This window comes from Nocardioides sp. NPDC127503, from assembly GCF_040302165.1.
In the GTDB taxonomy this organism is placed as follows: Bacteria; Actinomycetota; Actinomycetes; order Propionibacteriales; family Nocardioidaceae; genus Nocardioides.
This window is the reverse complement of record NZ_JBEORH010000003.1, coordinates 356,031-411,362: the sequence shown is the minus strand read 5'-3', so window position 1 is coordinate 411,362 and position 55,332 is coordinate 356,031. Positions and strand designations below refer to the sequence as shown.

55 protein-coding genes and 1 tRNA gene (1 of these 56 cut by a window edge) are annotated in these 55,332 nt (G+C 68.9%); 16 read left to right on the top strand and 40 right to left on the bottom strand.

Going from position 1 to position 55,332, the window contains the following annotated elements:
* Positions 1–799: the beginning of a 3-hydroxyacyl-CoA dehydrogenase family protein gene (locus tag ABTW65_RS09045; RefSeq protein WP_350659702.1), read on the bottom strand. Its footprint begins 980 nt before the window's first position; only the first 799 of its 1,779 coding nucleotides appear in the window; the start codon lies at positions 797–799; the stop codon falls past the left edge of the window.
* A 61-nt stretch (positions 800–860) separates the two neighbouring features.
* Between ABTW65_RS09045 and ABTW65_RS09040 the strand changes: the two genes are divergently transcribed.
* Positions 861–1,367, top strand: a complete 507-nt coding sequence (locus ABTW65_RS09040) for an SRPBCC family protein (RefSeq protein WP_350659701.1) — start codon at positions 861–863, stop codon at positions 1,365–1,367.
* Positions 1,368–1,485: 118 nt separating this feature from the next.
* Here the strand turns inward: ABTW65_RS09040 and ABTW65_RS09035 are convergent, their stop codons facing one another.
* Positions 1,486–2,652, bottom strand: coding sequence for a 3-hydroxyacyl-CoA dehydrogenase family protein (locus tag ABTW65_RS09035; protein WP_350659700.1), 1,167 nt, complete (start codon positions 2,650–2,652; stop codon positions 1,486–1,488).
* An 88-nt stretch (positions 2,653–2,740) separates the two neighbouring features.
* On the opposite strand from ABTW65_RS09035, the gene nucS reads away from it, so the two are divergent.
* Both nucS and ABTW65_RS09025 read left to right on the top strand, forming a co-directional pair.
* Entirely contained in the window at positions 2,741–3,415 is a 675-nt protein-coding gene (nucS, locus tag ABTW65_RS09030; protein WP_350659699.1) for an endonuclease NucS, read from the top strand.
* 89 nt (positions 3,416–3,504) lie between these two features.
* On the top strand, positions 3,505–3,753 hold the full coding sequence (locus ABTW65_RS09025; RefSeq protein ID WP_350659698.1) for a hypothetical protein: 249 nt from the start codon (positions 3,505–3,507) through the stop codon (positions 3,751–3,753).
* A 24-nt stretch (positions 3,754–3,777) separates the two neighbouring features.
* On the opposite strand, the gene ABTW65_RS09020 is transcribed toward ABTW65_RS09025, so the two are convergent.
* From ABTW65_RS09020 to ABTW65_RS08995, 6 genes are all read right to left on the bottom strand, one after another.
* Positions 3,778–5,601 carry a bifunctional metallophosphatase/5'-nucleotidase gene (locus ABTW65_RS09020; protein ID WP_350659697.1) on the bottom strand — a complete coding sequence of 608 codons (1,824 nt, stop codon included), beginning with the start codon at positions 5,599–5,601 and terminating at the stop codon, positions 3,778–3,780.
* 80 nt (positions 5,602–5,681) lie between these two features.
* A complete protein-coding gene (locus ABTW65_RS09015; RefSeq protein WP_008362162.1) occupies positions 5,682–5,858 on the bottom strand; it encodes a hypothetical protein in 177 nt (58 codons plus the stop codon).
* A 21-nt stretch (positions 5,859–5,879) separates the two neighbouring features.
* A complete protein-coding gene (locus ABTW65_RS09010; protein WP_350659696.1) occupies positions 5,880–6,773 on the bottom strand; it encodes an NAD(P)/FAD-dependent oxidoreductase in 894 nt (297 codons plus the stop codon).
* A 23-nt stretch (positions 6,774–6,796) separates the two neighbouring features.
* Positions 6,797–7,222: a DUF6069 family protein gene (locus tag ABTW65_RS09005; RefSeq protein WP_350659695.1), complete on the bottom strand. Its 426-nt coding sequence runs from the start codon at positions 7,220–7,222 to the stop codon at positions 6,797–6,799.
* 135 nt (positions 7,223–7,357) lie between these two features.
* On the bottom strand, positions 7,358–9,385 hold the full coding sequence (locus ABTW65_RS09000) for an ethylmalonyl-CoA mutase (protein ID WP_350659694.1): 2,028 nt from the start codon (positions 9,383–9,385) through the stop codon (positions 7,358–7,360).
* Between the two features lie 91 nt (positions 9,386–9,476).
* On the bottom strand, positions 9,477–9,785 hold the full coding sequence (locus ABTW65_RS08995; protein ID WP_091047808.1) for an STAS domain-containing protein: 309 nt from the start codon (positions 9,783–9,785) through the stop codon (positions 9,477–9,479).
* A gap of 162 nt (positions 9,786–9,947) precedes the next feature.
* On the opposite strand from ABTW65_RS08995, the gene ABTW65_RS08990 reads away from it, so the two are divergent.
* On the top strand, positions 9,948–10,520 hold the full coding sequence (locus tag ABTW65_RS08990; RefSeq protein ID WP_350659693.1) for a cob(I)yrinic acid a,c-diamide adenosyltransferase: 573 nt from the start codon (positions 9,948–9,950) through the stop codon (positions 10,518–10,520).
* A 7-nt stretch (positions 10,521–10,527) separates the two neighbouring features.
* On the opposite strand, the gene ABTW65_RS08985 is transcribed toward ABTW65_RS08990, so the two are convergent.
* The gene (locus tag ABTW65_RS08985) at positions 10,528–11,508 is read right to left on the bottom strand and encodes a helix-turn-helix domain-containing protein (RefSeq protein ID WP_350659692.1); all 981 of its coding nucleotides are present in this window, start codon (positions 11,506–11,508) and stop codon (positions 10,528–10,530) included.
* Positions 11,509–11,884: 376 nt separating this feature from the next.
* Here ABTW65_RS08985 and ABTW65_RS08980 point away from each other — a divergent pair, with 376 nt between their 5' ends.
* Positions 11,885–15,055, top strand: coding sequence for a DEAD/DEAH box helicase (locus ABTW65_RS08980; protein WP_350659691.1), 3,171 nt, complete (start codon positions 11,885–11,887; stop codon positions 15,053–15,055).
* Between the two features lie 90 nt (positions 15,056–15,145).
* Here the strand turns inward: ABTW65_RS08980 and ABTW65_RS08975 are convergent, their stop codons facing one another.
* The 15 genes from ABTW65_RS08975 to prmC form a co-directional block, all read right to left on the bottom strand.
* Positions 15,146–16,306 carry an MFS transporter gene (locus ABTW65_RS08975; RefSeq protein ID WP_350659690.1) on the bottom strand — a complete coding sequence of 387 codons (1,161 nt, stop codon included), beginning with the start codon at positions 16,304–16,306 and terminating at the stop codon, positions 15,146–15,148.
* A gap of 44 nt (positions 16,307–16,350) precedes the next feature.
* Positions 16,351–16,977, bottom strand: a complete 627-nt coding sequence (locus ABTW65_RS08970) for a DUF1707 domain-containing protein (RefSeq protein ID WP_350659689.1) — start codon at positions 16,975–16,977, stop codon at positions 16,351–16,353.
* A gap of 113 nt (positions 16,978–17,090) precedes the next feature.
* Positions 17,091–17,537 carry a DUF2550 domain-containing protein gene (locus tag ABTW65_RS08965; protein WP_350659688.1) on the bottom strand — a complete coding sequence of 149 codons (447 nt, stop codon included), beginning with the start codon at positions 17,535–17,537 and terminating at the stop codon, positions 17,091–17,093.
* Positions 17,538–17,558: 21 nt separating this feature from the next.
* On the bottom strand, positions 17,559–17,951 hold the full coding sequence (locus ABTW65_RS08960; protein ID WP_045547377.1) for a F0F1 ATP synthase subunit epsilon: 393 nt from the start codon (positions 17,949–17,951) through the stop codon (positions 17,559–17,561).
* Positions 17,951–19,387: a F0F1 ATP synthase subunit beta gene (atpD, locus tag ABTW65_RS08955; RefSeq protein WP_350659687.1), complete on the bottom strand. Its 1,437-nt coding sequence runs from the start codon at positions 19,385–19,387 to the stop codon at positions 17,951–17,953. The genes ABTW65_RS08960 and atpD overlap by 1 nt, the downstream gene beginning before the upstream one ends.
* Positions 19,388–19,413: 26 nt before the next feature.
* Positions 19,414–20,340 (bottom strand): F0F1 ATP synthase subunit gamma, encoded by a 927-nt coding sequence (locus tag ABTW65_RS08950; protein WP_350659686.1) that lies wholly within the window; start codon positions 20,338–20,340, stop codon positions 19,414–19,416.
* Positions 20,341–20,343: 3 nt separating this feature from the next.
* A complete protein-coding gene (gene atpA, locus ABTW65_RS08945; protein WP_350659685.1) occupies positions 20,344–21,984 on the bottom strand; it encodes a F0F1 ATP synthase subunit alpha in 1,641 nt (546 codons plus the stop codon).
* Between the two features lie 84 nt (positions 21,985–22,068).
* On the bottom strand, positions 22,069–22,881 hold the full coding sequence (locus ABTW65_RS08940) for a F0F1 ATP synthase subunit delta (protein WP_350659684.1): 813 nt from the start codon (positions 22,879–22,881) through the stop codon (positions 22,069–22,071).
* A complete protein-coding gene (locus ABTW65_RS08935) occupies positions 22,881–23,417 on the bottom strand; it encodes a F0F1 ATP synthase subunit B (RefSeq protein WP_141803116.1) in 537 nt (178 codons plus the stop codon). Before ABTW65_RS08935 ends, ABTW65_RS08940 begins: the two co-directional genes overlap by 1 nt.
* A gap of 26 nt (positions 23,418–23,443) precedes the next feature.
* Positions 23,444–23,647 carry an ATP synthase F0 subunit C gene (locus ABTW65_RS08930; protein ID WP_008362139.1) on the bottom strand — a complete coding sequence of 68 codons (204 nt, stop codon included), beginning with the start codon at positions 23,645–23,647 and terminating at the stop codon, positions 23,444–23,446.
* Positions 23,648–23,728: 81 nt separating this feature from the next.
* Complete coding sequence (atpB, locus tag ABTW65_RS08925; RefSeq protein ID WP_350659683.1) at positions 23,729–24,535, bottom strand: F0F1 ATP synthase subunit A; 807 nt, start codon at positions 24,533–24,535, stop codon at positions 23,729–23,731.
* A gap of 113 nt (positions 24,536–24,648) precedes the next feature.
* Positions 24,649–25,065 carry a hypothetical protein gene (locus ABTW65_RS08920; protein WP_350659681.1) on the bottom strand — a complete coding sequence of 139 codons (417 nt, stop codon included), beginning with the start codon at positions 25,063–25,065 and terminating at the stop codon, positions 24,649–24,651.
* A 114-nt stretch (positions 25,066–25,179) separates the two neighbouring features.
* Positions 25,180–26,355, bottom strand: coding sequence for a glycosyltransferase family 4 protein (locus ABTW65_RS08915; RefSeq protein ID WP_350659680.1), 1,176 nt, complete (start codon positions 26,353–26,355; stop codon positions 25,180–25,182).
* Entirely contained in the window at positions 26,355–27,101 is a 747-nt protein-coding gene (locus ABTW65_RS08910) for an L-threonylcarbamoyladenylate synthase (protein ID WP_350659679.1), read from the bottom strand. Before ABTW65_RS08910 ends, ABTW65_RS08915 begins: the two co-directional genes overlap by 1 nt.
* Complete coding sequence (gene prmC / locus ABTW65_RS08905) at positions 27,098–27,955, bottom strand: peptide chain release factor N(5)-glutamine methyltransferase (RefSeq protein ID WP_350659678.1); 858 nt, start codon at positions 27,953–27,955, stop codon at positions 27,098–27,100. The genes ABTW65_RS08910 and prmC overlap by 4 nt, the downstream gene beginning before the upstream one ends.
* 175 nt (positions 27,956–28,130) lie before the next feature.
* Here prmC and ABTW65_RS08900 point away from each other — a divergent pair, with 175 nt between their 5' ends.
* Entirely contained in the window at positions 28,131–29,123 is a 993-nt protein-coding gene (locus ABTW65_RS08900; protein WP_350659677.1) for a sunset domain-containing protein, read from the top strand.
* Between the two features lie 69 nt (positions 29,124–29,192).
* Here the strand turns inward: ABTW65_RS08900 and prfA are convergent, their stop codons facing one another.
* The 8 genes from prfA to ABTW65_RS08860 all read right to left on the bottom strand — a co-directional run bounded on the left by prfA (position 29,193) and on the right by ABTW65_RS08860 (position 37,873).
* Entirely contained in the window at positions 29,193–30,272 is a 1,080-nt protein-coding gene (prfA, locus tag ABTW65_RS08895) for a peptide chain release factor 1 (protein WP_350659676.1), read from the bottom strand.
* A 160-nt stretch (positions 30,273–30,432) separates the two neighbouring features.
* A complete protein-coding gene (gene rpmE / locus ABTW65_RS08890; RefSeq protein ID WP_350659675.1) occupies positions 30,433–30,645 on the bottom strand; it encodes a 50S ribosomal protein L31 in 213 nt (70 codons plus the stop codon).
* 212 nt (positions 30,646–30,857) lie between these two features.
* The gene (gene rho, locus ABTW65_RS08885) at positions 30,858–32,630 is read right to left on the bottom strand and encodes a transcription termination factor Rho (protein WP_350659674.1); all 1,773 of its coding nucleotides are present in this window, start codon (positions 32,628–32,630) and stop codon (positions 30,858–30,860) included.
* 213 nt (positions 32,631–32,843) lie between these two features.
* Positions 32,844–33,749: a homoserine kinase gene (thrB, locus tag ABTW65_RS08880; protein ID WP_350659673.1), complete on the bottom strand. Its 906-nt coding sequence runs from the start codon at positions 33,747–33,749 to the stop codon at positions 32,844–32,846.
* Positions 33,750–33,754: 5 nt separating this feature from the next.
* A complete protein-coding gene (gene thrC / locus ABTW65_RS08875; RefSeq protein WP_350659672.1) occupies positions 33,755–34,822 on the bottom strand; it encodes a threonine synthase in 1,068 nt (355 codons plus the stop codon).
* The gene (locus ABTW65_RS08870) at positions 34,822–36,135 is read right to left on the bottom strand and encodes a homoserine dehydrogenase (protein ID WP_350659671.1); all 1,314 of its coding nucleotides are present in this window, start codon (positions 36,133–36,135) and stop codon (positions 34,822–34,824) included. Before ABTW65_RS08870 ends, thrC begins: the two co-directional genes overlap by 1 nt.
* 76 nt (positions 36,136–36,211) lie before the next feature.
* Positions 36,212–37,156 (bottom strand): zinc-binding dehydrogenase, encoded by a 945-nt coding sequence (locus ABTW65_RS08865; protein WP_350659670.1) that lies wholly within the window; start codon positions 37,154–37,156, stop codon positions 36,212–36,214.
* A gap of 54 nt (positions 37,157–37,210) precedes the next feature.
* The gene (locus ABTW65_RS08860; RefSeq protein WP_350659669.1) at positions 37,211–37,873 is read right to left on the bottom strand and encodes a hypothetical protein; all 663 of its coding nucleotides are present in this window, start codon (positions 37,871–37,873) and stop codon (positions 37,211–37,213) included.
* Between the two features lie 81 nt (positions 37,874–37,954).
* Between ABTW65_RS08860 and ABTW65_RS08855 the strand changes: the two genes are divergently transcribed.
* Positions 37,955–38,527, top strand: a complete 573-nt coding sequence (locus ABTW65_RS08855) for an ASCH domain-containing protein (protein ID WP_350659668.1) — start codon at positions 37,955–37,957, stop codon at positions 38,525–38,527.
* A 6-nt stretch (positions 38,528–38,533) separates the two neighbouring features.
* Here ABTW65_RS08855 and lysA read toward each other — a convergent pair whose 3' ends face one another.
* Together lysA and argS are read right to left on the bottom strand one after the other, a co-directional pair.
* Positions 38,534–39,919, bottom strand: a complete 1,386-nt coding sequence (lysA, locus tag ABTW65_RS08850; RefSeq protein WP_350659667.1) for a diaminopimelate decarboxylase — start codon at positions 39,917–39,919, stop codon at positions 38,534–38,536.
* A complete protein-coding gene (gene argS / locus ABTW65_RS08845; RefSeq protein ID WP_350659666.1) occupies positions 39,919–41,583 on the bottom strand; it encodes an arginine--tRNA ligase in 1,665 nt (554 codons plus the stop codon). The genes lysA and argS overlap by 1 nt, the downstream gene beginning before the upstream one ends.
* Before the next feature lie 86 nt (positions 41,584–41,669).
* On the opposite strand from argS, the gene ABTW65_RS08840 reads away from it, so the two are divergent.
* Positions 41,670–41,742: transfer RNA gene (locus ABTW65_RS08840), tRNA-Arg, on the top strand.
* A 101-nt stretch (positions 41,743–41,843) separates the two neighbouring features.
* Positions 41,844–42,071 carry a hypothetical protein gene (locus tag ABTW65_RS08835; RefSeq protein ID WP_350659665.1) on the top strand — a complete coding sequence of 76 codons (228 nt, stop codon included), beginning with the start codon at positions 41,844–41,846 and terminating at the stop codon, positions 42,069–42,071.
* A gap of 187 nt (positions 42,072–42,258) precedes the next feature.
* On the opposite strand, the gene ABTW65_RS08830 is transcribed toward ABTW65_RS08835, so the two are convergent.
* Both ABTW65_RS08830 and ABTW65_RS08825 read right to left on the bottom strand, forming a co-directional pair.
* Positions 42,259–43,119: a class I SAM-dependent methyltransferase gene (locus ABTW65_RS08830; protein ID WP_350659664.1), complete on the bottom strand. Its 861-nt coding sequence runs from the start codon at positions 43,117–43,119 to the stop codon at positions 42,259–42,261.
* A gap of 18 nt (positions 43,120–43,137) precedes the next feature.
* Positions 43,138–43,344: a DUF4287 domain-containing protein gene (locus ABTW65_RS08825; protein WP_350659663.1), complete on the bottom strand. Its 207-nt coding sequence runs from the start codon at positions 43,342–43,344 to the stop codon at positions 43,138–43,140.
* A 106-nt stretch (positions 43,345–43,450) separates the two neighbouring features.
* On the opposite strand from ABTW65_RS08825, the gene ABTW65_RS08820 reads away from it, so the two are divergent.
* From ABTW65_RS08820 to ABTW65_RS08810, 3 genes are all read left to right on the top strand, one after another.
* Positions 43,451–44,056, top strand: a complete 606-nt coding sequence (locus tag ABTW65_RS08820; RefSeq protein ID WP_350659661.1) for an acetoacetate decarboxylase family protein — start codon at positions 43,451–43,453, stop codon at positions 44,054–44,056.
* Between the two features lie 61 nt (positions 44,057–44,117).
* A complete protein-coding gene (locus tag ABTW65_RS08815; RefSeq protein WP_350659660.1) occupies positions 44,118–44,465 on the top strand; it encodes a VOC family protein in 348 nt (115 codons plus the stop codon).
* A 54-nt stretch (positions 44,466–44,519) separates the two neighbouring features.
* The gene (locus tag ABTW65_RS08810) at positions 44,520–44,864 is read left to right on the top strand and encodes a MazG-like family protein (RefSeq protein WP_350659659.1); all 345 of its coding nucleotides are present in this window, start codon (positions 44,520–44,522) and stop codon (positions 44,862–44,864) included.
* A gap of 9 nt (positions 44,865–44,873) precedes the next feature.
* On the opposite strand, the gene ABTW65_RS08805 is transcribed toward ABTW65_RS08810, so the two are convergent.
* On the bottom strand, positions 44,874–45,635 hold the full coding sequence (locus ABTW65_RS08805) for a lysophospholipid acyltransferase family protein (RefSeq protein WP_350659658.1): 762 nt from the start codon (positions 45,633–45,635) through the stop codon (positions 44,874–44,876).
* Between the two features lie 52 nt (positions 45,636–45,687).
* On the opposite strand from ABTW65_RS08805, the gene ABTW65_RS08800 reads away from it, so the two are divergent.
* Complete coding sequence (locus tag ABTW65_RS08800) at positions 45,688–46,536, top strand: alpha/beta fold hydrolase (RefSeq protein ID WP_350659657.1); 849 nt, start codon at positions 45,688–45,690, stop codon at positions 46,534–46,536.
* A 2-nt stretch (positions 46,537–46,538) separates the two neighbouring features.
* On the opposite strand, the gene ABTW65_RS08795 is transcribed toward ABTW65_RS08800, so the two are convergent.
* Positions 46,539–47,486 carry an LCP family protein gene (locus ABTW65_RS08795; RefSeq protein WP_350659656.1) on the bottom strand — a complete coding sequence of 316 codons (948 nt, stop codon included), beginning with the start codon at positions 47,484–47,486 and terminating at the stop codon, positions 46,539–46,541.
* Positions 47,483–48,148 (bottom strand): hypothetical protein, encoded by a 666-nt coding sequence (locus ABTW65_RS08790; RefSeq protein ID WP_350659655.1) that lies wholly within the window; start codon positions 48,146–48,148, stop codon positions 47,483–47,485. Before ABTW65_RS08790 ends, ABTW65_RS08795 begins: the two co-directional genes overlap by 4 nt.
* A gap of 220 nt (positions 48,149–48,368) precedes the next feature.
* On the opposite strand from ABTW65_RS08790, the gene ABTW65_RS08785 reads away from it, so the two are divergent.
* Positions 48,369–52,115 (top strand): multifunctional oxoglutarate decarboxylase/oxoglutarate dehydrogenase thiamine pyrophosphate-binding subunit/dihydrolipoyllysine-residue succinyltransferase subunit, encoded by a 3,747-nt coding sequence (locus ABTW65_RS08785; protein ID WP_350659654.1) that lies wholly within the window; start codon positions 48,369–48,371, stop codon positions 52,113–52,115.
* Positions 52,116–52,178: 63 nt separating this feature from the next.
* On the opposite strand, the gene ABTW65_RS08780 is transcribed toward ABTW65_RS08785, so the two are convergent.
* A complete protein-coding gene (locus ABTW65_RS08780) occupies positions 52,179–54,350 on the bottom strand; it encodes an MMPL family transporter (RefSeq protein ID WP_350659653.1) in 2,172 nt (723 codons plus the stop codon).
* Between the two features lie 86 nt (positions 54,351–54,436).
* On the opposite strand from ABTW65_RS08780, the gene ABTW65_RS08775 reads away from it, so the two are divergent.
* Positions 54,437–55,123, top strand: coding sequence for a TetR/AcrR family transcriptional regulator (locus tag ABTW65_RS08775; protein ID WP_350659652.1), 687 nt, complete (start codon positions 54,437–54,439; stop codon positions 55,121–55,123).
* A 12-nt stretch (positions 55,124–55,135) separates the two neighbouring features.
* Positions 55,136–55,312: a DUF6104 family protein gene (locus tag ABTW65_RS08770; protein WP_183543693.1), complete on the top strand. Its 177-nt coding sequence runs from the start codon at positions 55,136–55,138 to the stop codon at positions 55,310–55,312.
* Positions 55,313–55,332: the final 20 nt, after the last annotated feature.

Sequence of the window (55,332 nt, the reverse complement as noted above, 5' to 3'; positions counted from 1 at the left end):
GCTTGAGGATCGGCGCGGGGGCGTGCAGCCGGTCGCGACCCTGGCGGTACATCGTGTCGAGGATCTCGTAGGACGTGTCCAGCCCGATCAGGTCCAGCAGGGCCAGCGGCCCCATCGGGTAGCCGCAGCCCAGCCGCATCGCGGTGTCGATGTCCTCGCGGGTGGCGTAGTGGCCCTCGAACATCGCGACCGCGTGGTTCAGGTAGCCGAAGAGCAGCGCGTTGGCGATGAACCCGGCCCGGTCACCGCAGACCACCGGCGACTTGCCGACCTTGCCGACGACCTCGCGCACGTCCTCGAGCACCTCGGGCTCGGTCACCACGGTGCGTACGATCTCGACGAACTTCTGCACCGGGGCAGGGTTGAAGAAGTGCACGCCGACGACTCGCCCGGGGTGGTTGGAGGCGGTCGAGATCTCGGTCACCGACAGCGACGAGGTGTTGGTCGCCAAGATCGTCTCGGGAGCAACGATCTCGTCGAGGGTGGCGAGGATCGACTTCTTCAGCTCCAGCGACTCCACGACCGCCTCGACGACCATGTCGACGTCCTTGAGCGCCGTCGGGTCGGTGGCGAAGGAGATCCGGCCGAGCAGGGCCTCCTGCTCCTCCTCGCTGAGCTTGCCGCGCTTGACCGCGCGACCCGTCGAGTGCGCCAGGTGGGCCTTGCCACGCTCGAGGCCCTCCTCGTCCCGCTCCACCCCGACAACGGTGAACCCGTTGCGGGCGAACACCTCCGCGATACCGGCACCCATGGTGCCCAGGCCGACGACTCCGACTGTCTCGATCGTGCGCTCACTCATGCCCCGCATCCTGCCACGGTGTGATGCCCGGCACGCCAGGACGCCGCTAGATTCGGGCACTGTGACCGACCAGACTCAGGCCCCCGAGCGCATCGAGGCCGAACGCATCGACGCCGAGCGGATCATCCCCGCCTCCCCCACCGACATCTTCGCCGTTCTCATCGACCCCGACGGCCACGTGGCCATCGACGCCGCCGGCATGCTCCAGTCCGCAGAAGGATCGCCGGTGAGCGCGGTCGGCGACCGGTTCGTCGTCCACATGGACCGCGAGGCGCTCGGCGACTATCCGCTCGGCAAGTACGACGTCACCGTGATCGTCACCGGCTTCGAACCCGACCGGGCGATCGAGTGGACCATCGAAGGCACCATCAAGCCGCCCATCGGCCACCGCTTCGGCTACGAGCTCGAGCAGCTCGAATCCGGTGACACCCGCGTCACCTCGTACTGCGACTGGTCCACCGCCCTTCCCGAGTGGAAGGCGATCTTCCCGGTGATCGACCAGAAGTCGATCCGGGCCACCCTGGGGATCCTGGAACGAGCCGTACGCCGCGGCTACCCCCGCCCCTGACCGAAGCCCCCGCAGGCCGAGGCGTCACTCGCGCGAATCGAGCCGGCACCGAAGTGCCGGCTCGATTCGCGTAGGTGACGCCTCGGCCGACGTACGTGACTTCTCGGCCGGGCGGGGATCAGTAGGTGTGGAAGCCCTCACCGGTCTTGCGGCCGAGCTTGCCTTCCTCGACCTTCTGGACCAGCAGGGCGGCGGGGTCGAAGCCGGGCTCGCCGAACTCGTTGCGGAGCTCGGACTGGATGGCCAGGGAGACGTCGTTGCCGACCACGTCGAGGAGCTCGAAGGGGCCCATCGGGAAGCCGGCGGTCTCCTTGATCGCAGCATCGATCTCGGCGATGGCGACGCCGGACTCGTGCAGCTTGACCGCGTCGTTGAGGTAGGGGAACAGCAGCGCGTTGACGATGAAGCCGGAGCGGTCGCCGCAAGAGACCGGGACCTTCTTGACCGCGGCGGACAGCGCGCGCACCGTCTCGTCGACCTCGGGCGAGGTGAGGTCGGTGGTGACCACCTCGACGAGCTTCATGACCGGCGCGGGGTTGAAGAAGTGCATCCCGATGACGTCCCCGGGGCGCGCGGTGACCTTGGCGAGCTCGGTGATCGGCATCGAGCTGGTCGTCGTGGCCAGGATGGCGCCGGTCTTGGCGATCCGGTCGAGGTCCTTGAAGAGCTGGGTCTTGACCTCGAGGTCCTCGGCGATGCCCTCGACGATCAGGTCGGCCTCGCCGAGGTCCTCGCGAGAGGTGCTGCCGGTGAGGCGGCCGAGCACGGCGGTCTTGGTCGCCTCGTCCGAGCGGCCCTTCGCGATGGCCTTGTCGAGCGACTTGGTGATGCCGGCGACGACCCCGTCGAGCTTCTCCTGCGAGCGGCCGACGAAGACGACGTCGTACCCGGCCTGGGCGAAGACCTGGACGATGCCCGAGGCCATCGTGCCGGTGCCGACCACGCCGATCTTCTCGATCGTGTGGCGCAGCTCCGGAGCCTTGGCGTGGTCCCCAGCCACCGAGGCGAACGTCCCGGACTCGCCTGCGACCTTGGTGAGCAGGTCGGCGGGCTTGTGCAGGTTGTCGCCGGTCTCCTCGAAGCGGGCGAGCAGCGCGTCGCGTACGGCGGCAGCGCCGATCTCGTCGGCCGTCGCCAGCGGCCCCTGGGGGTAGCCGCAGCCGAAGCACATGGCGTTGTCGATGTCGGTGGCGGTGGCGTAGCCCGACTCGAGCATGCGAATGGCGTGGTTGAGGTAGGGCAGCACGAGCACGTCGTGGATGGAACCCTGGGTCGAAACCGTCATGCGACGGAAGACTGCCAAATTTATTACCCATGAGTAACCCCTGGTGGCGTGACGCTGCTCACATGGGGCCATGCGATACGTTCTCCCGGTGAGACTCGTCGTTGCCACCTGCCAGGTCGACTACGCGGGGCGGCTCACCGCCCACCTCCCGATGGCCACCAGGGTGTTGATGCTCAAGGCCGACGGATCGGTGCTGGTCCATTCCGACGGAGGCTCCTACAAGCCCCTCAACTGGATGTCGCCGCCCTGCACCCTCTCGGAGGGCAAGTCCGACGACGGCCGCGTCGAGTGGACCGTCACCTCCAAGACGGATGACACCCTGCGCATCCTGATCGACGAGATCCACCACGAGACGTCGCACGACCTCGGCATCGACCCCGGCCTGCAGAAGGACGGCGTCGAGAAGCACCTCCAGGAGCTCCTCGCCGACCACCCGGCGACGCTGGGCGACGGGTTGACCCTCGTACGCCGCGAGTACCCGACAGCGATCGGGCCGGTCGACCTGATGTGCCGCGACGCCGACGGGAAGTCGGTCGCGGTCGAGATCAAGCGGCGCGGCGAGATCGACGGCGTCGAGCAGCTGACCCGCTACCTCGAGCTCCTCAACCGCGACCCGCTGCTGGCCCCGGTGAGGGGCATCTTCGCCGCTCAGGCGATCAAGCCGCAGGCGCGCGTACTGGCCGAAGACCGCGGCATCACCTGCGCGATCGTCGACTACGACGCACTGCGCGGCCTCGATGATCCGACCGAGAGACTCTTCTGACCAACAGTTGGTGCACGGTCAGGCAAGTTCACACAGGGGAAACGCCTTTCCTTACCTTTGAGTAGGAACAGCGTGACAAGATTCACGCCATGTCCATGAACTACTCGGGGCATGGCGTTGGGGGCCGCCTGTCCGTGAGCGACGTCGAGGCGATCATGATCGATCTCCTGACGATGCAGCAGATGCACACGGCGGAGTTCCACGCGATCAAGAGCCGGATGGAGCGCACCGACGCCGCGATCGACAGCGTCAACGCGCGCCTGGACAGCGTCGAGCGGCGGCTGGACGACCTGCTGATCTCGATGAGCCAACTGCTCAACTGGGCCAACCCCCGCTGACCCGTCGCCCAACCGCCGTGGCGGCTACTCCACGGTGATCGGCTCGCCGCCGGAGACGAGGCGCCAGTCGACCGAGGCGAATGCGGCCGGGTCGATGACCTGGTGGGCGGTGACCCAGTCGATGAGCAGCTGCCGGATCTCGACCTGCTGGTTGTAGACCACGGTGGCGTCGGTGACGTGCGGGAAGCCGCCACCACCGGACTGGCGGTAGTTGTTGACCGCGAGCACGAACTCCTGCGCGTCGGTCACCGCGACGCCGCCGTAGGCGAGGTTGGTGATCCGCGAGCCCACCGCGACGGAGATGTCGATGTCGTAGGTCAGTGGTGCGTCCAGCCCGGCGATCGTGTCGAAGTTGTAGTCGGGCGTGCCGTTGGGCGCGGTGTCGGTCGGCGCGTTGGTCACGGCGTCGATCGGGAACGGGCCGGTGCCGCTGACCTGCTTGAAGTAGCGGGCGGTGAACTCGAGGTAGTCCTTGAGCTGGGCGCCGGTGATGCGCACCGCCATCAGGGTGTTGTCGTAGATGTAGAGGCCGGCCACGTCGCGTACGGTCACCTCGCCCGCCGGGAAAGCGGCGGCGCGACTGAACGGCGCCGCGATCGAGATGACCGGCAGCTCGGCGTCGGAGCCGGTGAGCGCCGCCTTGACCGCATCGGCCTGGACGTAGTTGACGAAGTCGATGATGGGTACGTCCTCGACGACCGCTCGCGCGGCCAGCATCTCCACCGCAGAGGTGCCGACGACGGAGTTGACGTAGGAGACCACGACGTCGTGCTGCTCCTGCACGGCGGCCGAGACCTCCGGGTCGGGGTCGACAGTGTTGGAGTTGAGCGTCTGCGAGGTCGCCGACTGCAGGACCCAGCGGGGCCGGCCGTGACGCTTCTCGCGGCGTACGACCAGGTCCATCACGGAGACGCGCATGCCCCAGTAGAGCGGCTCGGTCAGCAGCACCTGCTTGCCGGTCTCGGTGTTGGTGACGTAGCGCTGGGTGATCTCGCGGTGGGCGTGGCCGACGAGGATCGCGTCGACGTCGGGCACCTGCTCGGCCACCAGGGTCGAGGCGTTCTCCGGGGGCAGCTCGTCGCCGTAGGAGCTGGAGGTGTCGGCGCCGGAGTGGGCGCTGATGATGACCAGGTCGCAGCCGGCCTTCTTGAGCTCGGGCACGAAGATCTTGGCCTGCTCGACCAGCCCCGGGAACTCCATCTTCCCCTCGACGTTGGCCTTGTCCCAGATCGCGATGCCGGGATTGGTCAGACCGAGCACGCCGACGCGGAGGCGGCGGCCGCGGCCCAGGTCGTAGTCCTTGATGATGTAGGGCGGGAAGACCGGCAGCTTGGTCGACGGGTCGACCGCGTTGGCGCCGAGCATCGGGAAGTTCACCTGCTCCTCGAACTTCCGGATCGTGTCGATGCCGTAGTTGAACTCGTGGTTGCCGAGCGCCGCAGCGTCGTAGCCGACCAGGTTCATCGCCCGCGCCATCGGGTGGATCGCGCCCTCGGTGATCGGGTCGATCCGGGCGTAGTAGTAGGCCAGCGGGGTGCCCTGGATGGTGTCACCGGCGTCGATGGTGAGGATCGGCTCGCCGCGACGCTCCTCACGTACGGCGTCGATCAGCGTCTTGACCTTGGCGACGCCGATCTCGTTGCCGGCGCTGTTCGAGAACTCGGCGTTCTTGTAGTAGTCCCAGTTGAAGACGTTGCCGTGCAGGTCGGTCGTGCCGAGCACGGTCAGCCGGACGGTGTCGGGCTTGCCCGCGTGCGCCGGCGCAGCGGTGTAACCGGCAGCGCTCAGCGCCGCAGCGCCCGTGACAGCAGCACCGGACAGGACAGAGCGGCGGGTGGCGTGAGGCATCGGTAACGTCCTTGCGCGAGTGGGTAATGGAATGCAAGGCAATTCCTACCACCTCGGACGCAACTTGGCGGCGCCTTCCGTCAAGCAGCCAGATGCTTCTTCTTGACCGGCTTGCCGTCGAGGGTCACCAGACGGCGCTTCTTGACCGTCATCCCCTCGGGCAGGGTGCCCTCCTTGAGCATGCGGATCGGGCACCGCTTGCAGCGCGACTTCGACACGCAGCACTCCGTCTTGGGAGGCTTCCTCTTCTTGCCCACGCTCGAAGGGTAACAGCAGAGTTAGGCGTGCCTTACTTCCACGAGCGACGCCACCTCGGTGGCACAACCCCAGCTCAGCGTCACCCCGGCGCCGCCGTGGCCGTAGCAGTGCACCACTTTCCCCTCGCGTTCCAGCCGGACCGATGGCCTGGCCGGGCGGAGGCCGACCAGGTGGGCCCTGACCTCGGCGTTCGCGATCCCCGGCACCGCTGCGGCGGCGTCTGCGAGGATCCGCTCAGCCGTACGCGGGTCCGGGCTCTGGTCCCAGGCGTGCGGCACCGACGTACCTCCGACCACGGTGTCGCCACCGCGCGGGAAGACGTAGGAGGGGGCGTCGCCCTCGGCCTCCAGCCACTCCTCGGTGGCGCCCGGCCCGAGGACGACGACCTGGCCCTGCACCGGGTAGAGGCTGGTGTCGCCGACCAGCTCTCGTGAGCCGAGGCCGGTCGCGTTGACCACGACATCGGCGTCCAGACTCGCCAGGTCGTCGACAGTGCCGGTCGTGATGCTCCCGCCCGCCTCGGTGACCTGCCGCTCGAGCCAGGGCAGGTAGACCGGCATCTCGGCGATCGGGGCGGTGAACTCGGCGCGGCCCTCGGTGACGGTCAGGTCGGTGAGCGGTGCGGCCCACCACAGGTCGGCCTCAGGGTTGTGCTGGGTGCCGTGCACCATGCGTACGCCGGCTTCCGGCTCCTCCTCGGCCAGCCGGGCGAGCTCTCGGAAGGTCTCGGCCGCCCAGGCGGTCACCCGGTCGCGTGGCTCGGCGAGGTAGGGGAACCAGAACCCACCGGCCACCGCCGAGGTGGTCCCGCTCGTCCGCTCGCGGCCGATCACGCTGACCTCGTGACCGGCGTCCAGCAGCCGTACCGCGCACGAGAGCCCGATGACTCCGGCTCCGACCACCGTTACTCGCATGCGCGGCAGGCTACTAGGAAGGATCACTGGGCGAGGCGGCGAGCCAGCACCGGGATGACGATGGCGGCGGCGACGACGTGCATGAGCATCAGGACGACCGCGCTGGCGGCGTCGAAGCCGAAGGTGACGTCGGGGACGAGCGAGGCGACGGTCAGCACGACGGTGGTGACCACGAACGTACGTCGCGGGTGGCGGGCCACGCGGGCCATCACCGCGGCCATCGCGACCCCGATGAGGGAGAAGAGGGCGGTCAGCTGGGCGTAGCCGGCGAGCGGGATCGTGCCACTGGCGGTCTCGAAGCTCACCCCGGCCGCCGAGGCGACGACAGCGAGGACGGTGACGACCGCGCTGGCGACGACCGTGGCGCCGAGGCCATGGACCCAGACCGGCTTGCGGGCGGCGGCGCGGGTCGAGCGGGTGTTCTGCTGGGCGGTGGTGATCGTGGACATCTCGTACTCCCGTGAAGTGGCGGGAGGCGCTGTCCGCCTCCCTCTGCCCCTTTCACGAATGGCCACGCACCGAGATCGACACGGCTCCCGAACTTTTTCGGGAGCCGTGTCGATCCTCGGATCAGGAGAGGCCCGTCAGGAGAGGTCGTTCGCCTTGCGGATGACCTCGACGATGTCGGCCATGATCTCGGTGAGGCTGAAGTCCTTGGGCGTGTAGACCGCCGCGACGCCCGACGCGATCAGCGTCTTGGCGTCGGACTCGGGCACGATGCCACCGACGATGACGGGTACGTCACCGAGGCCCGCCTCGCGCAGCCCGTCGACCACCGACGGCACGAGCGACATGTGCGAACCGGAGAGGATGGAGAGCCCGACGACGTGTACGTCCTCGGCGACCGCCGCGGCGACGATCTGCTCCGGGGTGAGCCGGATGCCCTGGTAGATGACCTCGAAGCCGGCGTCACGTGCCCGGACCGCGACCTGCTCGGCACCGTTGGAGTGACCGTCCAGGCCCGGCTTGCCGACAAGCATGCGCAGCTTGACGCCGAGCTCCTCGCCGGTGGCCTTGACTCGGTCGCGTACGGCCGACAGCTCGGCGCCGGCCTCCGCGGCGCCGACGGCGCCGGAGACGCCGGTGGGCGCCCGGAACTCGCCGAAGACCTCACGCAGGGTGCCGGCCCACTCCCCCGTGGTCGCGCCCGCGCGGGCGGCGGCCAGGGTGGCCTCCATCAGGTTTGCGTCGGTCTTCGCGGCGGCGGCCAGAGCGGCCAGTGCCTCGGAGACGGCCGTCTCGTCACGCTCGGCCTTCCACGCCTCGAGAGAGGCCTTGGCGGCCTCCTCGGCGCGGGGATCGGCGACCATGATCGCGGCGTCGAGATCCGCGGTCAGCGGGCTCGGCTCGGTCGTCGTGAACTTGTTGACGCCGACGATGATCTCGTCACCGGACTCGATCGCGGCGCGACGGCGCGCATGCGAGGAGACCAGCTCGGACTTCATGTAACCGGTGTCGACCGCGGCGATCGCGCCACCCATGGCCTGGACCCGGTCGATCTCGTCCTTGGCGCCCGCGACGAGCTCGGCCACCTTCGCCTCGACGACCGGCGAGCCGTCGAAGAGGTCGCCGTACTCCAGCAGATCGGACTCGTAGGCGAGGACCTGCTGCAGGCGCAGCGACCACTGCTGGTCCCACGGACGCGGGAGGCCGAGCGCCTCGTTCCAGGCAGGCAGCTGCACCGCGCGCGCCCGCGCGTTCTTGGACAGCGTCACGGCGAGCATCTCCAGCACGATGCGTTGGACGTTGTTCTCCGGCTGCGCCTCGGTCAGGCCGAGGGAGTTGACCTGTACGCCGTAGCGGAACCGGCGCATCTTCGGGTCCTCGACGCCGTAGCGCTCGCGGGTGATCTCGTCCCACAGCTCGACGAAGGCGCGCATCTTGCACATCTCCTCGACGAACCGCACGCCCGCGTTGACGAAGAACGAGATCCGGCCGACGACCTTGCCGAAGTCCTCCTCGGAGACCTGACCGGAGGCCTTGACCTGGTCGAGGACCGAGATGGCGGTGCACATCGCGTACGCGATCTCCTGCACCGGCGTCGCCCCAGCCTCCTGCAGGTGGTAGCTGCAGATGTTGATCGGGTTCCACTTCGGGATCTGGTGGACCGTGTAGGCGATCATGTCGCTGATCAGCCGCAGGGAGTGCTCCGGCGGGAAGACGTACGTCCCCCGGGAGAGATACTCCTTGATGATGTCGTTCTGGGTGGTGCCGGCCAGCTTGGCGGCCACCTCGACAGGGTCCATGCCGGGGTTCTGCTCCTCGGCGGCCACCTGATACATCGCGAGCAGCCACATGGCGGTCGCGTTGATCGTCATCGAGGTGTTCATCTCGGTGAGCGGGATCTGGTCGAAGAGCTTGCGCATCTCGCCCATGTGCATGATCGGCACGCCGACCTTGCCGACCTCGCCGCGGGCGAGGATGCTGTCGGGGTCGTAGCCGGTCTGCGTGGGCAGGTCGAAGGCGACCGAGAGACCGGTCTGGCCCTTGGCGAGGTTGTTGCGATAGAGCTGGTTGGACGCCTCGGCGGTCGAGTGGCCGGCGTACGTGCGCATCAGCCAGGAGCGATCCTTCGCCGGGCGGCTCTGCTCGGAAGGCGTGGTGTCCGTCATAAGAGGCATGCTAGCCCCTCGGTTACCGATCAGTAACCGGGTCCGGTGTGGAAGATGTCACTCACCGGGCCGGTCTTTTACCCACTGCCCGCTAGGCGATGAGCGGCGAGTTCTCCACCTCGAGAACACGATAGAGCCTGGAGAGGTGGAGCATCCGGCGCACCGCGGGCGTGCAGCCCTGCAGAGTGAGGCGGCGACCCTCGGCATGGGCCTGCCGGGTGGCGACGGCGAGCAGCTTCAGCGCCGTCACATCGGCACTGTTCACGCCGGAGACGTCGAGGACGACATCACCCTCCACCGAGTCGAGATGGTCATAGATCACGCTGCGTGCCATCCAGGTGCTGCGTACGTCGAAATCTCCGCTCAGCACCAGCGTCGGCCCGTCGATCAAGATCTCCATGCCCTGCCTCCATCCCCCAGGAAGTGGATTCCCTCTCGCCCACTATGACGCGCGGCCGCTCCCATTGGTTGCACCTCACCAGCCTCATTCGTCACTCTTGTCCCTATTTTCTGTCGCTTGACCACGTTCGCCGAAAGCGGGCCGTCCGAATAGGCTCAGCGCATGGTCAACCTGACGCGCATCTACACCCGCACCGGCGACGCCGGTGAGACCCGGCTCGGCGACATGAGCCTGACCGCCAAGACCGATCTGCGGCTGGAGGCGTACGCGACGACCGACGAGGCTGGGGCGGCGATCGGTGTCGCACTGGCTCACGGCGGCATCGACGAGGACGTCGTGAAGGTGCTGACGACCGTCCAGAACGACCTCTTCGACGTCGGCGCGGACCTCTCGACCCCGGTCGTGGCCGAGCCCGAGTATCCCCCGCTCCGCGTCGAGCAGGCCTACATCGACCGGCTCGAGGCCTGGTGCGACGACTACAACGAGCCCCTGGAGAAGCTCCGCTCGTTCATCCTCTCCGGCGGCACCGTGGCCGCGGCCCACCTGCACGTGGCCCGCACCGTCGTGCGCCGCGCGGAGCGCGCGGCCTGGGCTGCGTACGAGGTCCACGGCGAGACCATGAACAAACTCGCCCTGACCTACCTCAACCGCCTCAGCGACCTGCTCTTCATCCTCGCCCGCCACGCCAACCGCGAGCAGGGCGACGTCCTGTGGGTGCCCGGCGGCGAGCGCTGAACAGGCCTCACAGCCAGCCGCGACGCCCCGCCTCGTAGCCGAGCTGGAGGCGGGTGTCGACCCGCGCGCGGTCCATCATCTGGCGCACCCGCCGCTGGACCGTACGCAGCGACAGCCCGAGCTGCGCCCCGATGGAGGCATCGGTCAGGCCCGCCAGCAGCAGCGAGAGCACCTTGGTGTCCAGGGGCTCGAGGCGATCGGCGGCGGTCTCGACCGTGCCCTCGGGTGTCGCGACCAGCTTGGGGGCCGAGGTCCAGATCAGGTCGAAGAGGGCGATGATCGCGTCGAGGAGACCGCTGGGGTGGAGCAGCAGCGCGTCCTGGACAGTGTTGTGCTCACTGTTCATGAGCGGGATCAGAGCGATCTCCCGGTCGACGATGAAGGCGCGCAGCGGCACCGACGGCACCACCCGCAGCTCGATCCCGATCTCGAGGCCGGAGTCGATGGTCTCGTAGATGCCGGGGGTGTCGAAGACGGAGCGCTCGAGGACGATGTCATGCCTGACCCCGCGTTCGATCGCGGCCCGCTCGGCCTCGTCGGCGTCCTCCCGGGTGACGACCGCGGCCTGCGGCTTCTGCAGCGCCTGGATGCACTTCTTCGCCGAGTACTGCAGCTGGGCGAACCGCTGGGCGATGGCCTCGGTGCCGTGCACGACGTCGACGACGTCGGCCACGTCCCGGCGAGCGACCGAGCCGCGGTAGAGCCCGGCGAGCTCGGTCATCTCGACCTGCGCGCGGCGCAGCTCGTCCTGGCGCTGGACGAGCAGCGCCCCGAGCGCCACCGCCGGCGGGGAGGCGACGTAGCGGTCCTGGCCGGCCGAGGCCCGAGCGACCAGGCCCTTCCCCTCCAGCGCGGAAAGCACCGCCGAGACCGCGTAGGTGTCCAGGTCTGCCGCCTCGGCCAGCTCTTCGAGGTTGGCCGACGGCGCGGCGACCAGCTGGCGGTAGATCGTCTCCTCGAGATTGTCGAGACCAAGCGCATCGAGCATCCGAGATGCCTTTCGTGGCGGGGGAACGAACGACCGACATCATGGCAGATATACGTCACGTCACATTCCCGCCATAGCGGTTCGACTTGCAATCACCGCCAACTTGGCCGAAAGTATTCATCGCCACCTCGGTCCGGATCCCCCCGCTCGGATCGAGGTGGCTTTACTTTTGCGCGACAAAGTTGTCGCGATCGGTTCGGATCCGCTTGTCCAGACGGGATGTCGGGCGTGCGTCTATGCAGGCCGATGAATGCACCGCCACCCCGTGATGGCGCACCGCTGGTCTAGACCACTGCCACCGCAACGAACGAGACGCTGCTCACCACCAGCGTCCACGAAGTCGCAGAACCCGCCTCATGCTGGAAGAATAGATCGGGTGCCCTTGCTCGAAGCTCTCACGAACGACCTGCTCCGCGAGACCTTCGACCCCCAGACCATCGAGCGTGGCGAGGCCTACGCAGCCCAGGGCCGGGTCGGGGAGCCCCGGGTCACCGAGGTCGGCAGCAGCGCGCTACGAGCCGCAGCCGAGGTCAGAGGCACCAGCCCGGCTCCCTACCGCGTGACCCTCAACCTGGATTCCAGGAACGGCGTCGTCAGAGCGACGAGCTCGTGCAGCTGCCCCGTGCACAACAACTGCAAGCACGGTGCCGCCCTCGGCCTGGTCCTCGCTGGCTCGCGCGCCGGGGCGACACCGATGGGCCCGTCGTGGGAGACGGAGCTGCGCACTCTTCTGGGCCAGCTCGCCGAGGACAACAAGCCCGAGGACGACCTGCCCGCGCTGGCGCTCGAGGTCGACGTGCACAGCCCACGGTCGGCCGTCGCGGGCTCCCCCACGATCGAGCTGCGCCCGATGCGCATGGGCAACCGCGAGCGCTGGGCGAAGACCGGCGCCGACTGGGCCAGCATCCCCAACGCGGTGCCCGGCAAGGACTTCCCCCGCAGCCAGCTGCTCCCCCTGCAGGAGCTGGCCCGCCAGCTGCGGTCCGACCGGCTCCTCTACGCCCGTGGCTCCTCGCTGGGCCTCGCCGACTTCGGCGAGCACGCGGTCAGCCTGCTCCGCGAAGCGATCCGTGGCGGTGTGACAGTCCTGCCCGGCGAGAACGTACGCGGCGTGGTGATCTTCGACGAGCCGCTCTCGCTCGCCGGCGAGCTGCGTCGCGAGGACGGCGAGGCGGTCCTCCGGTTCGGACTGGCCCACGGTGACCGGGTCTACGCCGGGCCGACCGTGCTCCCGATCGGTCGTCCCACCCGCTCGGTCGGCGTCCTCGATGCCGGGGTGCTCCATCTCGCGGATCTGCCCGGACCGCTTTCGACGCATGCGCAGCGGCTGGTGACCGCCCGGGAGCCACTCACCGTCCCCGAGGCCGAGATCGGCACGCTGAGCGCCCTGCTGGGCCCGCTGGCCCGTCTGGTGCCGCTGCGCTCGGCCGACGGCTCCCTCGACATCCCCGAGCCTCCCGCCCCGCGCCTGACCCTGACGGTCACCTGGCGCAGCTCGACGCATGCCACGCTCGGCTGGACCTGGGCCTACGGCGTACGTCACTACCCGGTGGACTCCCGCGAGGACCTCGGCCTGGTACGCAACCCGGCCGAGGAGGCCGCGCTGCGGGCAAAGGTCTCCACCGAGCTGCTCCGCAAGCAGGAGGTACGCGACGGCGACGCCCTCGCGCTCGCCATCCACGACCTGCCCGCGCTGCGCGAGGTCGACGGCGTCGAGGTCACCGAGGTGGAGCGGCCCGACTTCCGCGAGACCGACGAGGACCCCGAGATCTCCTTCGAGATCACCTCGCCTGACGGTGCTGCCGTGGCCGGGCAGGACTGGCTCGACCTGCAGGTCGTGATCCGCATCGGCGCCGAGGCAGTCCCGCTTCCCGACGTACTCGGTGCGCTGACCCGCGGCGACGACCACCTGATCCTCCCCAGCGGCACCTACATCACCACCGACCGGCCCGAGCTCGACCGGCTGCGCAACGTCGTCGAGGCCGCCGGGCAGCTCCACGAGCGCACCGGCGACGGGATCGCGGTCGGCAAGCACGACCTCGGTGTCTGGGCCGAGCTCGCCGAGCTCGGCGTGGTCGACCAGCAGGCCGCCGAATGGGTCCAGCGCGCCCAGGCGCTGCGCGACTTGCGCGAGATCCCCCGGCCCGAGCCGACCGGGCTGGCGACCGAGCTGCGCCACTACCAGCTCGACGGCTTCCACTGGCTGGCGTTCCTGCACGAGCAGGGTCTCGGCGGGATCCTCGCCGACGACATGGGTCTGGGCAAGACGCTCCAGGTGCTGGCCACGATCTCCCATGCCGTGCACACGCAGCCGGAGACGCGCACCCCCTACCTCGTGGTGGCGCCCACCAGCGTCGTACCCGCCTGGGTCCAGGAGGCCCGCCGCCACACCCCCGGTCTCCGGGTGAGCACGGTGAGCAAGCGCGTCGACTCAGTGGCCGAGGCGCGCGAGGGCGCCGACGTCGTGGTCACGACCTACGCCATCCTCCGGCTCGAGCAGGACGCCTTCGCCGGGCGCCCTTGGGCCGGCCTCGTCCTCGATGAGGCCCAGCAGGTCAAGAACCACCAGTCCAAGACGTACGCAGCGGCCCGCCGGATCGACGCCCGCTGGCGTCTCGCGGTGACGGGCACGCCGTTCGAGAACCGGCTGATGGAGCTGTGGGCGCTGCTCTCGATCACGGCGCCGGGGCTCTATCCCAGCCCGCGGCTGTTCCGCGACACCGTGGTCTCGCCTGTGGAGAAGTCGGGTGACGACGCGGCGCTGCGCCGGTTCCGGACCCGGCTGCGCCCGTTCCTGCTGCGGCGCACGAAGGAGCTCGTCGCGGACGACCTGCCGCCCAAGCAGGAGCAGGTGCTCGGCGTGGACCTCAACCCCGCGCACCGCAAGATCTACGACGCCCACCTGGCCAAGGAGCGGCAGCGGATCCTGCACCTGCTCGACGACTTCAACGACAACCGGGTCGCGATCCTCAGTGCGCTGACCAGGCTGCGGCAGCTCTCCCTCGACCCCGGCCTCGTCGACCCCGATGACAACGATGTCGGCTCCGCCAAGCTCGACACGCTCGTCGAACACATCGAGGAGCTCGCCGCCGAGGGCCACAAGGCGCTGGTCTTCAGCCAGTTCACCTCGTTCCTCGGCCGGGCACGCACCCGACTCAAGGAGGCGGGCATCGACGCCGCCTACCTCGACGGCGCCACCCGCGACCGCGGTGCGGTCATCGAGAGCTTCCGCGACGGCGACGCCCCGGTGTTCCTGATCTCCCTCAAGGCCGGCGGCGTCGGCCTGACCCTGACCGAGGCCGACTACGTCTTCGTACTCGACCCCTGGTGGAACCCCGCCGCCGAGGCCCAGGCCGTCGACCGCGCCCACCGCATCGGCCAGACCCAGCACGTCATGGTCTACCGCCTGGTCTCGACCGAGACGATCGAGGAGAAGGTCATGGAGCTCAAGGAGCGCAAGGCCGAGCTCTTCGCGAAGGTCGTCGACGGAGAAGGTGCCATGGGCTCCACCATCGGCGCCGACGACATCCGCGCCCTCTTCGATTGACCCAGACCGAGGGCGTCGCTCCGGTGTAACACGTCGTTCGTAGGACTACTCGCCCTATCTGGACGACCGGATAGTCCTACGAACAGCGTGTTACACGGCCCGCCGCCGCGCCACCGTCGCGGCCAGCGCCGCCGCGGGGATCATGAGGAAGGCGACGACCAGGAGGGCTCTCAGGGTGCCGATCTGATCGCCTACGGCGCCCAGGATGGGCGGGAAGCCGAGGAAGGCTCCATAGGCCAGCGTGGAGACGACCGAGACGCGAGCCGCGGCCCGGGTCTCGTCGTCGGCGGCGATGCTGATCCCCAGCGGGAAGCCGAGGGCCGCGCCGAAGCCCCACAGGACGATCCCGGCCAGCGCGAGCCCGAACGAGCCGGCGAACACGGTCAGCACGATCCCCACGCCCGCCAGCGCCGCCGAGGTGATCAGCACCGGCTGCCGGCCGACCCGGTCGATCACCTTCGCGCCCGCGAAGCGGGCCAGGCTCATGCAGAAGACGAACGCCGCATAGCACGCCACCCCGACCCGGTGGCTCACGTCGTAGCCGTCGATCATCGCCAGTGACACCCAGTCGTTGGCGCTTCCCTCGGCGGCGGCGAAGGCGAGCACCATCAGGCCCAGCAGCAGCGTGTGCGGCGAGCGCCAGGCGGCGATGAGCTCACGCCGTGGCGAGTGCCCCTCTCGAGGCGGCTCGGCCGGGAGGAACCCCGCGGTCCCCCACCAGCAGACCGCCAGCACGATGGCCGCGACCCCGGCGACGTGCCACACCGTCGGCAACGTACCCACCAGGGCGATGCCCAGCAGTCCACCGAGCACGGTGCCAACACTCCACATCGCGTGCAGCTGCGGCATCAGCGTCTTGCCGCCGAGCCGCTCGACCGCGGCCCCCTCGACGTTCATGGCGACGTCCCAGAGCCCATAACCGACGCCGTACGCCACCAGGAACAGCGCCACCAGCCACGCCTGTTCCAACCAGCTGCCGGAGACCGCCACCATGGTCAGGGCGGCGACACAGAGAACCGCGCAGCCGCGTACGACCCGGGCGGCGCCCCAGCGCATCACCAGTCCCCCGGCGAGCGGCAGCGCGGCGACGGAGCCGATGCCCATCGCCAGCAGCATCAGGCCGACGGCTGAGTTGTTCAGGCCGAGGCTCTCGCGGAGCGCGGGGATGCGGGAGATGAAGGTCGCAGACAGCAGACCGTTGGTGGCGAACGCCACCACCGATCCAGCCTGGGCACGGCGGAGAGGCGTCACAAGTAAAGGCTAGTGGGACCTCGGGCCGCGTCCAGGTGCGGGGATCAGTCCCGCTTCTTCTCGTACGGCCCGCCGCGGCCGAAGATCGGCAGGACCCACGGCTGGCGCAGCGGGGCACCGGCGAGCGCCACGACCGCGAAGGCGGCAGCGAGCACCCAGGCGATCCCGTAGAGCGCGCCGCCGAGGCCGAAGGTCACGATCGTGACGGCGAGCAGGGTGAGCTGCAGGTTGAGGGCGCCGGCGGCGTGGTGCTTCACGAACTCGGAACGCTTGCCGACGGTGTAGTAGAGGATCGCGGGACCGACGACGATCGGCACCAAGGTCGTGGCCTGGGCGAGGGCGCCCAGGAGCCGCTCCTCGGTGGTCGGCGGCGGCAGCAGGTCGCGGACGGGCTTCGCCTGCACCGGCGCCGGGGCGGGCTGCGCGATCAGGTCGCGGGTGATCGGCTCCAGGGCGGCGTACGTCTTCGACTTCATGGTCAGGTCGAACCGGACGTCGAACTCGGCCTGGTCGAGCCGGCCGTCGGCATAGGCGGACTTCAGCACGTCGATCACACGGTCGCGATCGGCGTCGGTGCAGCGGAGCTCGTCGCCGGTGACCGGAGCCGACGGGACGGGTGGAGTGGGCGGGGTGGGCTGAGTGGAATCAGGAGTGGGAGCAGTTGAGGACATACCTCTACCATCCGCCGCAGATGCCCTCCGGACAATCAGGGAAGCCCCCGAATGCAAACCGACCGACCCCGGTGTTGTGCCGGAGACGGTCGGAGGGAGTAGGAAGGAGTCGCTCAGAAGACGGTCCAGGTGGACCGCATCGGGCGGGACTCCAGCCAGGCCTGGAAGCCGATGAGGGTCTGCTGGTCCATCGCCAGGTCGATGTGCTCGCCCTTGACGTCGCAGGTGACGATCAGGCTCTCGGGGTAGAGGACCAGCTCCTCGATCCCCTCGGGAGAGCGGCTGGAGACATAGACGATCTCGGTCCGGCGCCAGACCCGTTTGGGCTTGGGCGAGAGCGAGAAGATGCGGAACCACTCCAGCTGAGCGTCACCGGAGTAGCGGCCGATGCCGATGACCCAACCGCGCCCGGGACTGGTGTCCCGGACGCGGTGGCTCAGTTCGAAGACGCCGCCGTTGCGAGCGAGCAGACGGCGGCGTACGGCGATCCCGACGCCATAGGCGAGGACAAGCAGAAGCGATGCGGCCACAACGGCCAAGAGCAGCTCCCACCATGCCATCCGGGTATCGCCCCTCTTTCCCTAAGAGGCCTTCTCGACAGCGCGGATGCGTGCCTCGGCACGACGGATGCGCTTTTCGGCGTCATTGTTGGTGCCGAGCAGGCGGCGGGCCTCCTCGAGCTCGACCTCAGCCTGGCTGAGGTCGATCTCGTGAGCCAGCAGCACGTGCTCGGACAGGATCGAGACGCGGTCGTTGGCCACCGAGAGGAAGCCACCGTCGACGGTCGCGATGACCTCGGTGCCCTCCTCCGGAGTGATCTCCACGACCGCCTCGGTGAGAGCCGACAGCACCGGCGCGTGACCGCGCAGGACGCCGACATCACCGTCGACCGTTCGGGCGATGACCATGGTGGCCCCGCCGCTCCAGACCACGCGGTCTGCAGCGACGAGCTCCACCTGAAGTGCGTCAGTCATCAGAGGCTCTTCTGGATCTCGGCCCACTTCGCCTCGACGTCGTCGAGGCCACCGCACATGAAGAACGCCTGCTCGGCGACGTGGTCGTACTCGCCCTCGGCGATCTTGTTGAACGCCTCGATGGTGTCCTTGACCGGAACCGTCGAACCCTCGATGCCGGTGAACTGCTTGGCGACGTAGGTGTTCTGCGACAGGAACCGCTGGATCCGGCGAGCGCGGGAGACGATGATCTTGTCTTCCTCGGAGAGCTCGTCGACACCCAGGATCGCGATGATGTCCTGCAGCTCCTTGTTGCGCTGGAGGATCTGCTTGACGCGGACGGCGCAGTCGTAGTGGTCCTGACCGATGTACTGCGGGTCCAGGATTCGCGACGTCGAGGTCAGCGGGTCCACGGCCGGGTAGATACCCAGCGACGCGATCTCGCGGGAGAGCTCGGTGGTCGCGTCCAGGTGGGCGAAGGTGGTCGCCGGAGCCGGGTCGGTGTAGTCGTCGGCCGGCACGTAGATCGCCTGCATCGAGGTGATCGAGTGACCACGCGTCGAGGTGATCCGCTCCTGGAGCTGACCCATCTCGTCGGCGAGGTTGGGCTGGTAGCCCACGGCCGAAGGCATGCGGCCCAGCAGGGTCGAGACCTCAGAGCCCGCCTGGGTGAAGCGGAAGATGTTGTCGATGAAGAGCAGCACGTCCTGGCCCTGGACGTCGCGGAAGTACTCCGCCATCGTCAGCGCCGAGAGGGCCACGCGAAGACGCGTGCCCGGCGGCTCGTCCATCTGGCCGAAGGTCAGGGCGACCTTGTCGTAGACGCCGGCCTCCTGCATCTCGTGGATGAGGTCGTTGCCCTCACGGGTGCGCTCGCCGACACCGGCGAACACGGAGACACCACCGTGGTTCTTGGCGACTCGGGCGATCATCTCCTGGATGAGGACGGTCTTGCCGACGCCCGCACCACCGAAGAGGCCGATCTTTCCACCGGTCACGTAGGGGGTGAGGAGGTCGATGACCTTGATGCCCGTCTCGAACATCTGGGTCTTGGACTCCAGCTGGTCGAAGGCCGGAGCCTTGCGGTGGATGCCCCAGCGCTCGTTGACCTCGACCGTGGCCGGGTCGACGTCGAGGATGTCACCGGTCGCGTTGAACACGTGGCCGAGGGTGACGTCACCCACGGGAACCGTGATCGGGCCACCGGTGTCACGCACCGAGGAGCCGCGTACGACGCCGTCGGTCGGCTTCAGCGAGATCGCGCGGACCATGCCGTCACCGATGTGCTGGGCAACCTCGAGCGGCAGGGTCGTCGTCTCACCGCTGATGGTGACCTCGACCTCGAGCTTGTTGTAGATGTCCGGCATGGCGTCGACGGGGAACTCCACGTCGACGACCGGGCCGATCACGCGGGCGATGCGGCCCGTCGTGGTCTTCTCGTCAACCTGTGCGGTCATTTTCTAGTCAGTCCTTCTGTGGGTTCTCAGTCGTTCGCAGCCTGGGCGTCGGCGAGCGCGTTCACGCCACCGACGATCTCGCTGATCTCCTGGGTGATGCCGGCCTGGCGAGCCTGGTTGGCAACCCGGGTGAACTTCTTGATGAGCTCATCGGCATTGTCGGTGGCCGACTTCATCGCCTTCTGACGCTGGGCCAGCTCGGAGGCGGCGGCCTGCAGCAGCGCGAACCAGATTCGGCTCACGACGTACTGCGGGAGCAGCGAGTCGAGCACGGCCTCGGCCGACGGCTCGAACTCGTAGAGCGGCAGGACGTCGCCCTCGGCCGGAGCCTCGGTGCCCTCCACGACCTCCAGAGGCAGGAGACGTACGGCGGTGGGCTTCTGCGTCATCATGGTGATGAACCGCGTGTAGACCACGTGGACCTCGTCGACGCCGGGAGCGGCGGCCTTCTCGGCCTCGGTGCCCTCGACGAAGACCTCGATCAGCTTCTCGCCGATCTCCTTTGCCGCCTCGAACTCCGGACGGTCGGAGAAGCCGGTCCAGGCCTGCGCCACGGAACGACCGCGGAACTTGTAGAAGGCCTCCGCCTTGCGTCCGGTGACGTAGAGGTCGACCTCCTTGCCCTCGGCCTTGAGCTTCTCGACCAGGCCCTCGGCCTCCTTGAGCACGCTCGAGGAGTAGGAGCCCGCCAGACCACGGTCGCTGGTGACCACCAGCACGGCGGCGCGGGTGGGCGCCTCCGGCTCGGTGGTCAGCGGGTGGTCCACGTTGGAGTAGGTCGCCACCGCCGAGACGGCGCGGGTGAGCTCTCGGGCGTACGGCGCGGCCGCATTGGCCCGCTGCTGCGCCTTGATGATCCGGGACGCAGCGATGAGCTCCATGGCACGCGTGATCTTCTTCATCGACTCCGTCGACTTGATCCGCGCGCGGAGTTCACGCACTGACACGGCCATGGGTCAGCCCCGCTTCTGCTTGACGATCTGCTCCTGCTCGACGTCCTCGTCAGCCAGGGCCTCCGTCTTGGAGGAACCCGGCTTGATCGAGTGGCCCTCCGAGGTCTCGAACTGGTTGAGGAACGAGTCGTAAGCCTTCTTCAGCTCGGACTCGGTGGAGTCCTCGAACTTCAGCGACTCACGGATGCCGGCGAGGATGCCGTCGTGGGAGCGACGCAGGAAGTCGAGGAACTCCCGCTCGAACTTGAGCACGTCCTCGACCGGGACGATGTCCAGGCTGCCGGAGGTGCCCAGCCACAGCGAGACGGTCATCTCGTCGATCGGGTAGGGCGAGTAGGCCGGCTGCTTGAGCAGCGCCATCAGCCGCTGACCGCGAGCCAGCTGCTGCTTCGAGGCCGCGTCCAGGTCGGAGGCGAACATCGCGAAGGCCTCCATCGCGCGGTACTGCGCGAGCTCGACCTTGAGCGAGCCGGTGACGCCCTTGAGGGCCTTGGTCATCGCGGCGCTACCGACGCGGGAGACCGAGACGCCGACGTCGATGGCCGGGCGCTGGTTGGCCGCGAACAGGTCGGACTGCAGGAAGATCTGACCGTCGGTGATGGAGATGACGTTGGTCGGGATGAACGCCGAGACGTCGTTGGCCTTGGTCTCGATGATCGGAAGACCGGTCATCGAGCCCTTGCCCATCTCGTCGGAGAGCTTCGCGCAGCGCTCCAGCAGCCGGGAGTGCAGGTAGAAGACGTCACCCGGGTAGGCCTCACGGCCCGGCGGGCGGCGCAGCAGCAGCGACACGGCGCGGTAGGCCTCGGCCTGCTTGGTCAGGTCGTCGAAGACGATCAGGACGTGCTTGCCCTCGTACATCCAGTGCTGGCCGATGGCCGAGCCGGTGTAGGGGGCGAGGTACTTGAAGCCGGCCGAGTCGGAGGCCGGAGCCGCGACGATCGTGGTGTACTCCAGCGCGCCGGACTCCTCGAGGGCGCCACGCACGGAGGCGATGGTCGAGCCCTTCTGGCCGATGGCAACGTAGATGCAGCGGACCTGCTTGTCGGGGTCGCCCGACTCCCAGTTCTGCTTCTGGTTGATGATCGTGTCGATCGCGACCGTGGTCTTACCGGTCGAGCGGTCACCGATGATCAGCTGACGCTGGCCACGGCCGATCGGGGTCATCGCGTCGATCGCCTTGATGCCGGTGGCGAGCGGCTCGTGCACCGACTTGCGGGCCATCACGCCGGGAGCCTGGAGCTCCAGGGCGCGGCGGCCGACCGTCTCGATGTCGCCGAGGCCGTCGATCGCGTTGCCGAGCGGGTCCACGACGCGGCCGAGGTAGCCGTCACCGACGGGGACCGAGAGAACCTCGCCCGTACGTCGGACCGACTGGCCCTCCTCGATCTTGTCGAAGTCACCCAGGACGACGACACCGATCTCGCGGGTGTCCAGGTTCAGGGCCAGACCAAGGGTGCCGTCCTCGAACTCGAGGAGCTCGTTGGTCATGGCCGAGGGCAGACCCGACACGCGGGCGATACCGTCCGCGGTCGAAGCGACGGTGCCGACCTCCTCGGTCTTCGCCGCCTCCGGCTTGTAGTCCGCGACGTACTTTGCCAGTGCGTCCCGGATCTCGTCGGGACGGATGGAGAGCTCCGTCATCTGTGCCTTCTCTCTCAGTTCTTACAAGTCAGTCTGTGTCACACAGGGGTCGTACGGCCAGTTGAGGTCGGCCGCGGTGCCGGATCAGCCGGCCAGGGCTCGCTGCGCCCCTTCGAGGCGACTCGAGACGGTGCCGTCGATGACGTCGTCACCGATCGATACCTTGATGCCACCGACGACAGCCGGATCGACGACCACGTTGAGGTGGACCTCGCGGCCGTACTTCCTCGCCAGTGCTGCCGCCAGACGGGTGGTCTCGGCCTCCGAGAGCGGGGCCGCAACGCGGATGACCGCGGTGCCCTCGTCTGCGACGGATGCCGCGACCTTCTGGTATTCACCGAGAGCGGCCGATGCGGTGCGGTAGGTGCCCGCCAGCGCCTGCTTCGTCAGGGTCACGGTCGCCGGAAGCGCCTTGCCCCCGAGCAGCGTGTCGACGAGCGCGGCCTTGTCCTCGGTCGTGCGGGCCGGGTCGGAGAGCGCGTCGCGCAGCTCCGGCGTCTCCTGCACGGCCTGCTGGACCGCGAACAGCTCGTCGGCGAGGCGCTTGGCCTCGCCGCCGGCGCTGCGGACCGCGGCGATCTCGCTCAGTCGCTCGATCGCATCGCTCAGGTCACCGGCGTGCGTCCAGCGGTGCTTGACCGCCGACTCGAACACGCCGAGGCCCGTCGCGTCGACCTTCCCGCCGAACAGCTCACCGACGAGGCCGGTCTTGGCCTCCTGCGGCACCGATACGTCGGTGACGAAGCGGCGCAGAGCTGCCTCGGCGCGGAGGGTCTGGGAGACCTCGAAGAGGGTGTCGGCCGCCTTCGCCGCCGCCTCAGGAGAGGCGGAGACAGCGGTCTTCAGCTCCTCGGTCAGGGCGGCAACGGCGTCGGCCGACGCTCCACGGAAGTCCATCAGTGAACCCCTGCCTCGAGGTCAGCGAGGAACCGCTCGACCACACGGCTGGAACGCTCGTCGTCGTCGAGGGACTCGCCGACGATGCGACCGGCGAGACCGGTGGCCAGCGAGCCGACCTCGGTCTTCAGCGACGTAGCAGCCGCCTGGCGCTCGGCCTCGATCTGCGCCTTGCCGGCGGTGATGATGCGCTCCGCCTCGGCCTGCGCCTCGAGGCGCATCTCGGCCTTGATCGCGGCGCCCTCCTCGCGAGCCTGCTCGCGGATGCGGGCAGCCTCGTGGCGAGCGTCGGCCAGCTGGGCCTCCAGCTGAGCGAGCTTGGCATCCGCCTCGGCCTGCTTGGCGTTGGCGTTCTCGATGCCGCCTTCGATCGCCGCGGTTCGATCGGCGTACGCCTTCTCGAAGTTCGGAACGATGAACTTCGCAACTCCCACGAAGAGGATGGCGATGACGATGAAACCGAGGATGATCTCCGGGACGTGCGGGACCAACGGGTTGATCTCGGTCTCCGCAGCGGTTACCTGGGTAAGGATCATGTCGGAACCTTCGGTAGTTCCCTACGTCAGAGCACGAAGGCGAGGGCGAGGGAGATGATGAAGAACTGCTCACAAAGCGCGAAGCCGAGGATCGCGATGGCCTGCAGGCGGCTCTGGGCCTCCGGCTGGCGAGCGACACCGGCAACATACGCGGCGAAGATCAGACCGACACCGACACCGGGGCCGATAGCGGAGAGGCCGAGGCCGATCATGTCTGCGGAGCCGTCCATTGTGGACTTCCTTTCGGTTGTGACGCGCCTTGCGTCAGTTGTTGTACATCGTTGGGTTTGGCTGGTGGAACGAGCTGTGGATCAGTGCTCGTCCGCGACTGCACCGGCGATGTACATCGCCGAGAGCAGGGTGAAGACATATGCCTGCAGGAACATGATCAGCATGTCCAGGAAGGACACGAGGATGCCCAGCAGGAAGGAGAAGAGGCCGGCGGTGATGCCCTGCCATACCGGAACGTAGTGCAGCATCAACCAGGCGCCACCGATGGAGAAGAGCGCCACCAGCAGGTGGCCGGCGAACATGGTCGCGAAGAGACGGATGGCCAGCGTGAACGGGCGCACGATGATGTTGGAGAGGAACTCCAGCGGAACCATCATGATCAGGATCGGACCGCTCACACCGCTGGGCACCGTCTGGTGCTTGAGGTAGCCGACGAAACCGTGCTTCGCGATGCCGACGATGTTGTAGATCAGCCAGGTGATGATCGCCAGGGCCGCCGTGTAGCCGATGTGCGACATCGTGGGGAACTGGACGAACGGGATGATCCCGTAGAAGTTGTTGATGAGGATGAAGACGAAGACCGTGAAGAGGTACGGCACGAACCTCATGTAGTCCTTCGACCCGATGATGTCTCGGGCGATGGAGTTGCGGACCATCCCGTAGACGTACTCACCGGCGAACTGCAGACGGCCCGGAACCACGGCGGCCTTGCGGGAGGCGGCGTAGAAGAAGCCGAAGGCGATCACGACGGACAGCAGGACCAGGAGGCTCACCTTGGTCAGGGCCCAGTCGCCGGACCCGACGATCGGCGGAAGGAAGAAGTCCGCGGGCCCCGGGATATGAGGCCCCGACTCCGACGCCATAACGGTGGCGGCAAGCGACTTCACGCTGTCTCCTGTTTGTTCGAACTTACGATTCTGGGTGGCGAGCCTCAAAGGCTCGGGCATCATCCCGGCGGCCGCCCCCGACGGCCCGGACGATATCAGGCGCTACTGGCGGGTCACGAGTCTGCCCCGGGCAGGTCGAAGAGCGGGATTCGCTCGCGTCGCACCAGGAACGCGAACGTGGTCGTCCAAGCCACTGTGAGCGCCATGACCGAGAAGGCTGCCGGACGTACGACAGCGTCTCCCCCGGTCTGCGAAACGATCAGCAGGACAACGAAGAGAACCATGCCTGACAGCGTGAAGACACCGACAGCGGCGGGCAGCGACATGGCGGGCGACTTCGCCGCGATCCAGAACATCGCCCAAGAGCCGACCGCCAGCACGACAACGGTGGCGATCGAACCGATCGCAGCACCTGTCAGACCATCAGTCCCGGCAAGAACAAAAGCCACCGCGAGGGCCGCGAGCACAGCAACTGCGGACACTGCGGCAGAACCTCGCAGCACCTTGGATTTGCTGGTTGCGGTCGTCATCGTCGGCGGCCGTTCTCTCTGGGGGCATTTCACGTGTTCAGGAGCGTATCCCGAACGCTCGTGAAAACTATCACAAGCGTCTTTGGGTGCCCTAATTGATCGATCAAGGCGCCCCTAGCGGGGCTGATTTTCCAGCGGGGTGAGGTCCTCGGGGACCTCGAGGAGCTTGTCGGTGCGCTCGCCGCGGATCTTGGGGAGAACGAAGGTGAGGAGCACGATGAGAGCGGTGGCGACCACTACGCCGGTGATGACCACGGGGCCGCGGTAGAGGGTCACGAAGACCGATCCGAAGGACATCAGGCCCGCCCAGAGCCACATGATCAGCACGGCTCGACGCTGGGAGTGGCCGATCTCCAGGAGGCGGTGGTGGAGGTGCTTCTTGTCCGCGGCGAAGGGTGACCGGCCGGCGCGGGTGCGGCGTACGACGGCCAGCACGAGGTCGACGAGAGGGACCACCAGGATCGTCAGCGGGAGCAGCAGTGGCAGGAAGGTCACCAGGAGCGCGGTGGAGGCGTCGAAGGCGTTCACGTTCAGGCCGCCGGCGTTGTAGGAGCCCGAGAGGGTGACCGCGCTGGCGGCGAGGATCAGACCGATCAGCATCGAGCCGCTGTCGCCCATGAACAGCCGGGCGGGATGCCAGTTGTGAATGAGGAAGCCGACGCAGGCTCCGGCGAGCGCGACGGTCAGGAGAGCCGCAGTCGAGGCGCGGCCGATGTCGTTGATCCGGGTGAACTGGTAGCAGAACAGGAACAGCGCCAGCGCGCCGATACCGACGACACCCGCGGCCAGACCGTCGAGACCGTCGATGAAGTTGACCGCGTTGACCACGGTGATCACGACGAGCCCGGTGAGCAGAGCCCCCTGGGCGGGGTCGATGGAGAACTGGGTGCCATCGGGGAACGTGATCAGGCTGTACTGCAGGTTGAAGCCCACCAGGATCGCGGTCGCCAGCACCTGACCGCCCAGCTTGGTGAGGGCGTCGAGCTCGAAGATGTCATCGACGACGCCGACGATGCAGATCAGTGCGCCGGCGAGGATCACCACGCCGGTGTCCTGGAGCACGAAGTCCGGCGCATCGGCCAGGAACGGCAGCTCACGGGCGACCAGGTAGGCGGCCACCAGGCCACCCAGCATCGCCACGCCACCCATGTAAGGGATCGGAACGGCGTGTACGTCACGGTCGCGGACCTTCGCGACGGCCCCCGTGCGCATCGCGAACTCGCGGGCGACGACGGTGAGCAGGTAGGTCACCACGGCGGCGACCAGGAAGAGGAGGACGTAGGCGCGCATCAGGCTTCTGTGTCGGCGTCCGTGGCCGGCAGGTCGGTCTCGGGCCCGTCGGTCTCGGGCATGTTGGCGGGGTCGGGATCGCCCGGCCGACGGATGGCGACGTCGTGATGGGCGAGGATCTCGTTGATCCGGTCGATGCTGATCGTGCCCTCCCGCAGAACCTTCGGCTCGTCACCGGTGGCGGAGATGATCGTGGACGCCTCGCCGACCGGCGACTCGCCCCCGTCGATGATGGCCTTGACCATCTTCCCGAGCATCTCGTCGGCCTGGTCGGCGTTGGTGGCAGCGGGCTTCGTGGTGCGGTTCGCCGAGCTGGTCGCCAGCGGACCGACCCGGTCGATGATCCGGCGCAGGATGTCGGAGTCGGGGATGCGTACGGCCACGGTCTGGCGGGCCTCGCCCAGGTCCCACTGCAGCGACGGCTGCTGGTGGAACACGACCGTCAGCGCACCGGGCCACAGCTCCTCGACCAGGCTGCGGGCCCAGTCGGGGATCCTCGTCGCGAGGGCGTCGAGGGTGGCGACGTTGGAGATCAGCACCGGCGGCGGCATCGAGCGGCCACGGCCCTTGGCGGCGAGCAGACCGGCCACGGCGCCCTTGTCGAACGCGTCGGCGGCGATGCCGTAGACCGTGTCGGTCGGTACGACCACGAGCTCGCCGGCCTGAAGGGCAGCCACAGCAGCATCGATCGCCTCGGTCTGCTCGTCCTCGTTCGCGATCGGGTAGCGCTCAGTCACAGTGCTCATGTTGCCAGTTGTGCGGTCGTGAAGCGCGGACGGCCTGCCAGATCGAGGTGATCGCGTACGTCCTGCCATCTTCCGGTGGCGGCGAAGACCGCCGGGGCGCCACCGTTCTGACCGTCCGGGCCCTGCTCGTCGGCATGCTCGAAGCCGACCACTCCCCCGGGCTTCAGCAGCTCGGCGGCCCGCCGTTCCAGGACACGGATCGCGTCCAGCCCGTCCTGCCCGGAGAAGAGGGCGAGGTCGGGGTCGTGGTCGCGCGCCTCGGCGGCAACGGACTCCCAGGCTTCGAGCGGGATGTACGGCGGATTGCAGACCAGCACGTCGACGCTGCCGTCCAGGTCGGTGAACTCATCGGCCATGTCGCCCTGTCGCAGGTCCACGCCGGTGCCGGTCAGGTTGCGTACGGCCCAGGGATAGGCGTCCTCGGAGAGCTCGACCGCGTGCACGTCGGCGCCCGGGACCTCATCGGCGATGCTCTTCGCGATCGCTCCCGATCCCGTGCAGAGGTCGACGACCACGGGCTGGTCGATGGCCGCGGCCTGATCGATCGCCCAGCCGGCGAGCAGCTCGGTCTCGGGCCGCGGCACGAAGACGCCGGGACCGACGGCTAGCTCGACGTGGCGGAAGTACGCCACCCCGGTCAGGTGCTGCAGCGGCTCGCGTTCCGCGCGGCGGGCGAGCAGGTCCGCGTAGGCCTTCTCGTGGTGCTCCGCCACGTCATCGACGAGGAAGAGGCGGTTGCGGTCGGTGTCGAGGACATGGGCCAACAAGATGGCCGCATCGGCGTCCGGGCTGTCGACTCCGGCCTCTTCGAGCTGCTTTCGGGCACTTGCCAGAAGTGTGCGCGGGGCGGTCATGGGCAACTGCTCCTGAATGTGTTAGTCATGCTTTACCCGGCTGAGGGTAACGTTCGGGCGCCTCAACGGTTCTTCCGGTCATATCGGGGGACGCGGGACTGGCCGCACACCTCGTCGGGCGCTGTGCTGCCCCACCATCACACCCGAGATCTCCCCCGGAAGGAAACATCACCCCATGAAGTGGCTCTTGCTGCTTGCACTCATCCTCGTCCTCGTCCTCATGATCTGGTTCTTCTTCGGACGCCCGATCCGCAAGGACGCCAAGGCCGCACACCGAGCCGACAAGGACCACCCGGCCACCGAAGGCACCGAGGCCACCAGCGCTCCCGTCGCCGCTGCCGCCGTCCCCGCCGAGGCGTCCGTGGCCGAGCCGGCCACTGAGGCTCCCGCTGCCGACGCTCCGGCCGACGCTCCCGTGGCCGAGGAGTCCGCCGTCGAAGAGCCCGTCGCCGAAGAGCCCGCCGAGGCTGCTGTCGAGGCCGAGGTCACCGAGACCGCCACGGACGACGTGACCGACGCGGACACCGCTGCTGTGGTCGCGGAGGCCGAGAGCGTCATCGCGGCTGCTGCAGCCGATGCCGAGACCACTGAGGCCGAGCCTGCCGCGGCCGAGGCGGCCACTCCCGAGCCCGCTCCCGTCGATGCCGAGCCAGAGGCAGCTCCGGCCGCCGAGGCGCCCGCCGCGACCGACGGTGCTCCCTACGCCGGCGCCGTGCTGCCGGCTGCTGATGGAAGCAGCTCGGACGCTGCGTACAGCATCAAGGGCAGCAGCGGGAAGAAGTACCACACGACCGCGAGCCCCTACTACGGCCGCACGAAGGCAGCCGTCTACTTCGACTCCGAGGAGTCGGCCGAGGCGGCCGGGTTCGTGCGGGCGAGCAGCGACTTCTACGACCGCAGCAAGAAGGCCGACGCCGCTGCGACCGAGCAGCCGCTGCCGCCGGCGAGCAGCTACGGCACCGGTAGCGCCGACCCGCTCGAGGACGGCTCCAGCCCGCACCCGGCGTACGTCGTGAAGGGCAACATCCGCAAGGACGGCGCGAAGCGCTACCACACCTCCGCGAGCACGGCCTTCAAGCGGACCCAGGCCGAGGTCTGGTTCGACAGCGAGGCCTCAGCCGAGGCCGCCGGCTTCGTCGTGGGCTTCAAGAAGAAGGCCAACGCCTGACCTGCACATCAAACAAACTCGAAGGTCGCAGTCACCCGGTGACTGCGACCTTCGACGCTGTTGAGGGCCTTAGGAGTCGAGGGAGGCCAGCCGGGCCGCCAGATCGGCGTCCACGGCGCTTCCGATCACCGGCTCCAGGTCGCCGTCGAGGACCTGGTCGAGGTTGTAGGACTTGTAACCCGTGCGGTGGTCCGAGATGCGGTTCTCCGGGTAGTTGTAGGTGCGGATGCGCTCGGAGCGGTCGACGGTGCGCACCTGGGAGCGGCGAGCGTCGGAGGCTTCCGCGTCGGCAGCGTCCTGGGCCGCCTGGAGCAGGCGCGAACGAAGCACGCGCATGGCCTGCTCCTTGTTCTGCAGCTGCGACTTCTCGTTCTGCATCGAGACGACGATGCCGGTGGGGATGTGGGTGATCCGGACCGCCGAGTCGGTGGTGTTGACCGACTGGCCGCCGGGTCCGGAGGAGCGGTAGACGTCGATGCGGAGGTCGTTGTCGTTGATCTCGACATCGATCGGCTCGGCCTCGGGAACCACCAGGACACCCGCGGCCGAGGTGTGCACGCGGCCCTGCGACTCGGTGACCGGCACCCGCTGGACACGGTGTACGCCGCCCTCGAACTTGAGCAGCGCGTAGGGCGCCCGGCCGGGCTCGGAGGTCCCCTTCGCCTTCACCGCAACGGTGACGGACTTGTAGCCGCCGAGGTCGGACTCGTTGGCGTCGAGGAACTCGAGCTTCCAGCCCTGGCGCTCGGCGTAGCGGGTGTACATCCGCAGCAGGTCGCCGGCGAACAGCGCCGACTCCTCACCGCCCTCCCCCGACTTCACCTCGAGGATGGCGTCCTTGTCGTCGGTCGGGTCGCGAGGCACGAGCAGGCGACGCAGCCGCTCCTCGGCCTCCTCACGCTGGGGCACCAGCGCCTCGGCCTCCTCGGCGAACGTAGGGTCCTCCCCTGCCAGCTCGCGGGCGGCCTCGACGTCGTCACCGAGCTGCTGCCAGGAGTGGTAGGCGTCGATGATCGAGCTCAGCTCGGCGTACCGCTGGTTGAGCTTCTTCGCCAGGCGTGCGTCGGCGTGGGTCTCGGGCTCGGCGAGCCGCTTCTCGAGGCCTTCGTGCTCCTCGATCAGCCCTTCGACCGCTTCAAACTGTGACATCTCCGCCTCGCTTCTCGCTTGGGAGGAATACCCGGTTAACCGGGTATTCCTGCACTTCTCGGGCGTTGCAACACCCCGGAAGTGCAGGAATTGCCCGATAAGTTCGATGAAATGCGCCGCGCCGGCCCCCACGAACACGTGGGGGCCGGCGCGTTAAGAGCTACTTGTTGCGCTTGCCGAAGCGAGCCTCGAAGCGAGCCACGCGACCGCCGGTGTCGAGGATCTTCTGCTTGCCCGTGTAGAACGGGTGGCAGTTGGAGCACACGTCGGCGCGGATGGCGCCCTCGGCCACCGTGCTGCGGGTGGTGAACGAGTTGCCGCAGGTGCAGGTGACCTGGGTGTCGACGTAGGTCGGGTGGATGTCGGTCTTCATGAGGTTCCTCTCAAGACATTGGGTTCCGGGTCGCCTCCGCAGGTTGCGGGACGTGAACCGGCACCGAGGATTCAGTGTATGTGAACGCCTGGGGCCGCCAATAATTCCCGGCGGCCCCAGGGCGCACATCGCACTCCGCGCTTCGCGCGGTCACTCCCTCGCTCGGCGCGAGCGGACGAGCAAGCTCGCCGCTCGACCTCGCTACGGTCGTCTCAGCTCTTGGCTACCTCGTTGAGCAGCACCATGTTGGTGGCCGACCCGGCGACCTTCTCGGTCAGGACCGAGGCGGCCTTGGCGCCGTCGAGCGTGGCCAGGGAGGCGCGCAGCTTGCGCACCGCGTCGCCCTCGCCGCCGGTGAAGAGCAGATCGTCGCGGCGGGTGCCGGAGGCGTTGACGTCGACGGCGGGGAAGATCCCGGCCTCCGCGTACTCCTCGCTCAGTCGCAGCTCGGAGTTGGCGGTGTCCTTGAACGCCTCGAAGATGATCTCGTCGGTCTTCGAACCGGTCTCGACCGCGGCCGTGGCGAGGATGGTCAGCGAGCCGCCGTCCTCGACGTTGCGGGCCGCACCGAAGAACCGCTTGGTCGGGTAGAGCGCCGCGGAGTCGACGCCGCCACCGAGGATCCGGCCCGACGCCGGGACGGAGAGGTTGTACGCCTTGCCCAGGCGGGTCAGCCCGTCGAGCAGGACGACCACGTCGTGGCCGAGCTCGACCAGGCGCTTGGCCCGCTCGATGGCCAGCTCGGCGACCACGGTGTGGTCGGCGGGCTGACGGTCGAAGGTGGAGGCGATGACCTCGCCCTTGACGCTGCGCTCGAAGTCGGTGACCTCCTCCGGGCGCTCGTCGACGAGCACCACCATCAGGTGGCACTCGGGGTTGTTGGCGGTGATCGCCCCGGCGATCGCCTGCAGGACGGACGTCTTGCCAGCCTTCGACGGCGAGGCGATCAGGCCGCGCTGGCCCTTGCCGATCGGCGCGACCAGGTCGATGATCCGGCCGGTGACCGGGTCGGAGCCGCCCTCGAGGCGGAGCCGCTGGTCGGGGTGGACCGGGGCGAGCTTGTCGAACTCGACGCGGTGCCTGGCGACCTCGGGGTCGGCGCCGTTGACCGAGTCGATGCGCACCATCGGGTTGTACTTCTCCTTGCGCTCGCCCTCGCGGGGCTGGCGCACCTGACCGACGATCGCGTCACCACGGCGCAAGCCGAGGCGCTTGACCAGCGACAGGGAGAGGTAGACGTCGTCCGGTCCGGGCAGGTAGCCGGAGGTGCGGACGAAGGCGTAGTTGTCGAGTACGTCCAGGATGCCTGCCGCGGGCACGAGCACGTCGTCCTCGAGGACGGTCGTGTCGGGCTCGCCGCGACCCGGGCGGTTGCGGTCGCGGTCGCGGCCACGGCGGCGGCGGTTGCGGCGGCTGCCGCCCTCGCCGTCGTCATCGCCCGCGTCATCGGCCGACTCGGCCGGCCGCTCCTTCTGAGCGTCCTCGTTCTTCTTCTCGGCGGCAGGCTGGCCGGCCTTGGCCGGGCCCTTGTTCTGGCCGCCACCGGCGGGCTGACCGGACTGGCCGCCCTGGCCACCCTGACCGCCCTGGCCCTGGCCGCTGCTCTTGTTCTGGTTCTGGTTGCGCTGGCGACGCGGGCGCTGGGCGCCCTCGTTACCGGCGTCAGCAGCCTCGGCGGACTTCTCCGCGGGCTTCTCGGCCTTCTCGGCCGGCTTCTCCGCGGTCTTCTCCGCAGGCTTCTCAGCGGCAGGCTTCTCGGCAGCGGGCTTCTCGGCGGCAGGCTTCTCGGCCTTCTCCGCCGGCGCCGACTGCGCACGACTGCTCTGCGCAGCCTTGATCGCGTCGATCAGCTGAGCCTTCTTCATCGAGTTGGCCCCGGTGATACCCATACCGTTCGCCATCGCCTTGAGGTCGGCGAGGAGCATTCCGCCAAGGCCACCGCGCTTCTTCGGGGCTGCGTTCGGCTCCGGCGCAGTGGATTCCATGGTTTCAGTCACGTGAGTCCTTTCCCACGTATCGCCGATCGGCGTACGACGCCGACGGCTCGTTTGTCAGAACCCCTGACGCGCCGATGCGCGCCAAACGAAGTGGCACGGCACGAAAGGGGGATAGCACACTCGCAGGCCTGAACGGCCCAACGGATGTATGCCCAGGCTAACACGCATGGCACCCCTCACAGCAGGGGCCCGGAAGGCGGGTCAGAGGATGCGTACGCCGTCCATGTCGACGCTCAGCGCATGACACGTCCAGCCCTCGGGGCAGCGGGCGGTCAGCTTGCTGGTCTCGGCGGACTCGACCCCGCTGCTGAACGCCAGCACCGTGGGTCCGGCGCCGGAGACGATCGCGGCGACGCCGTCGGCGCGCAGCTCGTCGACCAGGGCGAGCGACTCCGGCATCGCGGGTCGGCGGTACTCCTGGTGCAGGAAGTCGCGGGTGGCGCGGTGCAGGTGTTCGGGCGCATCGCTGAGCGCCGCGACCAGGAGGGCCGTACGCCCCGCATCGGCCGCCGCGTCGGAGTGCGGGACGGTCTCGGGCAGCAGCCCGCGAGCGGCCTTGGTCTCGACGCCGGTCGCGGGGACGAAGACGACGACGCTGACCCTCGGGTCGACGGCGGTGCGGACGGCGAAGAAGCCATCGTCGTCACCGGCGATCGTGAAGCCGCCGTGGAAGGCAGGAGCCACGTTGTCGGGGTGACCCTCGATCTCGGCGGCCTTCTGGAAAAGGGTGTCGTCGTCGAGGATCAGCTCTCCCCCAGCGACCAGGGCGCGAGCGAGCACGAGACCGCCGATGATCGCGGCCGAGGACGAGCCCAGGCCGCGCGCGTGCGGGATCCGGTTGCGGCAGTGCAGCCGCAGACCGGCCGGCTGCTTGCCGATGATCTCGAAGGCGGCCCGCATGGAGCGTACGACGAGATGGGACTCGTCGAGCGGGACCGTGCCCTCACCCGCACCCTCGACGATGACCGCCAACGTCCCGCCCGGCACCACCTCACCGGTGAGCTCGTCACGCAGGTCGAGCGCCAGCCCCAGCGAGTCGTAGCCGGGGCCGAGGTTGGCGGAGGTGGCCGGGACGGTGACGGTGACCGGGCCTTCTACGAACGTCATGGTCGCTACGCGAGCCCGGCTGCGGCCGCCGCGGCCTCGAGGTCGGCGTCGATGATGATCTCGGGCAGCTCACCGAAGAACTCCAGCGCGGTGGCGGTGTCCTTGAGGCCGTGGCCGGTGACGGTGATGACCGTCGTGGCTCCGGCGTAGGTCTCCCCCGCCTCCAAGTCGGCGAGGAGCCCGGCGACACCGGCCGCCGAGGCGGGCTCGACGAACACGCCCTCGTTGCGGGCGAGCAGCGCCTGGGCCGAGAGGATCTGCTCGTCGGAGAGCGCACGGAAGCGGCCCCCCGACTTGGCGGCCGCGGCCTCGGCGAGCTGCCACGAGGCCGGATTGCCGATGCGGATCGCGGTCGCCTTGGTCTCCGGGTGCTCGACGGGGTGGCCGAGCACGAGCGGCGCCGCGCCCTCAGCCTGGAAGGCGCGCATGACCGGGGTCTTGGTGGCGTGGCCGGCCGCTGCGTACTGCTCGTAGCCGAGCCAGTAGGCCGACAGGTTGCCGGCGTTGCCGATGGGCATCAGGTGGTAGTCGGGGGCGTCGCCCAGGCGGTCGACGACCTCGAACGACGCCGTCTTCTGACCCTCGAGGCGGATCGGGTTGACCGAGTTGACCAGCGCGACCGGGTAGCTGTCGGCGAGCGCGCGGGAGAGCTTGAGGCAGTCGTCGAAGTTGCCGCGTACCTTGACCACCTCGGCGCCGTGGACCAGCGCCTGGGCCATCTTGGCGGCACTGATCTTGCCGTTGGGGACGAGCACGACCGGGGTGATCCCGGCTTTGGCCGCATACGCCGCCATCGAGGCCGAGGTGTTGCCGGTCGAGGCGCAGACCACGGCCTTGGCGCCCTCGTGGACGGCGACGGAGATGGCCGCGGTCATGCCGCGGTCCTTGAACGAGCCGGTCGGGTTCTGGCCCTCGACCTTCAGCCACACCTCACCCTTGGTCGCGCCGGAGAGCCACTCGGAGTGGACCAGCGGGGTGCCGCCCTCGCCGAGGGTCACCGCCGGGGTGTCCTGGGGGATGTCGAGGAGGGTTCGATACTCCTCGATCACACCGCGCCATTGGCTGGTTGTCATCAAACTGCTCCTTCTACGCGCATCACCGAGGCGACGTCGCGGACGAACTCCATCTCGCGCAGGTGCTGCACGGTCGCCGCGAGCGCGGCATCGGGGGCCTCGTGGGAGACGACGACGAGCTGGGCGTCCTCTCCCCTGCCTTCTTGGCGTACGGCCTTGATCGAGACGCCGTGCTCGGAGAAGGCGGTCGCGACGGCGGCGAGCACGCCGGCCTTGTCGGCCACGTCGAGGCTGACGTGGTAGCGGGTGACGGTCTCGCCCATCGGGCGCACCGCGCGGTCGGCGTAGGCGGACTCGCCGAAGCCGCGGGTGCCGAGGACCTTGTTGCGGGCGATCGTGACGAGGTCGCCCATGACGGCACTCGCGGTGGGATCGCCGCCGGCGCCCTGGCCGTAGAACATCAGGTCGCCGGCCGAGGCGGACTCGACGAAGACGGCGTTGTAGGCGCCGCGTACGGTCGCCAGCGCGTGGGTGCGCGGGATCATCACCGGGTGGACCCGGACCGAGACGTCGTCGTCCTCGAGCTCGGCGATCGCGAGCAGCTTCACGACGCTGCCCATGGCCTTGGCCGAGGCGACGTCGCCGGCGGTCACCTCGGTGATGCCCTCGCGGTAGACGTCGCTGGCGGTCACCCGGCTGTGGAAGGCGAGGCTCGCCAGGATCGCGGCCTTGGCGGCGGCGTCGAAGCCCTCGACGTCGGCGGTCGGGTCGGCCTCGGCGTAGCCCAGCTCCTGGGCCTCGGCGAGGGCCTCCTCGAAGCCGGCACCGTAGGTGTCCATCTTGTCGAGGATGTAGTTGGTGGTGCCGTTGACGATGCCCATCACCTTGGTGACGTGGTCGCCGACGAGCGAGTCGCGCAGGGGGCGCAGGATCGGGATCGCACCGGCGACCGCGGCCTCGTAGTAGAGGTCGGTGCCGGCCTTCTCGGCGGCCTCGTAGAGCGTCGGGCCGTCCTCGGCGAGCAGCGCCTTGTTGGCGGTGACGACGCTGGCGCCGTTCTCCAGCGCCGTGAGGATGAGTCCGCGGGCCGGCTCGATGCCGCCGATCACTTCGATCACGAGGTCGATGTCATCGCGGGCGACCAGGCCCTGGGCGTCCGTGGTGAGCAGATCCGCGGGCACCTCGACGTCGCGAGGGGCGTCGAGGCGGCGTACGGCCACGCCCCTGATCTCCAGCGGCGCGCCCACTCTGGCGGCGAGATCCGCATCGCCCTCGAGCAGGAGTCGGACCACCTGGGACCCCACCACACCGCAGCCGAGGACGGCGACGCCCAGGGGATCGACGGCGTGCGCGGTCGTCTTGTTGCTGCTCACGCGCCCAAGGGTATCCGGGACAGGCTCCAGGGTCCGACTTCCGCTCTAGGCGCGGACACCTCCGCCGGGTTTCGGCTCAGGTCAGCAGCACGACCTTGCCGGTGGTCTCCCGAGCCTCGAGCGCACGATGAGCGGCTGCCGCCTCGGCCAGCGGGAAGGCGGAGCCGACGTACGGCCTCCGGGTGCCGTCCGCGGCGGTCTCGAGCGAGGCCTGCTCGAACTCCTTGATCCGGCCCTGGACCCAGGGGCCGAGGATGTCGATGATCTTCGCGGCGCCCTCGTAGCCGTCCTGGTCGCCGGAGAAGCGGACCATCCGCCCGTCCGGCTCGAGGTGGGCGTAGACCTGCCTGGGTACGTCACCCCCGAGCCCGTCGAGGAGGACCGTGATCCGGGGCTCCTCGGCGCGAAGCCGCTCCAGCCAGCCGTCCGTGCGGTAGTCGATGGCCGTCTGCGCGCCGAAGCCGCGGGCGATCTCGAGCTTGGCGTCCGAGCCCGCGAGCCCGACCGCGCGGGCGCCCGCGTTGCGGATGCCCTGGAGCAGGATCGCGCCCATGCCGCCGGCGGCCGAAGTGACCACGACGACGTCGTCAGGAGTGATCTGGGCGGCCTCGAGCACCGCGGCCGAGGTGCGGCCGGTGCCGATCGCGGCCACGGCCTCGGCCGACTCCAGACCGTCGGGGCGGAGGTAGAGCTGCTTCTCGTCGGCGACGGCGAGCTCGGCGTAGCCACCGCTGCTTCCCGGACCGAGATGCGCGACGACCTTCGCGCCCCGCCAGGCGTCGTCGACGCCCTCACCGAGCTCGTCGACCACGCCGGCGACCTCGCGGCCGGGAGTCATCGGGAGCTCCGGTCGCGGCATCGTCGGCGGCAGGTCGGCCGCTCTGATCGACGTGTCGAGACGGTGGATGCCCGCGGCCTCCACCCTGATGCGTACCTGGCCCGGGCGTGGTGTCGGGTCGGGCACCTCCTCGAGTCGCAGGACCTCCGGGCCGCCGAACTCGTGCTGTCTGATCGCTCGCATGCGGCAAGTCAATCTGCTCAAGTTGACTTGAGGTCAAGGGTTTTCGGGAACCTCTCAGGCGAGCTCCGGGATCGGCCGGAGCACCGCGGCGACATCACGCGCCAGACGTACGCGACGGAGCAGCTCTTCCGCGTCCGGCTCCACGTCGGTGGTGACGGTGATGGCGTCGTTGCGGGCCACCACCCACAGCCGCTCGTCGACGACGTGGCTGGCGAAGCGGGACAGCGCGCGCGCATGCTCCTCGTCGGCAGCGATGACGGCCCCGTCGGGGGTGGTCACGTTGGTCTTGGCGCGGAACTCCGGCGGGAAGAAGACCGGCGTGGGCACCCGGCCGGTGCCGGTGTTGCCCGAGCCCGGCGAGAGCCCGATCATCGCGGCCGTCTTCGGCAGGCGGGCGGGGACGCGCACCACCACCCAGCGCGCCGGACGCCAGGGCCCTTTCCCGGGCGACGCCTTGCCGTGCCAGTACTCGACCAGGATCCCGTCGCAGGTGCCGTCGACGACGAGGTCGCAGCGCTCGGCGCGTACGTCCGGCCCCAGCACCTCCCACCGCACCGGCCGCTGCGCGGCGGCCTTGCCGGTCACCACCGGCCAGCCGAACGTCTGCGCCGCTCGGGTCACGCTGTCCCGCCGCTCCTTCGTCAGCCGGGCGACGGACGCTCGCGGCGCCTGGGACGGCGCCGCGAGCGTCCGTTCTGAGTAGACCCCCCGCGGCATGCGCCCCATCGTAGGACCCCAGACCCCAGGATTTCGGGAAGGCGAAACCGAATTTCGTACGTCACGCGGTTTGATGGGTGCGTGCTGTTCCCCAACGCCGACCTCGAACGCATCCGCACCGGCGAGGTCGACCTCGCCTTCCGCCGCTGGAAACGTCCGATGCATGTCGCCGGCGGCCGCCAGCGCACCCGGATCGGCGTGGTCGAGTTCGTCTCTGTCGCTCCGGTTTCGTGCGACACGCTCACCGCGGAGGACGCCCGCCGGGCTGGCATGACCCTGGAGGACCTGCTGGCGTTCCTGTCCCGCAAGGACGGCGAGGTCTACCGGATCGAGATGCGCTACGCCGGCGAGGACGAGCGGGTCGCGCTGCGTACCAAGCGTCCGGGGAAGACCGAGACCGCCGCGCTGGTCGCGAAGCTGGCCGACATGGATCGGCGCAGCCGCCGGGGCCCGTGGACGCAGGAGCACCTGGAGCTGATCGAGGCCCGGCCCGGCGAGCTGGCCGAGACCATCGCGGCCTCGATCGGGCGGGAGAAGAAGCCGTTCAAGGCCGACATCCGCCGGCTCAAGGAGCTCGGTCTCACCGAGTCCCTCCCCGTCGGCTACCGCCTCTCACCGCGCGGCCGCGCAGTCCTCCGTGCCTTGCGGGCGTGAGCCCGATCAGCCGAGATCGGTGGCGAAAAGGTCGTCCTCGGTCTCGCGCCGGACAAGCACCCGGGACTCACCGTCGCGGACCGCGACGACCGGGGGCCGCAGGGCGTGGTTGTAGTTGGAGGCCATCGAACGGCCGTAGGCACCGGTGCCCGGGACCGCGATCAGGTCCCCGGGAGCGATGTCGCCGGGCAGGAACTCGTGCTTGACCACGATGTCGCCGGCCTCGCAGTGCTTGCCAACGACGCGGCCGAGCACGGGCCCGGCCGACGAGGACCGGCCCGCGAGGGTGGCTGAGTAGTCGGCGTCGTAGAGAGCCGTGCGAATGTTGTCGCTCATCCCGCCGTCGACGCTCACATACGTGCGGGTCACGCCGCCGTCGAGGGCGACCTCCTTGACCGTGCCGACCGTGTAGACGGTGCACATCGAGGGCCCGACGATGGCGCGGCCCGGCTCGATCGAGAGGTGCGGCACCGCGAGGCCGAAGCCACGGCACTCGTGCTCGACGATCGCGGTGAGCTCCTCGGCCAGGGCCTTGGGCGTCGAGGGGTCGTCCTGGGTGGTGTAGGCGATGCCGAAGCCACCACCGAGATCCATCTCGGGCAGCTCGGTGCCGAGCTCGTCCCGGATCCGCGCCTGCAGCGCCAGCACCCGCCGGGTGGCCACCTCGAAGCCGGAGGAGTCGAAGATCTGCGACCCGATGTGGGAGTGGAGCCCGCGCATCTCGACGTTCGGAGCGTCCAGCAACCGGCGTACGGCCTCGAAGGCGTCGCCGGACGAGATCGAGAAGCCGAACTTCTGGTCCTCGTGGGCGGTGGCGATGTATTCGTGGGTGTGGGCCTCGACGCCGGCGGTCACCCGCACCATCACCTTGGCGGTGATGCCGGTCTCGGCGGTGATCGCGGCGACCCGCTCGACCTCGTCGAAGGAGTCGACGATGATCCGTCCGACGCCCGCGACGATCGCGCGACGCAGCTCCATCGGGGTCTTGTTGTTGCCGTGGTAGCCGATCTTGGCCGGGTCCACCTCGGCGCGCAGCGCGACCGAGAGCTCACCGTTGGAGCAGACGTCGAGGCAGAGCCCCTCCTGCGCCACCCAGCGCGCCACCTCGGTGCACAGGAACGCCTTGCCGGCGTAGTAGACGTCGTAGCCCGTGAAGGCGTCACGGAACGCGCGGGCACGCTCGCGGAAGTCGGCCTCGTCCAGGACGTACGCCGGGGTGTTGATGTTCGCGACCAGGTCGGGCACCGCGACACCCCCGACGGTGAGGACACCGTCGGTCTTCTCGGCCGTCGCCGACCACAGCGCCGGCACGAGGGCGTTGACGTCGTCGGGGGTCTTCAGCCATACCGGGGAGGTGCCGGTGAACGAGCCCGGCGAAGAGTGGGAGGTCATCACATACGCTCCGGAGCCGAGACGCCGAGCAGCCCGAGGCCGTTGGCGAAGACGGTGCGGGCGGCGGAGACGAGCGCCAGCCGGGCCAGGTTGACGGGCGCCACCGGCTCGTCGCCCTTGGGCAGCATGCGGCAGTCGTCATCGTCGTACCAGCGGTGGAAGATGCCGGCGGTGTTCTCCAGATAGCGGGCGACCCGGTGCGGCTCGCGCAGCTCGGCGGCGGTGGCGACCACGCGCGGCAGCTCGGCCAGCGCACGCAGCAGCTCGCCCTCGCGCTCGTGGGTGAGCAGCTCCGGATCGAAGGTGTCGAGGTCGATCTGCATGCCCAGGTCGGCCGCGTTGGCCATCATCCGGCAGGTGCGCGCGTGGACGTACTGCACGTAGTAGACCGGGTTGGCGCTGTCGGCCTTGGCCCACAGGTCGAGGTCGATGTCGATGTTGGAGTCGCTGGAGTAGCGCGCCAGCGCGTAGCGGGCCGCGTCCACCCCGATCGCCTCGACGATGTCGTCGATGGTGACCACGGTGCCGGCACGCTTCGACATCCGCATCGGCTGGCCGTCCTTGAGGAGGTTGACCATCTGGCCGATCAGGATCTCTAGGTTCTCGTGGGGCGTGTCGCCGAAGGCTGCGCACATCGCCATCATCCGGCCGACGTAGCCGTGGTGGTCGGCGCCCAGCATGATGAAGCAGCGGTCGAAGCCGCGCTCGCGCTTGTCGAGGTAGTAGGCGAGGTCGCCGGAGAAGTAGGCCCCCTGGCCGTCGGCCTTGATGACGACGCGGTCCTTGTCGTCACCGAACTTCTCGGTCGCCAGCCAGATCGCGCCGTCCTTCTCGTAGACGTTGCCGAGCTCGCGGAGCTTCTCGATGGCGCGGTCCACCGCTCCGGACTTGTGGAGGTTGTCCTCGTGGAAGTAGACGTCGAAGTCGACGTTGAAGTCGTGCAGGCTCTGCTTGATCTCGGAGAACATCAGGTCGACGCCGATCGCACGGAAGACCTCCTGCGGGTCTTCACCGTCGAGCGCGCTCGGCTCCTTGGCCAGCACCTGCTTGGCGATCTCCTCGATGTACGCCCCGCCGTAGCCGTCCTCGGGCACCGGCTTGCCCTGCGCCCAGGCCAGCAGCGAGCGCGCGAAGCGGTCGATCTGGCCGCCGTGGTCGTTGAAGTAGTACTCCCGGGTGACCTCGGCGCCGGACGCCTCCAGCACGCGACCCAGCGCGTCCCCGACCGCTGCCCAGCGGACGCCACCGAGGTGCAGCGGGCCGGTCGGGTTGGCGGAGACGAACTCCAGGTTGATGTTGTGGCCCTTGAAGGCCTCGTTGTTGCCGTACGCAGCCCCGGCGGCGACGATCTCGGCCGCCAGCTTGCCCTGGGCACCGGCCTCGACGGAGATGTTCAGGAAACCCGGACCGGCGATCTCGACGTCAGCGATCCCGTCGGTCGCCTTCAGCTTCTCCGCAACCTGCTCCCCCAGCGCACGCGGGTTCATCCCCGCCTTCTTGGCCAGCTGCAGCGCCACGTTGGTGGCATAGTCGCCGTGGCCCTTCTGCCGGGGTCGCTCCACCGTGACAGTGCTCGGAACGCCGTCGGGAAGGGTGATCGCACCCTCATCGACGAGCGCGGTGAGGACATCGACGACCGCGGTGGAAAGCTGCTCAGGAGTCACGAGGTCCAGCGTATAAGCGCCAGTCGGTTTCACCGTTATCCGTCCCAGCCTGTAGGGTTCCATTCGCACTGCTAGAGCAGTGCATCGCCTCCGTAGCTCAGGGGATAGAGCGCCGGTTTCCGGTACCGTAGGCCGCAGGTTCGATTCCTGCCGGGGGCACAGATGAGACCGCTGGGTGACCAGCGGTTTCTCTCATTTTGGCGCGGTTGTCGAGGATCGGCTCCACGGCGAGCACCGCGATGACGGCGAGGGTCGCGGCGATGGCCACTCCCACCTCCCCGGCGCGGACGATCACGACGACCGCTGCGGCCGTCACGACGTACGGACGCAGGAACGTGCACGGTCCCATGATGGTCGCGGAGGCGAGGTATCTCAGCTCCCAGCGCAGGATCCCGTACGCCGCCAGCGCGAGCAGCACGATGGCCGCGAACGGGACGATGACCAGCAGGAACAAGTTGGCGGCGGAGACGTACGCCTGGAAGCCGTGACCGCGGAAGAGGTCGATCGCGAGGACAGCAGCGGCCGGCAATGACAGCAAAGGGAACAGACGAAGCCCGCGGAGCATGCCCACGCGGTCCTCATGAACGTGGTCGACCAGCCCGCTGCGTCCCTGCGCGGACCGGAACCCGCTGAAGGCGGCGTCGAGGAGGCCAAGCAGCACGAGGACGACCAGGCTCATCGGTGCACCCCCACGAGAGGACGGAGTACGTCGAGCGCCTTCGGATGCCAGCGCGAACCCTCGCGCACCTCGATGGCGTAGTCGGGCGCACCACGGCCTGCGGCCGCCAGCAGCGTCTCGGCCGGATGGGCCCGGCGTGCCGACATCACGCCGTCGTGGCGTGAGACGGCCTCGCGCATCCGTGCCTGGTGGAAGATCCAGGCACCCATCGTCGACCACAGGCATGGCGCGATGTCCCAGTGCACGAACGCCGCGACTCCCAGCCGCGCCTGGGCGGCGAAGAACCCCTCCAGGTCCTCCGGCGCGAGGTGGTGCATGAGTCCGCTGGACACGACCACGGTCCGTGCTCCGTCCTCGATGACGACGCCCGGCTCGAACGCGTCACCCGAGACGAACCGGCAGTCCAGTCCTTCGATCGTGGCGAGTCGCGAGGCCTCGGTGACGAGCGTGGTGTTGAGGTCGACCCCGACCAGCTCGACATGCTCAGGGAGCTCCCCACGAGCCGCGATCGACCGCAGCACATGCCCGAGCCCACAGCCGACGTCGACCACCCGTACCGGTTCGACACCGACAGGAAGCAATGTACGTACAACCGACGCCACCCGCCGGCCCAGCTGTAGCTCGTCCCCCAGCCGCTGCAGCTCACGATGAATCCGCAGCCCAAGCGCGTCGGTCGCGTCCGCGTCGAGGAAACCGTCCCGCTCAGGCAGCAGGGAAACCGTCCGTGCCGCCCGCGACTGCCCGCGCGATCGCAGCAGCGCGACCGCCTCCGCCCGAACCACCGGCTCACCTGAATCCGACCAGAGCAGGTCGGTGATCTCCAACGGTCCCTCGCGCATGGCAGAAGTGAAACCCATGCCGGATCCTGGCGCGGGTCAGACGCCCTCGGCGAGGGTATGGGCGACGAGAGCGTTGGCGTGACCGTGCCCGAGGGCGTACTCGCTCTTCAGCATGCCCACGAGCTCCATGTGCTTGGTGATCCCGCTGTCGCGGATGATCTGCTGCCACTCCGCGATCGGGCGGCCGTACTTCTTCTCGATGGACGGGAAGTAGGCGGCGGGGCCCTTCACCTGGTCGGTCATCTCTGGTCTCCTTGGGTAAAACGTGGCGACGATCGCCACACGCCTACGCGTCGAACAGAGCATGACCGCTTCGACACGGACCACAACAGAAATTCGGGAGACCCACGTGACCAGCTATCCCCCAGCCCCTTGGCACATGCACGGATCGATGTGGCTCTCGGTCTACCGGCTCGCTCACGACGTCGACGAGCGGCACCCGAAGGGGATCTACGCCGTCGCCCTGGTCGACTACACCGAACCGAGCCCGCTGACCTACCACGAGCTCCTCTCCGCCCGCGTGATCACCGCGTCCAACGGGAAGAAGGCGGTGAGCGTCGTCGACATCTGGGTGGACTCCCCCGACTCCGTGGCCGGTGGCCGTACGTTGTGGGCGATCCCGAAGGGGCTGGCCAAGTTCAGCGGCGGGTCGTCCACCAAGGGACCGCTCGCGACCCACTCCTGGGAGACGAGCCACGACGACGGCCCGATCGCGACCGCCAGGTTCACCGATGTCACCCAGCTCGCCCCGCGCCTCCCCATGGTGGGCAACGTCGAGCAGCCGGGCATCGAGGAGCACCCCGACACCGCCTGGCTCACCATGAAGGGCGGCGCCAAGCTCCTGCCCGCGCGCGGCACCTGGACCTTTGACCCCGACGGCCCGCTCGCCTACCTCCGCGACGCCGCCAAGCTTGGCTCCTTCCGCGGCAAGGGCTTCGAGATCTCCTTCGGCTGAGCCTTCGACCCAGGCTTCGACTGCGCGAGAGTGTCGGTGGTCGCAGGTAGCGTCGAGGGGCATGAATGCACTCCACATCGACTACCTCGAGCTCGCGGTCACCGACCTCCCGAGCTCCCGCACCTTCTACGAGTCCGCCTTCGGCTGGTCCTTCAACGACTACGGCGGGATGTACGCCGGGATCGTCGGGCCCGACGGCAAGGACGAGAACGGCGGGATGTACGCCTCCGAAACCCCCGTCGCCCCGCTCCCGTTGATCCGCACGACCGATCTGGAGGCCGCGGTGGCGGCCGTCGAGAAGGCCGGCGGGACGATCGCCGAAGCGCCCTACGACTACCCCGGCGGGCGCCGGTTCATCTTCACCGATCCGTCCGGAAACCGGCTCGGGGTCTACCAGCCCGCTGAGTAGCCCCGATATCTAAGGCTCGACCGGATTACCGGGAGCGCCCTAGACTCCGACCGCATGACCGACGCTACGCCGGCTCTGCTCGCGTATCTGTCCCGGTGGCTCGATGAGTCCCAGGGCGATCGCGACGCGGAAGCCGTTCTCTGGGGGAGAGTCGCGAAGGTGAGCGAAGAGGCTGGCGAGGCAATCGCCGCACTCATCGGAGCCACCGGCCAGAATCCCCGACTGAACCCTTTTTTGGGAAACACCCACAGCTACGACGATGTCGTCGAAGAGCTCCTCGATGTTGCGATCACCGCGATGACCGCGGTCGAGCACATGACCGGCAACGAATCCAGGTCGCTCGGCCTCTTCCACGAGAAGGTCGGCGCCGTCGCCGAGCGCGCCGGCGCTCCGACCTAGGGCGAGTCCTCAGGACTTCCGCTTCGCGGCCTTCCGCTGAGCGCGAAGCCTGCGCTCCTCGGCGTACATCGCCTCGGCCTCCTCGAGCGTGGGGGCCGAGCCGCCGTACGCCTTCGGCAGCCACCACGAGCCCGGGGGCTGCTCCTCGGCGGGGTGCGCCTTGATCAGCCGGTCGAGCATGCCCTCCATCTGCGCCTTGAGCGCCGCGGTCTCGGCGGCCGGGTCCTCCCCGGTCACCGGCAGCGGCGGGCCGATCTCGATGCCGACGGTCTTGTGGCGCGACAGGTCGACCTTCTGACCCTTCGTCATGATCCGCTGGGTGCCCCACAGCACGACGGGGATCAGCGGGACGCCGGCGTCAGCGGCGATGCGTACGGTTCCGGTCTTGAGGTCCTTGATCAGGAACGAGCGCGAGATGGTGGCCTCGGGGAAGATCCCGACGACCTCACCGTCCTGGAGGTAGTCGACGGCCTTCTTCATCCCGGCCGCGCCGTAGCTGCGGTCGATCGGGATGTGGTGGAACGAGCGCATCACCGGGCCGCCGACGGGGTGGTCGAAGACCTCCTTCTTGGCGATGAACCGGGTCAGCCGGCCGCGCTCCGCACCGGGGAACCCGGCCATGACGTAGTCGACGAAGGAGAGGTGGTTGATCGCCAGCAGGGCACCACCCTTCTCGGGGATGTGCTCCGCGCCGGTCATGTTGATCTTGATGTCGCCGAGCTTGAACCAGGTGCGAGCCGCGGCGATCGTGACCGGATAGCTGATGTCCATGGGGCGAATCGTGTCACGTCGGCGCGAACGCCGCCCGACTAGCCTCGCCGGTGTGAGCACCCTTTACGTGACGACCACCGACGGACTCCGGCTGGCCGTCACCGACTTCGGGTCTCCTGACGACACCCGCCCGACGCTGGTCTGCGTCCACGGCTATCCCGACAACGCCAGCGTCTGGCTCCCGCTGGTGAGGATCCTCGGCAGCGAGCTGCGGATCGTGACCTACGACGTACGCGGCCACGGCAGCTCGCAGGCTCCGGCCACGCGCGAGGGCTATCTGATCGAGCAGCTCAACGCGGATCTGCAGTCCGTCATCGACGCGGTCAGCCCGTCGGCGCCGGTGCACCTGCTCGCCCACGACTGGGGCTCGACCCAGACCTGGGAGGCGGTCGCGGGCAACGTGCCGTCCGAGCGGATCGCGTCGTTCACGTCGATCTCGGGGCCGAGCCTCGACCAGACCGGGGCCTGGCTGCGTACGCCCGCACGGACCGCCCGCGGCGTCCTCGAGCGTCTCAAGCAGGGCGCCGAGTCGACTTACATCGGGTTCTTCCAGGCACCCCTGCTCCCCGAGCTCGCCTGGCGCTCGGGGTTCCTCGACCGGATCGTCGGCGGCTCGGCCGTGGACCGCACCCAGGCCGACCGGATCAACGGCCTCGAGCTCTACCGCGCCAACGCGATCGCCCGGATGGGGCGTCCGCAGCCGCGGCCGGTCACCATCCCGGTCCAGGTCATCACCCCTACCGGTGACGTCTACGTCAGCCGCGCGCTGGCGACCGAGGCCCCGCAGCCGTACGTCGCGGACCTGACGATCCGCGAGGTCGCCGGCTCACACTGGGTGGTCGCCGATCATCCAGAGCGGATCGCGCCGCTGGTGCGCGACTTCATCGCCGCGCACGAGTGACCTCAGCCGCGGCAGCCGCGGTTGAGCCGGCCGTCGTTGCGAGCGTCCTTGCCCATCGCCCGGGCCGCCCCGACGTTGGGGAAGACGACGCTGGCGGCGCCGGCGTTGCCGATCCCGCCGGGAACGACGCAGGTGCGGATCTTCCCCGGGTTGATCGCGGCAACCGCGTTGGCGAGCTGGTAGAGGTCGCGGCCGGAGAGGCCGGTGGTGTGCATCTTCTTCATCACCAGCGAGACGCCCTTGGCCTTGAAGCCGATGTCGTACTGCCGGGCGACGATCTTGCGGTGGATGCCGCGAATGACCCGGGACTGGTTGGCCGAGCGGTCGAAGTCACCGCCGGGCAGCGTCTTGCGGGCCCGCGCGAAGTCGACCGAGTGCGGGCCGCTGATGTGGATGCGGCCCTTCTTGAAGCCGTAGCGCGCGACGTACGGATCGCTGAAGGCGCGCGGGTTGTCGACGTCGACGCCACCGATCCCGATCACCATGTCGCTCATGCCGGAGAAGGAGGTGACGAAGACGTACTGCGGCTGCACGCCGACCAGATTGCCGACGGCGCGGCCCATCAGCTTCGGGCCGCCGTAGAGCAGCGCCGAGTTGATCTTGTCGCGCCCGTGGCCGGGGATGTTGACGTAGGAGTCGCGCGGGATGCTGATGTCGGTCGCATAGCCCGAGGACGGGTTGAAGCCGATCAGGTGCAGCGCGTCGCCGCGGCTGCGGGTGACCTTCTGGCCGGGGCGGGCGTCCGAGCCGACCGCGAGGACCCAGATCGTGCCGCCCTTGCGGGTGAACTTGGCGACGTCGAGCCCCTTGGCCCACTTGGTCGCGATCAGCTCGGCGCGCGGCTCGGCGACCTCGGGGTCGGGCACCAGGACGGCGGTCAGCGCGAGCACCACGCCCAGCGCGAGCGTGGTCAGGAGGCGGCGGCGTACGAGCGTCGTCAGGCGGCTCATGACTTGTCTCCCGAGGGGCTGGGCGAGGCGGAGGGCGACGAGGACGGGTTCGGCGCCAGCTTCTCCTCGCGGGTGATGTTGAAGCCGAAGACGGCCCAGGAGGTCTTGGTCGGCACCATGTCCAGCGTGCCGCGGACGGTCTGGCGCGACGCGCGCTCCCCCGTGGTGTCGTAGACCAGCCGCACCCGGGCGACCGCGCCAACCGGGTAGTTGTTGTTGGCCAGCAGATCGACGTGGACGTCGCTGGCGACCACCTCGACCCCGTCGATGTGGGGAGCGATCGTGGCGTTGCTCATCTGGGTCATCTGCTTGCCCGCCTGGGCGATCGTGACCTTGGAGAAGCCAGGAAAGGACTTGGCCGTGAAGGTGGAGGTCTCGCGTGGGTAGTCACCACCGACGTACGCGGCCTGCAGCCATCGGTCGACGACCTTGGCCACGTTGGCGGAGACCGCCTGGTGCCGGCTCTTGGGGAACTTGCCCTGCACGTGGACGACCTTCGCGGCCGACTTCACCGTGGGCGCGGGGGTCGGCGACGGGGAGGACGAGGCGGCCGGCTTGTCGGGCTCGCCGCCGCATCCGGTGAGCGCCAAGGTGCTGCTCAGGGCCGCCGCCGTGAGTGCCGTTGCGACGCGCGGAAGGCGCCTCGTACTGCTGCTCGTCATGTGGGGAATCCGCCTCATAGACCTGCTCCGGGACCGGGCCACTGTACGCATACCGACCCGGGTTGCAAGTACACCCGGTAGGTAACGCAAGATGTGGGACGGATTACATCCTGTCCACAGGGAGAGCCTGCATCGGGCATTTGCGTGTTCGTGGGGATAGCCTTGCCAGTGGGCAACCCATTTCTTACAGTGCGAAAATTCGGAAGAGGCGAATCAAGCCGTGTCCTCAGGCACCCCGTCCCCCAACACTGCCGATATCCCAGCGGAATTCGGCGCCAACGAGTGGCTGGTCGAGGAGATGTACGACCAGTACACGAAGGATCCCAGCAGTGTTGACCCCGTGTGGGTGAAGTTCTTCGAGACCAACGGACAGCCTGGCGCGTCGCCGAACGGCGCCGCGGCCCCGGCGACGCCCGCCGCCGCACCCGCCGCCAAGGCTCCGGTCTCCCCCGCGCCGGCCACCGCGCCCGCGCCGACCACCCCTGCCTCCGCTGAGGCGCCGGCGGCCAAGGCGGCCCCGGCCCCCAAGGCCAAGCCGCGCCCGGCCGCGCAGGCCGCCGAGCCCGCCAAGGGCACCGCGACGCCCACTCCCAAGGACGCCCCGAAGCCGACCGCCGTCGCCGTCACCGACGAGCCGACCTACACCACGCTGCGCGGCATCCCCGCCGCCACCGCCAAGAACATGGACGTGTCGCTCTCGGTGCCGACCGCGACCTCCGTGCGCAACATGCCGGTCAAGCTGCTGTGGGACAACCGCACGGTCATCAACAACCACCTCAAGCGCGCCCGCGGCGGCAAGGTCTCCTTCACCCACCTCATCGGCTACGCCATCATCAAGGCGATCAAGGCGATGCCGGCGATGAACAACACCTACGCCGAGGTCGACGGCAAGCCGACCCAGGTGACCCCGCCGCACATCAACCTCGGTCTGGCCATCGACCAGCAGAAGAAGGACGGCACCCGCCAGCTGGTCGCGCCGTCCATCAAGGGCTGCGAGCTGATGGACTTCGCCGGCTTCTGGACTGCGTACGAGGACATCGTCCGCAAGGCCAAGGACAACAAGCTGTCCATGGCCGACTACTCCGGCACCACGGTCAGCCTGACCAACGTCGGCGGCATCGGCACCAACAACTCGGTGCCGCGGCTGATGCAGGGCCAGGCCGCGATCATCGGCGTCGGCTCGATGGACTACCCGCCCGAGTTCCAGGGCGCCTCCCCCTCGAAGCTCGCGCAGAACGCGGTCTCGCGGATCATGACGATGACCTCGACGTACGACCACCGGGTCATCCAGGGCGCCCAGTCCGGCGAGTTCCTGGCCACCGTCCATCGGCTCCTGCTCGGTGAGAACGAGTTCTACGACGAGATCTTCGCGTCGTTGCGGATCCCGTACGAGCCGATCCGCTGGAACCAGGACATCGACACCACCCACGACGACCAGATCTCCAAGCAGGTCAAGGTCGGCGAGATCATCCACGCCCACCGCGTGCGTGGTCACATGATGGCCGACACCGACCCGCTGGAGTACAAGCAGCGTTCGCACCCCGACCTGCAGATCGAGTCGCACGGGCTGACCCTGTGGGACCTCGACCGCGAGTTCCCGGTCGGCTCCTTCGCCGGCGGCCGCAAGCCGTTTATGAAGCTGCGCGAGATCCTCGGTGTCCTGCGTGACTCCTACGTCCGCACCACCGGCATCGAGTACATGCACATCCAGGACCCCGAGCAGCGCCGGTGGATCCAGGACCGCGTCGAGCGGCCCTACGACAAGACCCCGCGCCAGGAGCAGCTCCGGATCCTGTCGAAGCTCAACGAGGCCGAGGCCTTCGAGACCTTCCTGCAGACGAAGTTCGTCGGCCAGAAGCGGTTCTCCCTCGAGGGTGGCGAGACCGCGATCCCGGTCATCGACGAGGTCTGCGAGGCCGCTGCCGAGGCCGGTCTGGACGAGGTCACCATCGGTATGGCCCACCGTGGCCGCCTCAACGTGCTCGCCAACATCGTCGGCAAGTCCTACAACCAGATCTTCCGCGAGTTCGAGGGCAACATCGACCCGCGCACGGTCCAGGGCTCCGGCGACGTGAAGTACCACCTCGGTGCCGAGGGCGAGTTCCTCTCCGACCTGGGCGACACGATCAAGGTCTCCGTCGCCGCCAACCCGTCCCACCTCGAGACCGTCGACCCGGTCCTGGAGGGCATCGCCCGCGCCAAGCAGGACGTGCTCGACCAGGGCGCGGTCTTCCCGGTCCTGCCGCTGCTGGTCCACGGTGACGCGGCCTTCGCCGGCCAGGGTGTGGTCGCGGAGACGCTGAACCTGTCCCAGCTGCGTGGCTACCGCACCGGTGGCACCGTCCACCTGGTCATCAACAACCAGGTCGGCTTCACCACCTCGCCGGGCTCGTCGCGCTCCTCGCTCTACGCCACCGACGTCGCCCGGATGGTCCAGGCGCCGATCTTCCACGTGAACGGCGACGACCCGGAGGCCTGCGTGCGCGTCGCGCGGCTCGCCTTCGAGTACCGCCAGGCGTTCAACAAGGATGTCGTCATCGACCTCATCTGCTACCGCCGCCGCGGTCACAACGAGGGCGACGACCCGTCGTTCACCCAGCCGATGATGTACGACCTGATCGAGCAGAAGCGCTCGGTCCGCAAGCTCTACACCGAGTCGCTGATCGGTCGTGGTGACATCACGATCGAGGAGGCGGAGCAGGTGCTGGCCGCCTACCAGGCTCGCCTGGAGCAGGTCTTCACCGAGGTGCGCGAGGCCGACAAGATGCCGCAGGCCTGGGAGACCGTCCCGGACTACCCGGAGAAGCCTGTCGGCGAGACCGTCACCGCGATCACCAACGATGTGTTGAAGCGGATCGCGGATGCGTACGTCACCCCGCCGGACGGCTTCACGGTCCACCCGAAGGTGATGCCGCAGCTGCAGCGTCGCGCGACCCAGATCACCGACGGCGGCATCGACTGGGGCACCGGCGAGACGCTGGCGTTCGGGTCGCTCCTGATGGACGGGCGCCCGGTGCGTCTGGCCGGTCAGGACTCGCGTCGCGGCACCTTCGTGCAGCGCTTCGCGACCATGATCGACCGCAAGAACGCCGACGAGTGGACGCCGCTGAACAACCTCACCGAGGACCAGGCGAAGTTCTACGTCTACGACTCGCTGCTCTCCGAGTACGCCGCCCTCGGCTTCGAGTACGGCTACTCGGTCGCACGGCCGGACTCGCTGGTCCTGTGGGAGGCGCAGTTCGGTGACTTCGTCAACGGCGCCCAGTCGGTGATCGACGAGTACATCTCCGCAGGCAAGACCAAGTGGGGCCAGGACTCGGGTGTCGTGCTGCTGCTGCCGCACGGCTACGAGGGTCAGGGTGCCGACCACTCCTCGGCGCGCATCGAGCGGTTCCTCACGCTGTGCGCCGACGAGGCCATGGTCGTGGCGCAGCCGTCCTCGCCGGCGTCGTACTTCCACCTGCTGCGTACGCACACCCTCGGCGCCGAGCACCGGCCGCTGATCGTCTTCACCCCGAAGTCGATGCTGCGCCGCAAGGAGGCCGCTTCCCAGCCGGCCGACTTCACCTCGGGTTCGTTCCAGCCGGTCATCCCCGACACCGAGACGGACGCCTCGAAGGTCAGCACCGTTCTGCTGGTCTCCGGCCGACTGACCTGGGACCTCACGGTCGAGCGCAAGAAGCGGAGCCGCGAGGACGTCGCGATCGTCCGCGTCGAGCAGCTCTACCCGTGGCCGACCGAGGAGCTCGCCACCGAGCTCGCGAAGTACCCCAACGCGAAGGTCAAGTGGGTCCAGGACGAGCCCTTCAACCAGGGCCCGTGGCCGAGCTACTACCTCAACGTGGTCCCCGAGCTGGGCCGCGAGGTCGAGCCGATCACCCGCCCGGCCTCCTCGACCACCGCCGTCGGCACCATCAAGCGGCACACGGTCGAGCAGAAGGAGCTCATCGACCGCGCCTTCTCCTGATCCCCGGATCAACCCCAATGCCGAGTCGGCGCGTTCTAACGCGCCGACTCGGCATGGTTTTGGTCAGACGGGGACCGGGACCGGCTCCTCGCTGAGCCCGACCTTGCGGTGCAGGCGCCGCAGCGGTCGCGGCGCCCACCAGGCCGCTTCCCCGAGCACCCGCATGGCTGCCGGGAGGAGGATGCCGCGGATCAGGACGGCGTCGATGAGGATCGCCAGCCCGACCCCGAGGCCGAAGAACTTCATGAAGCTGATGTCGCTGACCATGAACGCGAAGAAGCTGGTCGCGATCAGGGCGGCGGCAGTGGTGACGATCCGACCGGTGTGGGCCAGCCCCTGTACGACCGCATCGACGTTGCTCAGCCCCCGCCGGCGCATCTCGGTGATCCGGCCGAGCACGAAGACCTCGTAGTCCATCGACAGCCCGAACGCGATCACCAGCAGCAGGACGACCATCGATACGTTCAGCGGCATCGCGGTGAAGCCGAGGAGGTCGGCGCCGAATCCCTCCTGGAAGATCACCACGGTCGTCCCGATCGTCGCGCCGAGGCCGATGACGTTGAGCACCAGGGCCCGGAGCGGCTGGACCAGACTGCCGGTGAACAGGAACAGGATCACCACCATCGCGATCGCGAGTCCGCCGACGGCGTACGGGAGCTTGGCGCCGATAGCGTCGAGCGAGTCCAGCAGCTCCGCGGCACCCCCACCCACGAGCGCGGTGGTTCCTTGTGGTGACGGGACAGCGCGTACGTCACGGACCAGGTCACGCGCCTCCTCGGACTGGCGGTCGAGCTGGTTGACGACGGCGAGCTCGTCCACACCGTCGCCGGGTGGAAGTGCCGGCGTCGTCGACGCGAGGGTGCCGTCGACGTACGTCCCGACGCGGGTGTCGACACGGTCGACGTCGTCGACCCGGGAGAGGTCGGCGGCGTACGTCGCCAGGCTCTCGTCGTCGACGACCGAGGTGGTCACGACGCGGATGGGGCTGGTGCCGTCGCCGTCGAACTCCTCGCGAAGCAGGTCGCCGGCCTGACGGCTCCCCGCCGATGCCGGGAGGACGCGGTCGTCGGGGGTGCCGAACTCGATCACGGCCAGCGGCGCGGCCATCGCGAGCAGGACGGCCACGACCGGGAGCGCGACCCACGGCCGTCTGGTGACGAAGCCGGCCAGCCGTGTCCAGAACGGGGCCGCGCCACCGCGGAGACCGCGTACGCCCGGGACGCGGAGGGCGTCGATCCGGTCGCCCAGGAGGGTGATCGTGGCAGGGAGCAGCACCACCGCGACCACGGCGGTGATCACCATGACCCCGATGCCGGCGTACGCCGAGGAGCGCAGGAAGTAGAGCGGGAAGACGAGCAGCGAGGCCAGGGAGACCGCGACGGTGGTGGCGCTGAAGACGATCGTCCGGCCGGCGGTCTCCACGGCGCGCACGACGGCGTCGGAGTGCTCCGCTCCTGCGGCTCGCTCCTCGCGGACCCTCGCCACCATCAGCAGGCCGTAGTCCACCGCGAGGCCGAGTCCGAGGCCGGTCGTCAGGTTGAGGGCGTAGATGGAGACGTCGGTGAAGTTGCCGAGCACCGAGAGCTCGGCGAAGGTGCCGGCGATGGCGAACCCGCCGACTCCCATGGTGACGATGGCGGCGACCACGTTGCCGAAGGCGAGGACCAGCAGCGCGATCATCAGCGGGATCGCGATCGCCTCAGCAAGGGCGAGGTCGGCACCGATCTGGCTGCCGACCTCCTCGAAGGTCGCGAGCTGGCCGCCGACGTGGACCGTCGTGGCCCCGTCGGTCGCGGTCTCGTCGGTGTAGCGGTCGATCACCGCAGCCGCGTCGACCGCGTCCGGGTTCTTCGCGCCGACGGAGATCAGTCCGTGGGTTCCGTCGTCCGAGATCATGCCGGGCCCGGGAGCGTCGAGGTACGAGACGACGTCGGTCAGGTCGTCATCGGCTCGCAGGCGTTCGACGAGCGCCTGAGCGTCCTTCGCGGCGGTGCCCTCGGTCACGGCGCCGTGGGCGGCGCTCACGGTCAGGAGGAACCCGGCCCCGTTGCCGAACCCCTCCTCCAGCGCGATGGCCGCGCGGCTGCTCTCCGAGGCGGGGTCGTCGAAGCCGGCGTCGTCGAGCTTGCCGAAGGCCGAGGTGGCCAGATAGATCGCGCCGAGGAGAGCGACCAGGCCGATCACCAGGACCCGGCGCGGATTTCGCACCACGAGGGTGCCGAGTCGGTGGAACACGATTCCTCCAGAATGAATGTGGGCAGGCGTAAACTTTGCAGGTGTTAACTTTCCCTTTGATGTGGGCAGGTGTCAACATGAATTCCGTGAAACCCTCAGAGAGCTCGGACGAGGGCGCCCGGCCCTACCACCACGGCGACCTCCGGAACGCGCTGGTCGATGCGGCCGCGACGCTTGCCGAGGAGGGCGGCCCGGACGCGGTGACCATCCGAGCTGCGGCGCGCGCGGTCGGCGTGACCCCGACCGCGACCTACCGCCACTTCGCCAACCAGGCCGACCTGCTCGTCGCCGCCAAGCACGAGGCCATGGACCGGCTGGCCGCGACGATCCTCGACCTCCTGGCCGCCGAGAAGCCGTCTCCGCATCCGGCCGAGGCCGCGGTGCAGCGCCTCGCCGCGGCCGGGCGCGGCTACATCCGCTTTGCCCTAGCTCAGCCCGGCCTGTTCCGCACTGCCTTCCTCCGTCCCCACGACGGAGACCCACACCCGCCCGCGGAGATGTCAGCGATCCTCGCCGAAGCCCCGCCCTACGCCTTCCTCACCACGGCTCTCGACGACCTCGTCGCGGCCGGCTGGCTGGCTCCGGAGCTGCGCCCCGAAGCCGAGACGGCCGCCTGGGCCGCCGTCCACGGCCTCGCGGTCCTGCTCATCGACGGGCCCTACCGCACTTGCCCCGACCCCGAGCGCGATCGCCTCATCAACGTCACCCTCGGCATGGTCGTACGCGGCCTCTCCGGAGGCCCGGCCTCCGACGCGCCGCTGAACGCAGAATGAAAGACTGAGCCCATGTACTTCACCGACCGCGGCATCGAGGAGCTCGTCACCCGTCGGGGCGACGAGGAGGTCACCCTCGCCTGGCTGGCCGAGCAGCTCCAGGCCTTCGTCGACGTACACCCCGAGCACGAGACCCCCATCGAGCGCCTTGCCACCTGGCTGGCCCGCCTCGACGACCCCGAGGACTGACCCCCGCCGAGTCCGCAGCT

What these genes read in the sequence shown, in the direction of transcription:
- ABTW65_RS08930 (WP_008362139.1), bottom strand. Translation starts at nt 23,647, where the DNA reads ATGGACGGCTCCGCAGACATGATCGGCCTCGGCCTCTCCGCTATCGGC.
- ABTW65_RS08995 (WP_091047808.1), bottom strand. Translation starts at nt 9,785, where the DNA reads ATGGAGATCTTGATCGACGGGCCGACGCTGGTGCTGAGCGGAGATTTC.
- ABTW65_RS08935 (WP_141803116.1), bottom strand. Translation starts at nt 23,417, where the DNA reads ATGATCCTTACCCAGGTAACCGCTGCGGAGACCGAGATCAACCCGTTG.
- ABTW65_RS08860 (WP_350659669.1), bottom strand. Translation starts at nt 37,873, where the DNA reads ATGCCGCGGGGGGTCTACTCAGAACGGACGCTCGCGGCGCCGTCCCAG.
- lysA (WP_350659667.1), bottom strand. Translation starts at nt 39,919, where the DNA reads ATGACCTCCCACTCTTCGCCGGGCTCGTTCACCGGCACCTCCCCGGTA.
- ABTW65_RS08985 (WP_350659692.1), bottom strand. Translation starts at nt 11,508, where the DNA reads ATGCTCGATGCGCTTGGTCTCGACAATCTCGAGGAGACGATCTACCGC.
- ABTW65_RS08790 (WP_350659655.1), bottom strand. Translation starts at nt 48,148, where the DNA reads ATGACGAGCAGCAGTACGAGGCGCCTTCCGCGCGTCGCAACGGCACTC.
- ABTW65_RS08810 (WP_350659659.1), top strand. Translation starts at nt 44,520, where the DNA reads ATGACCGACGCTACGCCGGCTCTGCTCGCGTATCTGTCCCGGTGGCTC.
- ABTW65_RS08815 (WP_350659660.1), top strand. Translation starts at nt 44,118, where the DNA reads ATGAATGCACTCCACATCGACTACCTCGAGCTCGCGGTCACCGACCTC.
- ABTW65_RS08915 (WP_350659680.1), bottom strand. Translation starts at nt 26,355, where the DNA reads ATGCGCGCCTACGTCCTCCTCTTCCTGGTCGCCGCCGTGGTGACCTAC.
- atpD (WP_350659687.1), bottom strand. Translation starts at nt 19,387, where the DNA reads ATGACCGCACAGGTTGACGAGAAGACCACGACGGGCCGCATCGCCCGC.
- rho (WP_350659674.1), bottom strand. Translation starts at nt 32,630, where the DNA reads ATGGAATCCACTGCGCCGGAGCCGAACGCAGCCCCGAAGAAGCGCGGT.
- ABTW65_RS08990 (WP_350659693.1), top strand. Translation starts at nt 9,948, where the DNA reads ATGGTCAACCTGACGCGCATCTACACCCGCACCGGCGACGCCGGTGAG.
- ABTW65_RS09020 (WP_350659697.1), bottom strand. Translation starts at nt 5,601, where the DNA reads ATGCCTCACGCCACCCGCCGCTCTGTCCTGTCCGGTGCTGCTGTCACG.
- ABTW65_RS08865 (WP_350659670.1), bottom strand. Translation starts at nt 37,156, where the DNA reads ATGCGAGCGATCAGACAGCACGAGTTCGGCGGCCCGGAGGTCCTGCGA.
- thrB (WP_350659673.1), bottom strand. Translation starts at nt 33,749, where the DNA reads ATGACGTTCGTAGAAGGCCCGGTCACCGTCACCGTCCCGGCCACCTCC.
- prmC (WP_350659678.1), bottom strand. Translation starts at nt 27,955, where the DNA reads ATGACCGCCCCGCGCACACTTCTGGCAAGTGCCCGAAAGCAGCTCGAA.
- ABTW65_RS08940 (WP_350659684.1), bottom strand. Translation starts at nt 22,881, where the DNA reads ATGGACTTCCGTGGAGCGTCGGCCGACGCCGTTGCCGCCCTGACCGAG.
- ABTW65_RS09005 (WP_350659695.1), bottom strand. Translation starts at nt 7,222, where the DNA reads ATGTCCACGATCACCACCGCCCAGCAGAACACCCGCTCGACCCGCGCC.
- ABTW65_RS09035 (WP_350659700.1), bottom strand. Translation starts at nt 2,652, where the DNA reads ATGACGGTTTCGACCCAGGGTTCCATCCACGACGTGCTCGTGCTGCCC.
- ABTW65_RS09000 (WP_350659694.1), bottom strand. Translation starts at nt 9,385, where the DNA reads ATGACGGACACCACGCCTTCCGAGCAGAGCCGCCCGGCGAAGGATCGC.
- ABTW65_RS08900 (WP_350659677.1), top strand. Translation starts at nt 28,131, where the DNA reads ATGAAGTGGCTCTTGCTGCTTGCACTCATCCTCGTCCTCGTCCTCATG.
- ABTW65_RS08830 (WP_350659664.1), bottom strand. Translation starts at nt 43,119, where the DNA reads ATGGGTTTCACTTCTGCCATGCGCGAGGGACCGTTGGAGATCACCGAC.
- ABTW65_RS08965 (WP_350659688.1), bottom strand. Translation starts at nt 17,537, where the DNA reads ATGGCATGGTGGGAGCTGCTCTTGGCCGTTGTGGCCGCATCGCTTCTG.
- atpA (WP_350659685.1), bottom strand. Translation starts at nt 21,984, where the DNA reads ATGACGGAGCTCTCCATCCGTCCCGACGAGATCCGGGACGCACTGGCA.
- ABTW65_RS08970 (WP_350659689.1), bottom strand. Translation starts at nt 16,977, where the DNA reads ATGTCCTCAACTGCTCCCACTCCTGATTCCACTCAGCCCACCCCGCCC.
- rpmE (WP_350659675.1), bottom strand. Translation starts at nt 30,645, where the DNA reads ATGAAGACCGACATCCACCCGACCTACGTCGACACCCAGGTCACCTGC.
- ABTW65_RS08770 (WP_183543693.1), top strand. Translation starts at nt 55,136, where the DNA reads ATGTACTTCACCGACCGCGGCATCGAGGAGCTCGTCACCCGTCGGGGC.
- ABTW65_RS08960 (WP_045547377.1), bottom strand. Translation starts at nt 17,951, where the DNA reads ATGACTGACGCACTTCAGGTGGAGCTCGTCGCTGCAGACCGCGTGGTC.
- ABTW65_RS08910 (WP_350659679.1), bottom strand. Translation starts at nt 27,101, where the DNA reads ATGAGCACTGTGACTGAGCGCTACCCGATCGCGAACGAGGACGAGCAG.
- ABTW65_RS08805 (WP_350659658.1), bottom strand. Translation starts at nt 45,635, where the DNA reads ATGGACATCAGCTATCCGGTCACGATCGCCGCGGCTCGCACCTGGTTC.
- ABTW65_RS08950 (WP_350659686.1), bottom strand. Translation starts at nt 20,340, where the DNA reads ATGGCCGTGTCAGTGCGTGAACTCCGCGCGCGGATCAAGTCGACGGAG.
- prfA (WP_350659676.1), bottom strand. Translation starts at nt 30,272, where the DNA reads ATGTCACAGTTTGAAGCGGTCGAAGGGCTGATCGAGGAGCACGAAGGC.
- ABTW65_RS09025 (WP_350659698.1), top strand. Translation starts at nt 3,505, where the DNA reads ATGTCCATGAACTACTCGGGGCATGGCGTTGGGGGCCGCCTGTCCGTG.
- ABTW65_RS08825 (WP_350659663.1), bottom strand. Translation starts at nt 43,344, where the DNA reads ATGACCGACCAGGTGAAGGGCCCCGCCGCCTACTTCCCGTCCATCGAG.
- ABTW65_RS09010 (WP_350659696.1), bottom strand. Translation starts at nt 6,773, where the DNA reads ATGCGAGTAACGGTGGTCGGAGCCGGAGTCATCGGGCTCTCGTGCGCG.
- ABTW65_RS08835 (WP_350659665.1), top strand. Translation starts at nt 41,844, where the DNA reads ATGGCCACTCCCACCTCCCCGGCGCGGACGATCACGACGACCGCTGCG.
- ABTW65_RS08920 (WP_350659681.1), bottom strand. Translation starts at nt 25,065, where the DNA reads ATGACGACCGCAACCAGCAAATCCAAGGTGCTGCGAGGTTCTGCCGCA.
- thrC (WP_350659672.1), bottom strand. Translation starts at nt 34,822, where the DNA reads ATGACAACCAGCCAATGGCGCGGTGTGATCGAGGAGTATCGAACCCTC.
- ABTW65_RS08795 (WP_350659656.1), bottom strand. Translation starts at nt 47,486, where the DNA reads ATGAGCCGCCTGACGACGCTCGTACGCCGCCGCCTCCTGACCACGCTC.